This is a genomic window from Burkholderia sp. ZZQ-2 (assembly GCF_050768715.1).
Taxonomy (GTDB): Bacteria; Pseudomonadota; Gammaproteobacteria; order Burkholderiales; family Burkholderiaceae; genus Burkholderia; species Burkholderia cepacia.
Genome location: NZ_LDVA01000028.1, coordinates 1 through 44,353, shown reverse-complemented (window position 1 = coordinate 44,353; position 44,353 = coordinate 1). Strand labels below are relative to the sequence as shown.

The window sequence follows — 44,353 nt, the reverse complement described above, 5'->3', positions numbered from 1 at the left end:
GTACAACGTGGCGCAACGCGTGTCGCCGCGGCGGCATCAGAAGCGGTCGGCGAGCCCCATCGCCGGGTCGCTGACCGAGTGGCGGCCGGTTTCCACGCGGCCGGCGACCCGGCGCGAGAAACCCGGGTCGCTGTCCGCGGTGACGATGAAGTCGTACCAGTGGCCGGTCGAGTCGAGCTTCCAGTCCAGTTCGGCCTGGTCGCCGGCGCGCACCGTGACCGTCCACGTGGTACCGGTACCGCGACCCTGGCCGTTGCCGTCCTCGATGCCATGGTCATGGTCATGGCCGTGACCGCGACCGTCGTGTGCGCCGCGGCCCGGGAGCGGCCCGTAGACCTGGTTCGACTTCACGGTGAAGCGCACCGTGCCGCCGCCGTGGTTGCGCAGCCGCAGGTGGAGGTTGCCGCTCGCGCCCGCATAGCCGACGCGAACTTCCGGATGGGGCGCGCGTGCACCGGCCAGGCGGCTCAGGTCGCCGGTGAAGCGGCGGTGATAGCCGTTCGGGCCCAGCACCCACAGGTCGTATTTGCCGCCGTCGTCGGCGCGCGCCGCCCAGTCGCCGTGCAGCGTCTTGCCCGGTTCGACGACGTAGCGCCGCGGCAGGCGGTCGAGGTGCAGCTTGTCATAGACGTGGAACACGGCGGCGGCGCGGCCCGTATTCGCGAACTTCAGCGTGAGCGTGCCGTTGCCGGCATCGGCACGCGCGCTCGCATGCAGCTCGTAAGGCAGCGCGCGCGACGGGCGCACGCCGGTGGCCTGCGCCGGCAGCGACGGCGCGGCCGGCGGCACGATCTTCGGCGCGGCCTGCTGCGCGGCGCTCAGCGCGTCGACCTGGCTTTTCGTCGTACGGCCCGCGAGCGTCGGCAGCGGTTCGTTGTTCGGCGAGCGGAAGTTGAACGCGCTCGTCAGATCGCCGCACACCGCGCGGCGGTACGCGCTGATCTGCGGTTCGGCGACGCCGAAGCGCTTTTCGAGGAAGAGCAACGTCGACGTATGGTCGAACACCTGCGAGTTGACCCAGCCGCCGCGGCTCCACGGCGACACGACCCACATCGGCACGCGCGGGCCCGGGCCGTACGGGCGGCCGTCGATCGCCGGCTGGCTCGACGTGGCCGGCGTGAAGTCGTGGTATTCGACGGCGACGTCGGCGTCCCGCAGCGTATGGCCGCCGGCGAGCGTGCCGTCGGCGTTGCGCGACGGCACGGCCGGCGACGGCATGTGGTCGAAGAAGCCGTCGTTCTCGTCGTAGTTGACCAGCAGCACCGTCTTGCTCCACACCTCCGGGTTCGCCGTCAGCGCATCGAGCACCGCCTGCACGTACCAGCCGCCCTGCGCGGGGCTCGACGGCCCCGGGTGTTCGCTGTACACGGACGGCGGGATGATCCACGACACCTCGGGCAGCTTGCCGTTGCGGATATCGTCGCGGAACGATTCGAGGAAGCCGTACGGCATCGTGTTGCCGAATCCCTTCGCGAGCGGGCTCAGCGGATCGTCGATCGCCGGATCGTAGAACGCGCCGGCCGCCGTCACGGGCTGCGTGATGTCCGTCGACGCGACGTAGGCGGGCCGGCGCGCGGGTGGCATCTGCTCGATCGCCGCGCGCCAGTGGCGGAAGCTCATCATCTCGTTGCAGCCGAAGTTGTCGATCAGGCTCTGGTAGACCTTCCAGTTCACGCCGGCCTGCTGCAGCCGGTCGGCGTAGGTGGTCCAGGTCCAGCCCTGGCTCGACGGGCCGATGTCGTTGCCGCCGTTGAACTGGTTGTTCAGCGCGGCGATCTTCACGCGGCTGCCGTCGGCCGGGCTGATGCCGTTCGGGCCGTTGGTGCCGCTCCAGTAGAACAGGCGGTTCGCGATCGTGCCCGTGTGCATCCCGCAGTGATAGTGGTCGCACAGCGTGAACGCATCGGCGAGCGCGCGCTGGAACGGGACTTCCGCCGCGTCGTAGTAGCCCATCGACAGCGGCGTCTTCGCGTCGGGCCAGCGGTTCATCCGGCCATGGTCCCAGGCGGCCTGCGCATCGGCCCACGTGTGCGGCGTGCCGCCCGCGCGCTGTGCGTTGCCCTGGCTCGCGTCGAGGTGATACGGCGTGACGGTGGCGGCGGGCGTCGGCTTCGTGTACGTCTGGTAGAACACGTTGCGGCCGTTCGGCGACGGCACCGCAAAGCGGTCGCCGTAGCCGCGCACGCCCTTGAACGTGCCGAAGTAGCTGTCGAATGCGCGGTTCTCCATCATCAGCAGCACGACGTGCTTGACGTCCTGGATGGTCCCCGTTTCGTGAAACGCGGGAATCGCGAGCGCGCGGCGGATGCTCGGCGGAAACGCGGCGAGTGCGGCGGCGGCGAGGCCGGAAGTGGCGGTCTGCTGGAGGAATCTGCGGCGTGACGTCATGGCGTTCGGGTCCTGTGATGATGGGAGCGTTCGTGACTTCGTCTGGCGGTGCCCGTGCGTCGCCCGCCGGGGCGATGCGCGCGGCATGGGCGGTCGAGTGCGGCGGCCGCGCGTGGCGGAAGTGCGCGCGTCGCGCGCGATCCGTGGTGCCGCGCGGATGCCTGGGCCGTTGCCGCGATCCTGCGCGACGCGCGCTCGTGATGCGCGGGCCAGGACGTCGGCACACACCGGCCGGGTACGTGCCGGATTGGGCGGCGCCCAGTCTAGGGAGTCGACGTGACGCCGACGTGATGAAGGCATGACATCGCATGTCGCGCGCGTGACGTTGCGTGCGCAACGATCGATCGGGAAGCATCGGGAAGCGATGCGTGACGGAAGCGGGTAAGGAATTACCGGTTTCCGGCCGCCGGGCCGGTCAGATTTTCCCTGCGCGTAGAGGCGTGGCTTGAGCGCTGGTCGTTGCGGGTGCAACGGCACCGCATGACGCCGATGTTTCAAATGCGTGAAATCGGATAAGCTCGATCCGTTGCTGCGCATGTGCGCAGCCCGCGCCGCGGGCGCGACTTTTCGGAACCGGCCCACCCATGACCGACATCAAGATTCGGCACAGCGAGACGCACGACGTCGACGCGATCCGGCAGATCGCCGCGCACCCCGCGGTGTACATGAATACGCTGCAGTATCCGTTTCCATCGTTCGAAAAATGGCAGAAACGGCTCGCCAACGCGCACGAGCGCGGCGCAAGCCTCGTCGCCGAAATCGACGGCGAGGTGGTCGGCCATCTCGGCCTCGAGTTCGAACCGAATCCGCGTCGGCGCCATGCGGCAGGGCTCGGCATGATGGTCGACGCGACCCGGCACGGGCGCGGCATCGGCGGCCGGTTGCTCGCGGCCGCGATCGATCTCGCGGAAAACTGGCTGAACCTCACGCGCCTCGAGCTGACCGTGTTCACCGACAACCGCGCGGCGATCGCGCTCTACGAGAAGCACGGCTTCCGGATCGAGGGCGAATCGCCGGGTTATGCATTGCGCGACGGCGTGCACATGTCCGTGTATCACATGGCGCGGATCAAGGGCCGAGAGTGAACGCGCGGCGACGATGCCGCGCGTCATATTCATTCAAGAATTCGTTCGTTTCCCGCCGGCTGCGCGGATCGTATCGTTGAAGGATTTGCGCCGGCCGCTTCGGGCGACGTTGACGGCCTCCGCATCGATGCGTGCGGCGTGCGTCGACGCACGCCGGCTTGCGCCACGCCGCGCGCCGGTGCGCTTCATCGCTTCATGAATCTCGCTGCATGGGCGTCGCTTCAGGTCGTCGCTTCCCGTCGTCGCCTGGCGCGCCACTCCTTCCCGCAACCTTCTCTTTCAACGGACCCGCTTCGATGAAAACCGCTCTCCGGAATCTGACTGCCGCCTGCCTGCTCGCTGCCGCCGCGGGTGCGGCGTTTGCCGCCGCCGCGCCCACGGGCACCCCGGTCGCGAGCGCATCGCCCGACGGCGCGCACCTGCCGCCCGGCATCGCGTGGCAGCACGGCGACGTCGACGCCGCTTTCGCGTTGGCGAAGCGCACCGGCAAGCCGCTGCTGCTCTACTGGGGCGCGGTGTGGTGCCCGTCGTGCAACCAGGTGAAATCGACGATCTTCAGCCAGCAGGCATTCAAGACCCGCTCGTCGTTCTTCGTGCCCGTGTATCTCGACGGCGATACCGAAAGCGCGCAGAAGCTCGGCGAGCGCTTCAAGGTGCACGGCTACCCGACGATGATCCTGTTCCGTCCCGACGGCACCGAAGTGACGCGGCTGCCGGGCGAAGCCGATCTCGACCGCTACATGCAGGCGCTGTCGCTCGGGATGACGGCCGCGCATCCGGTGCGGCAGACGCTCGCGACCGCGCTGAAGAACGGTGCGTCGCTGACGCCGGACGAATGGCGCCTGCTGGCCGACTATTCATGGGATACCGACGGCGCGCTGCCGGTGCCGGCCGATCGCGTGGCCGAGACGCTGCAGTCGCTCGCGCAACGCGCGCGGGCGGCCGGCGCGAAGGCCGAATCGGCGCGCTTCGCGCTGAAGTCGGCCGTGGTCGCCGCGTCCGACGATCCGGCGCAGGCCGGCGCGCTGGACAAGACGGCGCTGGCCGATTCGCTGCGCACGGTGCTGCAGGACCCCGCCTTGTCGCGGGCCGATTCGGACGTGCTGGTCGCCGCGCCCGCGCGTGTGGTCGCGTATCTCGGTGGCGGCGACGCGCAGCGCGCGAAATTGCGCGGCGCGTACGACACGGCGCTTGCGCGCCTGTCGACCGACACCACGCTGTCGTCGATCGACCGGCTGATGGCGCTGCACGGCCGCGTGCTGCTCGCGCGCGGCGATGCACGCAAGGGCGCACCGCTCGCCGTACCGGCGCTGGCCGATACGGCGCGCAAACAGATCCTGGCGTCGGTGCAGGGCGCCGCGAACGCATACGAGCGGCAGGCGCTCGTCAGCGAAGGCGCGGACACGCTGACCGACGCGGGGCTGTACGACGAGTCGGATGCGTTGCTGAAGGCCGAGTTGCCGCGCTCGTCCACGCCGTACTACTTCATGTCCGGGCTGGCCGCGAACGCGAAGGCGCGCGGCGACAAGGCCGCGGCGCTCGACTGGTACCGCAAGGCATACGATGCGGCGAGCGGGCCGGCGACGAAGCTGCGCTGGGGTGCGACCTATTTCGCGAATGCGGTCGAACTGGCGCCGGACGATTCGGCGCGCATCGAAGGGATCGCCGCGAGCGTGCTCGCGCAGGCCGACAAGACGCGGGACGCGTTCTACGGCGCGAACCTGCGCGCGTTGACCAAGGTCGTCACGCAGTTGAACCGCTGGCGTGGCAGCGGCGCGCACGACGCATCGGTCAGGTCGATCGCGAAGCAGTTCGACGGCATCTGTGGGAAACTGCCCGCCGGCGATCCGCAGGCAAGCGCCTGCGAGCGCCTGATCCAGCCGGTCAAGGCATAGATCCGGTGGCACTGCGTGGGCTTTCGGGATGCCGGCCGGCGTGTTTCCCGATACCGACGAGGCCACCGACCCCATGCCCCACCTGACGCTCGAATATTCCGCGAACCTCGACGGGTTCGACGCCGGCGCGACACTGCGCGCGCTCAATGCCGCGCTTGCCGCGTCCGGCCATTTCGACGAGCGCGATATCAAGAGCCGCGCGCTGCGGCTCGATACATTTGCAGTCGGCACGTCGCCGGCGCCGCGCGCGTTCGTCCACGCGAAGCTCGCGGTGCTGAGCGGCCGGCCGACTGACGTCAAGCGGGAATTCTCGGAGTGGGTGCTGGCGGAACTGAAGCGGCACGTCGTCGCGCCGCCCGGCATGCACCTGCAACTGTCCGCGGAAATACTGGAACTGGAGCGCGAGTCCTACGCGAAAGCGGGCATCGAGCCGCGCTGACCGTGCAGCGCGGTGCGCGCTGCGCGCGCCGGGAAGGTGGCGCTGACGCGAGCGCAGCCCGCTGGGTTGGACCCGGACTATTGGCCCGTGGCGGACACGCCGCGATTGCCGTAGCCGGCGCCCGCGGCCCGCGACGCACCTTGCTGCCGGGCGATCTTCGCTTCGGCGGCCTGGATGCTGGCAGGGTAGAACCAGTCGCTCGGCTGGAAGCCGGCTTTTCTCAGTGCAACCACCTCGGAATGAACTTCGGCGCGCGTGAGCGGCGAGGTGGCTTGCGCCTGCGCGGCGACGGGAGCGGCGAATGCGGCCGCGAGGGCGAGTGTGCGGAGCAGCGGGTTCATGAGCGGATACCTCCAGGTTTTCGACGGCGCCGATCACGTACGGTGACCGTCGAAAGCAGTGTAGGCCTCGCCTGACGCATGAAAAATGCCGCTGCGCCCAACGTAGTGTTCTCCGGAAGACAACAATGAACGGCCGGCGCGCGCACCTGGACGGTGCCCGGCAAAAAGGGGAGGAGCGGGGGAGAAGCCGGCCGCAGCGACGTGGCCGGCGGCCGGCGGGCAGCGACCCGGAGACGGGCCGCCGCGCGGGGGGTATTACACTAGCCCCGTCATGTAGTACACGGCGATCACGAAGAACACCGCGAGCGTCTTGATGATCGTGACCGCGAAGATGTCGCGATACGACTCGCGGTGCGTGAGGCCCGTGACCGCGAGCAGCGTGATTACCGCGCCGTTGTGCGGCAGCGTGTCCATGCCGCCGCTCGCCATCGCGACGACCCGGTGCAGCACGTCCAGCGGGATATTGGCGGCCTGCGCGCCCTTGATGAACAGGTCCGACATCGCGGCGAGCGCGATGCTCATGCCGCCCGACGCCGAGCCCGTGATGCCGGCGAGCGAGCTGACCGACACGGCCGCGTTGACGAGCGGGTTCGGGATGCTCTTCAGGGCATCGCTGACGACGAGGAAGCCCGGCAGCGCCGCGATCACGCCGCCGAAGCCGTACTCCGACGCGGTGTTCATCGCGGCGAGCAGCGCACCGGCGACGGCGGCCTTCGAGCCGGCTGCGAAGCGCCCGCTGACGCGTTTGAACGCGGTCAGCACGACCAGGACGATGCCGAGCAGGAGCGCCGCCTCGACCGACCAGATCGCGACGACGGTCTTGATCGACGTCGTGACCGGCGCGTGCACGCCGGGCAGCACTTCCGGCGCGACCGTGTACGACGCGGCGCCGTACCACTGCGGAATCAGCTTCGTGAATGCGAAGTTCGACACGCCGACGAGGATCAGCGGCAGGATCGCGAGCGCGGGATTCGGCAGCGACTTCGCCTCGACGCGCTCCGGTTCGTTGACGAGCGACGTGCCGTAGCCTTCACCCTTTGCCATCGCCGAACGGCGGCGCCATTCGAGATACGTGAGGCCGACGACGATGATGAACAGCGAGCCGATCGTGCCGAGCGCGGGCGCGGCCCAGGCGGTCGTCTTGAAGAACGTGGTCGGGATGATGTTCTGGATCTGCGGCGTGCCCGGCAGCGAATCCATCGTGAACGAGAACGCGCCGAGCGCGATAGCGCCGGGCATCAGCCGTTTCGGGATGTTGCTCTGGCGATAGAGTTCGGCCGCGAACGGATAGACCGCGAACACCACGACGAACAGCGACACACCGCCATAGGTGAGCAGCGCGCACACCGCGACGATCACCGCATTCGCGCGTGAGCGGCCGATGTAGCGAATCGCCGCGTGGACGATCGACTCGGAGAACCCGGAGAGTTCGATCACCTTGCCGAATACCGCGCCGAGCATGAACACCGGGAAATACAGTTTGACGAATCCGACCATCTTCTCCATGAAGATGCCGGAGAAGACCGGTGCGACGGCGGCGGGTTCGGTCAGGAGCACCGCGCCGAGCGCGGCGATCGGCGCGAACAGGATCACGCTGTAGCCGCGATACGCGGCGAACATCAGGAACGCCAGCGCGGCGAGGACGATCACGAAAGACAAGGGAGTCTCCTAATGGCTTTGGTTGTTGTTCGATCGCGCGATGCGCCGCGGACCGGCTCAGGTTCGTGCAGGTTTCGTGCCATCGGCCGGATAGCGCCGCCGGACATGGGTCCGCCGGGGACCGGCGGGCCCGCGCCGGTCGTTGTCTGACGATTCTACATAAAACGTCTCCATCCGGAGACGAAATGGCCGTCCGGCCAACCCGTGGAATCGGGCGGGGCGTTCCCGGGCAACGTGTTGCGGCGTGTCTCCGGAGTGAGATAATCCGTCTCGTTCCGGAGACAGCCGGTCGACGATACACGGAGACGAAGACACGATGATGAACGACTGGGCCCGCCTGCCCGTCAACTACGGCGACGTGCTGCGGCGCGCCGCCGAGTCGCTGTTCCGGACCTTCGAGGATTCGAGCGCGGGCACGGTGGTCGTCGATCGCGATGCACGCGTCGTGTGGATGAACGAGCGATATGCGGCGCGCTTCGGTTTCGCCGATCCGCAACAGGCCGTCGGCCTCGACTGCGAGGCCGTGATCCCGAACAGCCTGATGCGCGAGGTCGTGTCGACCGGGCAGCCGATCCTGCTCGACATCATGGAGACGGGCCGCGAGCCGCTTGTCGTCACGCGCCTGCCGCTGAAGAACGAGGCCGGCGAGACGGTCGGCGCGATCGGCTTCGCGCTGTTCGACCAGTTGAAGACGCTCACACCGATCTTTTCCCGCTACGCCCAGCTTCAGCAGCAACTGATCGCGACGCAACGTTCGCTCGCGCAGGCGCGCCGCGCGAAATACACGTTCGCGAGTTTCGTCGGCACGAGTGCGGCGAGTCTCGAAACCAAGCGCCAGGCGCGCCGCGCCGCGCAGGTCGATTCGCCGGTGCTGCTGCTCGGCGAGACGGGCACCGGCAAGGAACTGCTCGCGCATGCGATCCACGCGGCGTCGGCGCGTGCACTCCAGCCGCTCGTGACCGTCAACGTTGCCGCGATTCCCGACACGCTGCTCGAAACCGAATTCTTCGGCGCGGCGCCCGGTGCGTACACGGGCGCCGACCGCAAGGGGCGCGTCGGCAAGTTCGAGCTGGCCGATCGCGGGACGCTGTTTCTCGACGAGATCGGCGACATGCCGCTGCCACTGCAGGGCAAGCTGCTGCGCGTGCTGCAGGACAAGGAGTTCGAGCCGGTCGGCTCGAACCGGATCGTGCGCGCGGACGTCCGGATCATCGCGGCCACGAGCGCCGACCTGCCGGCGCTGGTCGCAGCCGGGCGTTTTCGCGCGGATCTCTATTACCGTCTGAACGTGCTGACGATCCACGCGCCGCCGCTGCGCGAGCGCGCCTCCGACATCGCGGCGCTCGTCTACGCAACCCTCGAGGAACTGGCCGCGCAACACGGGCGCGCGGCCCATTGCGAACTGACCGACGATGCGCTGCGGATGCTGTGTGCGTATCCGTGGCCGGGCAACGTGCGCGAGTTGCGCAATACGCTCGAGCGCGCGCTGATGCTGTCGGACCGGTCGGTGATCGATGCGCGTGCGCTCGCGCCGTTCCTTGGGCCGGTGCGCGTATCGACGGACGGTGCAGTACCGGCGCAGCCGGCGGCCGTGTCGACGGTCGAGCGGCGCACGGGCGAAATGCGGGCTGCACCGGCAGCGTCGTATGCCGATGCATTGGCGGCGTGGGAGCGCCAGTTCCTGACCGATGCGCTCGCGGCTTGCGACGGCAAGGTGGTGGAAGCGGCCGCGCGCATCGGGATCGGCCGCGCGACGCTGTACAAGAAGCTGGCGGCGCTGGGCATCGACCGGTAGGCCGACCGGCAACGCCGATGCGGCCGGACGTGCGGCATCGAACAGGAGAGCACGATGAAACAACGGATCGGCATCGCAGGATGGCTGACGCTGTTGCTGGCGAGCGCCGCGCTCGCGCAGTCGGGCGACGCCGACGCGCCCGAGGCGCGGCGCAACTGGTACAACGATCCGTTCATCGCGCTGTCGCGGGACGTGGCCGAATGCCCGTTGCCGCTCGGCCCGTGGATGACCCGGGCCGAGATGACGGACGACGCGCATTACCGTGCCGAACGCGGCACCACGTGCTGGCTCGCACACCGCTGCACGAAGCCGAACTCCTACATGTATGACGCACCGATCGCCGACGCCGTGAAGGCACACTTCGCCGGCTCCGATCGACTGCACGGCACGAGCCTGTGGATCACGGTGCAGCGACGTTTCATTTACGTCGAAGGATGTGCCGATACGGCGTTCGACCGGCAGGCATTGCAGCGTGAGCTCGAGGCGATTCCGGACGTCGAGCAGGTGTTCGTTCGCATCACCGACGATCCGCGCAAGCGCTTGCCGTACAAGGCGCGCGGGCAACCCGACCGCACGCCGGACTGACGGAGAAAGGGTCGCGCATGGCATACTCGCGACATTCAAAAAAAGGTTGACGGGAAGAACAATGAAACACATGCTTGCGTCGGTCTGTCGGTGGCCTCGGGCGGCCGTTGTGCTGGGTCTGGTTGCCGGGCTCGGCGGGTGTGGCGGCAGCGCGCCGCTGTTCACTTCGGACGGGCGTCCGACTACCCAGGTGCAATGCACCGGCAGCGACTGGAGCAATTGCACGGACAATGCCCGGGCGATCTGCAACGGGGATTTCGAAGTGCTTCAGCAATCGAGCGATGACGCCACGCGAAATCTTCTCTTCGCGTGCAAGAAGAAGAGCGGTTATTGACCTCGAGATAACCGGCTGAGGAGACCACGATCGGGCGAAGCGCTTTTCTGTTTGCTGAGAGTCACCTATTTTTCACGAATAACACTCACGGAGTCCCATCCATATGGCGACCTACAGGCAACTGACCGCGCAGCTCGAACGGCTTCAGCAAAAGATCGACAAGGAACGCGAAAAGGCGATTGCCGATGCGATTGCCGATATCCGCGCGAAAATCGAGGAATACGACATTACGCCGGAAGAGCTCGGGTTCCGTGCGGCAGGGGCGGCCGCTGCCGCCGCGAAGCCGAAGCGTACGTCGCCGCCGAAGTACCTGAACCCGAAGACGGGTGAAACGTGGAGTGGCCGTGGACGGTCGCCGACGTGGCTCGGCAAGAATCGCGCGCGTTTCCTGATCAAGGACTGACTCCCGAAAATTCTCACCTTTCGCGTGCCGACCAACGGTGCGAACGGCCATGCGGCCGTCGCACCGTTTTGTTTTTGTGCATTCCCGGCGCGATTCCCGACGGCGTATTGAACTGCGATGCCGCGCAATTAAAGGATCCCGTTTTGCGAATTCGCTGCGATTCGGCTGCATATCGCGGCGATTTTCGGTAAACAGCGCCGCAATTTCACGGCACATCCGCATTGGCTCGCGCCATTCTCGCGGTGCACGCGAGCCGCGAATTCCGATCACCTTTCGCGTGTTTGCGCGTCGCGCCGTGCAATTCCCGAATTTACTCACCATAGCTCCTGTAAATCCTCACCTTTGACGAAGCGGACACAGCGCCGCGCCGAATGCGAACGCCGGCTGCGTCGAGCGAATGTGGACGCCCGGCGCGCGGCGACGGCTTTCGTGCTCGTGTCACAGGCCCATGGTGCGTGCGTTGACGTCTGTCGAATAGTCGGCCGTCCGGCATATAGGCAGCCGCATGCGCTTCGCCTATGCTTGGGGTTCGCGTCGATCGGTGTATGGCCTGTCCGTGCCGCATGCCGATCGGGTCGTCTTTCGTTACCGCAGGGAGCCGATGTGACCGTTCGCCATCTCGATGCGTTGTTCCAGCCCAAGTCCGTTGCGGTCGTCGGCGCGTCGTCGCGCGCGGGCAGTATCGGCGCGATGGTGTGGTCGCGCGTGCTCGACGGCGCGTTCCAGGGGCCCGTGTGGCCCGTCAATCCGAAGTATCGTGACCTGCACGGGCATGCGGTCGTTGCCGATGTCGACCGGCTGCCCGCACCGCCGTCGGTTGCCGTGATCTGCACGCCGCCCGCGACCTGGGCCGGCATCGTGCGCAAGCTCGGCGAGCTCGGCACGCGCGTGGCGGTGATCGTCGGCGAGGCGCGCACGGATGCCGATCGCGCCGCGCTCGATCGCACACTGAAGGCGGCGAAGCCGTTCGTGCTCCGTATCGTCGGGCCGGGCAGCCTCGGCGTGCTGTCGCCCGGACGGCATGCCCATTTCGGCGCGCCGGCCTATACGGCGCGATCGGGCGGTGTCGCGTGGGTGTCGCAATCGAATGCGCTGACGAACGCGGTGCTCGGCTGGGCCGACGCACGGGGCCTCGGTTTTTCGCATGTCGTCGCGCTCGGCAGCGAGTCCGACGTCGATGCGGGCGACGTGCTCGACTATCTCGCGAGCGACCCCGGCACGCGCGCGATCCTGCTCGAACTCGATACCGTGCGCGCGGCGCGCAAGTTCATGTCCGCCGCCCGCGCGGCCGCGCGCAACAAGCCGGTGCTCGCCTTGCGCACCGGGCGCGCCGATCCCGGCGACGCGCTCTATACGGCGGCGTTCCAGCGCGCGGGGATGGTGCGGGTCGATGCGCTCGACGACCTGCTCGACGAGATCGAGACGCTCGGCGTCGGCCGCGTCACGGCACGCGGCGCGGCCACGCTCGTGACGAGCGATGCCGGGGTCGCGAAACTCGCGGTCGACGCGGTGTCCGACGTGCGCGACGTACTGGCCGACTGGCCGCCCGCCGCCACGTCGGCCGTCTCGGCCGCGCTGCCGCATCTCGCATCGCCCGGCAATCCGCTGACGCTGGGCGACGATGCGCGGCCCGAGCATTTTGCCGCGGCGGTCAAGGCGCTCGCGCCGTTCCCGCAAACGGGCACGCTGTTCGTCGTCCATTCGACTTCCCACAGCGCGCCGGCCGATGCGGTCGCGCACACGCTGATCGAAGCGCGGCAGTACGCGCATCGCGGCATCCTCGCGTGTTTCTTCGGCGCGGTCGACGCGGCGACGCGCGATGCATTGCACGCGAACGGCATTCCCGTGCACACCACGCCGCAGCGGCTCGCACGCGCGTATGCACGTCTCGTCGACTACAACCTCGGGCGGCAACTGCTGATGCAAACGCCCGAGGGCACGCCGCTGCAGCCGGCCGAGTGCGTTGCATCCGCGCAGGCCGACGCGCGCCGGATGGTCGAAGCCGGCGAGCATGAGCTGACCGGCGAAGCCGCGCTGGGCTGGCTGTCCCGTTTCGGCCTGCAGGGCGAGCAGGCCGCCGAGCCGGCCGGCACGAAAGTCGTCGATGTCACGGTCGACATGTACGACGATGCGAACTTCGGCCCGGTGTTTCGCTATGCAGTGCCGCCCGCGGACGGCGTATCGGCGCCGTTCGTCGTCTATGGCCTGCCGCCGCTGAACACCGTGCTCGCCCGCGCGGTGATGGAACGCTCGCCGTATGCACGCCGCACACCCGTCGAGCCGACGCTCGACGCATTGACGGCGCTGTCGCAGGTCGTCTGCGACGTGCGTGAAGTCGTTGCGATGTCGGTCACGCTGCGCGTGCTGTCCGACCGTGCGCAAGTGATTGCGCCGCGTATCACGCTGGCCACGGGCCGCAGCCGGCTCGCGATCATGCCGTATCCGCGCCACCTCGAACAGACGCTCGAGTGGCGCGGCGAGACGGTGACGATCCGCCCGATCCGTCCGGAAGACGAGGCCGCGCACAACGAGCTGCTCGGCGCGATGACACCGGACGATCTGCGGATGCGATTCTTCGGTGCGGTGCGCAGCTTCGATCATTCACAGGTGGCGCGCATGACGCAGATCGATTACGACCGTGAGATGGCCTTCATCGTGTCGTTCACCGATGTGTCCGGGCGCGACCACACGCTCGCGGTGGCGCGCGCGGTGGCCGATCCCGACAACGAGACGGCGGAGTTCGCGATCGCGGTACGACCCGACCAGAAGGGCAAGGGGCTTGGCCGGCTGATGATGAACCGGATCATCGACTACGCGCGTTCGCGCGGAACCGCATGGATGATCGGCGAGGCGCTGCGCGAGAACTCGGCGATGATCGCGCTTGCGAAGTCGTGCGGTTTCGCCGTGTCGACGACGGAGGAGCCCGGTGTCGTCGGCTTCAGGATGAAGCTGCAGCCGTAGCGTCCGTCGGCGGCTCGGCGCGTACGGACGCCATATGCCGTCGATGTCGCCGGCTTCCCGGCGCGTTGCGGATGTTTCCGGTCACGAATGCCGGGCATTCGAACCGGTCTCGCGAGCGAAACAACGGCGAACGTGTCGCTGCCTGTTCGCGATGGAAACAACGACACGCATACGGCAGGCGTCGCGAGACGCGTTTCGTTTGCCGCGATATCCGTCGCGCGTCGTAGTTTTCCGCGCGATGTTCACACGTATTTGCCGCCGTATTTTCGCCTCGAAAATTCGAGCCTGCCCAAAAGGTGAGATTTTTCAGGAGCCGCCGGTGAGCTTCTCCAGGATGGTCGAGGTGAGCCGATACGGGAGCATTCGGTGAGCCTTCCCGGGAGTTGCCGGTGAGTACCTGCGGGAGGCGTCGGTGAGCCTTTCCGGGGCGCATCGGTGAGGGGCTGCGGGACGTGTCGGTGAGCACATCCGGGAGGCTTCGGTGAGGGTTTCCGGGAGCCTTGGTGAGCTTTTTCGGGAGGTGTGGGTGAGCGCTTGCGGGATGCCAGGGTGAGACTTTTCGGGAGTGTCCGGACGCACGGCTTGCGCAAGCGCAACGCCCGCCAAGGTCGGCGTTGAGCAGGGGGCGGGCACGCATGAACCGTGCCCGCGCTTACATTCAGGCAGCGAGTTTCGCCGCCGCGTCGTTCACCTGGTCGCGCGAAATCGCGAGTTCCTCGAGGTGCGAATCGGCATAGACGGCGCCGGTTTCGCGCTCGAGGCGGGCGATCGTCAGCGCGCAGCGCGCGATGTCCTTCGGCATCGCGATGAAGCGCTTGACCGATTCGCCGGACGTGAATGCTTCGAACAGCGCGCCGCGCACGTCGTCCGGAAGCGTCTTGGTCCACTGGTACGGCTTGCCGTTGAACGTGATCGACGGCGGCAGCGTGCGTTCCTTCTTGGTCGCCGTGATGAGCCCGTAGGTGCGGGCCGCGTCGCCGATCTGCTCGGGCGAGAAGAGTTCGTCGGGCGTGATGTCGAACTGCTCGATGTAGTTCTCGATCGCCTGCATCGCGGCGGCACGATCGTCGCGCTTCTTCTGCGCGCGCGCGACGATATCGCGCAGTTCGTCCGCCTCCTCGGGCGTGATCGTGAAGCTTGCCTGCTTCTGCTGAAGTTCGGAGAAACGCTGGAATTCTTGATCGTTCAGAAGTTTGGCCATGACATCCATCGGACACGACGGCCGCGACAACCGGCCGCCGTAGTTTTTGAGAGGGCCGCTATTTTAGCGTAGCGCCGTGGACGCACGATATGGCACCGTGCGTCGCGCCTCGCACCGGCGTGATCGCGGGCGACCGGGATCGGCGCAATCGCGCCGTACCCGGTGCGTTCCGACGAGCCTGCGTGTCGGCAGGGTCAGCTGTGTCAGCAGGTTTCGGTGCGGCACATCGACAGATGGGCGGCCGTTTCGCGCAACCCATCGACGACCGCGTCGACCGACGGCGCCATGTGCGCATCGATCCTGCGCATGTACGGGCAGGTCAGTACCGCGATCGCATGGCCGGACGGCCCGAGGATCGGCGCGGTCAGGTCGGTCACGCCGTACGCCTGGCGGCTGTCCTGGCGCAGGTAGCCGGCCTGCCGGATGGACTGGCACGCGTATGCGAGTTCCTGCTCGTTCAGCGGCGCTTCGCCCTTGACCTTGCGGTGCTCCGCGAGCATGTGCGCGCGCTGCTCGGCGCCCTGGAACGACAGCATCACCCGCCCCGATGCCGTATCGGCGAGCCCGATGCGCGAGCCGAGCCGGACCGACACACCCCACGGGCCGGGCCCGTCGACTTGCGCGATCACGAGCAGGTTGCCGCGATCGTAGACGGACAGGTGGCACGATTGTTCCGAGGAATCGGCGAAGCGCTGCATCGGCGGCAGCGCCTCGGCGATCAGCCGGCTCATCGGCGGATGCCGGTGGGCGAGCGAGAACAGCTTGAGGCTGAGCGTATAGCGGTCGCCGCCGGTCGAGCGCATCACGTAGCGGCGCGCGACGAGGCGTTCGAGCATCCGGTAGATCTCGCTCGCGTTGCGGCCGAGTTCCTTCGTGATTTCGGTGCGGGTGAGGCCTTCTTTCTGCTCCGACAGGAGTTCGAGGATGTCGAGACCCTTGTCGAGCGCGGGTGCGCGATAACGGTCGATTGCGCCCATCGATTCCCGTGCGTCGCAGCCGGGAAGCAGGTCGTTGGTTGTTTGCATTGTCGATGTGAGGTTGGGGGATTACTGTCGATCGATTGGCGACGCACGCTGACCGATTCTCCACTTCGCCTGTGTCGGGCTCGCGTGTGGCGACGCACGCCATCCGTCCGAGCTTAACAACAAACATTTAGTGTGCAATGCAGCGTCTTTTTACCGATCGTTACCTAACAAGAACGGATCAATTTGTTTTCAGGATGACAGGGAAGCTCCGAATACCCGGTATTCATGACAGGTGGCACCGGTTCAAGGTATTCGAAAGGAAATCGGGCTGCGCCGCCGCCCGCGATGCTGCGCCGCAGCGCCCGCGGGTGCACCAATAGTCGGTATCCGTCGCGCGTCATTTCATCGTGCGCGGCCGATGGTACAAAGACTGGCGGGCCAGCGACGGTGCGGCCGCGCGTGACGCCGGCCGGTACGGGCCGGGCCATGTCGCGGGTGCCGGGCCGTCGTCGCCGATGCGCAGACCGGCGGCCGCTCGTTCGATGCGCGCCATACTTCCGTGTGGCGCCACGATCGCTGCGCCCGCGCGACCCTCGCGCGTCGAACGGCATGCCGGATGCGGCGCCGACGCGCGCAATCGACGATCGACAATCAGTCCGGCACGCGGCCGCGAAGAGCGGCGTCGGCCGGTATCCTGTCCCATTCGACAACAGAGGTTGAGCACGATGAAACTGCTTCGTTATGGCCCGTCCGGCCACGAAAAGCCCGGTATTCTCGACGCGGCCGGCCGGATTCGCGACCTGTCGGCGCATGTGCCGGATCTGTCCGGCGATGTGCTGTCCGACGCGGGTCTCGCGCGTCTGCGTGCAATCGATCCGGCCACGCTGCCGCTCGTGTCGGGCGAGCCGCGCATCGGCGCGTGCGTCGGCCACGTCGGCAAGTTCATCGGCATCGGCCTGAACTACGCCGATCACGCGGCCGAAGCCGGCATGCCGGTGCCGAAGGAGCCCGTCGTGTTCGGCAAGTGGACGAGCTCGATCTGCGGCCCGAACGACGGCATCGACATCCCGAAGGGTTCGGTCAAGACGGACTGGGAAGTCGAGCTGGGCGTCGTGATCGGCGCGACCTGCAAGGACGTCGACGAAGCGCGCGCGCTCGATTACGTCGCGGGCTACTGCGTCGTCAACGACGTGTCGGAGCGCGAATGGCAGATCGAGCGCGGCGGCCAGTGGGACAAGGGCAAGGGTTTCGACACGTTCGGCCCGATCGGCCCGTGGCTCGTCACGCGTGACGAGGTGCCCGATCCGCAGCGTCTCGACCTGTGGCTCGAGGTCGACGGCCACCGCTATCAGAACGGCAACACGCGCACGATGGTGTTCACCGTCGCGCAGCTGATCGCCTATCTGTCGAGCTGCATGACGCTGCAGCCGGGCGATGTGATCACGACGGGCACGCCGCCGGGCGTCGGGATGGGCATCAAGCCGTCGCCGGTGTTCCTGAAGGCCGGCCAGACGGTGCGCCTCGGGATCGACGGGCTCGGCGAGCAGTTGCAGAGCACGCGCAACGCGCAGTAAGCGCGTGCCCGGCGCGGGCGGATCGCGGGGCAATCGGCCGCGAGCCGGTCGCGCCGCCCGGCATCGGGATGCTTGCCTGCGGCGAGCGTCGCGACCGAACCTCGATGCAGCAAAAACAAGGACAAGGGCCCGATTCCGCGCGATGCGGAATCGGGCCCTTGTCGTTCACCCGCGTCGGTACGAACCCGGATCAGACGACGTTGTCCAGCTCGCAATGGGCTTCGAGCCGATATCCGTCGGGATCGACGACGAACGCCGCGTAATAGCCGGGGCCGTAGTGCTCGCGCTTGCCGGGCCCGCCGTTGTCCTGGCCGCCGTGCTCGAGCGCGGCGCGGTAGAACGCGTCGACCTCGACGGGCGACGCGGCCTTGAACGACAGGTGCAGCCCGGAGTCGGGATCGGCGGCGATGGGGCGAGCCGCATGCTGCAGCCACAGCACCGGCTCGGTCTCGCCGTACCCGATCGAGCCGTCGTCGCTATACAGCCGCTTGTAGCCGAGCGCGCCGAGCGTGCTGTCGTAGAACGTGCGGCTGCGGCCGATGTGGGCAACGCCGAAGGAAAGGTGATCGATCATCTGTGGGCTCCTTGAACTGAAGAGGGGACGTCAGTACGGCAAACCTGCCTACAAGCACCATGCCAGCCGCTTGTAGCGGAGCGCGCCGAGTGTGCTGTCGTCGAACACCCGGCTGCGGTCGTTGTGGATAACGCTGAAGAAAAGGCGATCGATCATCTGTGTCTCCTTGAGCTGAAAGGGAGCAGTGCAGCCAACCGTTTTTAACCAGCATGCCGGTTATGTTAGAAAGCGCCCGGATGCTTGTCAACCGGCATGCTGGTTAGATACGATCGCGTCATGAGCAAAACGCAACCTTCCGTCACGACGGACTGCCTGATTCCGGCGCCGCCGGAAACGCTGAGCATCGATTTCGCGAACACGCTGTACTGGCGCGGCGCCGACACGCCGACGGAGACCTTCGGGACGCTGGACGACCTGTTGACGTGGTGCCGCGAGCAGGCGTGCGTACCGGCCGGCCTGGCCGACGCGTGTCGAGTGCGGGACAAGGATGACGCGCCGGCGATGCTCGCGCGCGCGCTCGCACTGCGCGAGGCGCTGTATCGGCTGTTTCATGCGCAGGCCGAGCAGCGCGAGCCGCACGCCGACGATCTGGCGCTGCTCGGCGGTTTCCTGGCGGAAGCGGCGCCGCGCGTCGCGCTGGCGCGCATCGACGGCGCCTATGCGTGGCGGATCGGCGGCGCGGGCGGCGCGCTCGCGGCGCTGCTGAGCCCGGTGCTGTGGTCGGCGATCGACCTGCTTGGCGGCGCGCGGCTCGCGAAGGTCAAGCGTTGCGCGAACGACGCCTGCCAGTGGCTGTTCATCGACGACAGCAAGAACGGCAGCCGCCGCTGGTGTTCGATGTCGTCGTGCGGCAATCGCGCGAAGGCGTACCGCCACTATCACAAGGTCGACTGACGTTCCTCGTTACGCAGGCGCGCGCCGGCGCGCCGCATCCGGCCTGCCTATTTCACCGACAACTTCCGCCACAGCGTCGTCTTGCTGATGCCGAGCATCGCGCATGCGCGATCGCGGTCGCCACCGCACGCGTCGAGTACCGCGCGGATCTCGTCGGCTTCCGCGCGACGGCGGCGTGCGTGCAGCGTCTGCGCATCGTCGGCGTCGGCCGCGTCGGGGGGCGCCGCGAACAGCTCGGGCGCGATCGCCTGCAGCGCGTCGGGATCGAGCGTGCCGCAGGCGGCGGCCGGATCGTTTTCGTCGGCTTCCTCGGCCAGCTCCACCGCGATCCGCTCGATCACGTTCTGCAGTTCGCGCACGTTGCCGGGCCACCGGTAGCGCGTGAGCCCGGCCTGCGTCGCGCCGAGCACGCGCGCGGCGTCGTCGGCGTCGCGCAGGCGCTCGGCGAGCCGCGGTTCGCGTCGTGCGGCCTGCACGAGCAGCGTGGCCGCGAGCGCCGGGATGTCGGCTGCGCGCTCGCGCAGCGGCGGCAGACCGATGTTCAGGATGTTGAGCCGGTAATAGAGATCCGCGCGGAACGTGCCGGCCTCGACGGCGGCGAGCAGCGGACGGTGCGTCGCGGCGATCACGCGCACGTCGATGCGGATCGGCTCGGTCGAGCCGAGGCGGATCACCTCGCGCTCCTGCAGCACGCGCAGCAGCCGGCTCTGCAGCGACGGCGGCATCTCGCCGATCTCGTCGAGAAACAACGTGCCGCGGTGTGCGGCTTCGAACAGGCCGGTCTTGCCGCCGCGCCGCGCACCGGTGAACGCGCCTTCCTCATAGCCGAACAGCTCGCTTTCGAGCAGGGCTTCCGGAAACGCGCCGCAATTGACCGCGACGAACGGGTAGCTGCGCCGCGCGGACAGCGCGTGCAGGCTCTGCGCGATCATTTCCTTCCCGGTGCCGCTTTCGCCGAGCACGAGCACGGTCGCGTCGGATTTCGCGTAGCGGCGCACGAGATCGCGCACGCGCGCCATCGGCGCCGATGCGCCGACGACGTCGTCGAGCGCGTAGCGCGCCGCGAACTGCTGCGTGGTGGGCTGCGAACGCAGTGCGCGGTCGAGCCGTTCGACCGCGCGCGATTCCTGGAAAGTTAGCACGCTGCCCGACGTGACGCCGCGATCGACGAGCGGCCCGCGATGCACGACGTAGCGCACGCCGCGCACGGTCGCGAGCGCGTCGCCGTCCTCGCCGCGCAGCGTGCGCAGCTCGGGCCGCAGGTCGACGAGCGCGCGGCCGACGGCCGCCGCGGGTTCGACCCCGAGCGCCGACGCGAGCCGCTCGTTGATCGCCTCCACGCGGCCGCGCGCGTCGAGCGCGACCACGCCGTCGCGCAGGTGCTGGAGCAGGTTGTCGAGCCGCTGGCGGCGGAACGCCTCGGCATGCGTCGCGTACGCGACTTCGAGCGCCGTCTCGACGGCCTTGCGCACCGACGCGTGCGAATACAGGAACACCGCGCCCATGCCGGCGCTGGCGGCGAGATCGGTGACGAGGCCGGGGCCGACGATCGTCTCGATGCCGCGGTCGCGCAGCTCGTGCACGCAGGCTTCCGCTTCCTGCGCGGACTGATATGACGCAAACTGCACGTCGAGGCCGTATGCGGCGACGAAGCGGCGCACTTCGGGCGGCGTTTCGCCGGCGCTGACGAGCGCGATCCGCGACGCGTCGCGCCGGGCGCGCGCGAGCGCCTGCATCACGTCGAAGCCGGTCGGCGACACGACCACCACCGGCACCTGCGCACGCGTCTTCAGGAAGCCGCCGTTCGAGCCGGCCGCGACGATCACGTCGGGCCGCGCGGTGCCGGCCTCGGCGATCGCGCTGAGCGCATCCTCATAGGCGCGCGTCACGATGCGCACGTCGGCGCGTTCGTCGAATTCGCCGGCGATCTCGCGAAAGAGTTCGCGCAGGCGGCTGATGCCCATCGCCCAGATGCGCGGGCGCGCCGCGCGATCCGCCGGGCCAACGGGCTTGGTCGAGGAGAGGTCCATGGCGGTCGATTATGCGCGCGCGATTTCATTTTTGAAACATGAAATTGCTGAATTGAAATCGCCGGGTGCGGCATCGCCCGTGCCGGTTGCTTAAGAATCAGAGGGTTAGCGACATTCCGCGAGCTGGCCCGGTCCTTGCTGTTATCGGGCATTCCATCAGGAGGCCGTTCATGAGCAACACGCATCTTCAGAGCGCCGGCGCGAAATTCCGCGCGGCAGTCGCGGCCGAGCAGCCGCTGCAGGTGGTCGGCGCGATCACCGCGTACGCGGCCAAGATGGCGCAGGCCGTCGGCTTCAAGGCCGTGTACCTGTCGGGCGGCGGCGTCGCCGCGAACTCGCTCGGAATCCCCGACCTCGGCATCAGCACGATGGAAGACGTGCTGATCGACGCGAACCGGATCACCAACGCGACCGACCTGCCGCTGCTGGTCGACATCGATACGGGCTGGGGCGGCGCGTTCAACATCGCGCGCACGGTGCGCTCGTTCATCAAGGCCGGCGTCGCGGCCGTGCACCTGGAAGACCAGGTCGGCCAGAAGCGCTGCGGCCACCGTCCGGGCAAGGAAGTCGTGCCGGCCGACGAAATGGTCGATCGCATCAAGGCCGCGGTCGACGCGCGCACCGACGATCAATTCGTGATCATGGCGCGCACCGACGCCGCCGCCGCCGAAGGGATCGATTCGGCGATCGAGCGCGCGGTGGCCTATGTCGAGGCCGGCGCGGACATGATCTTCCCGGAAGCGATGAAGACGCTCGACGACTACCGCCGCTTCAAGGCGGCCGTGAAGGTGCCGATCCTCGCGAACCTGACCGAGTTCGGCTCGACGCCGCTGTTCACGCTCGACGAGCTGCGCGAGGCGAACGTCGACATCGCGCTGTACTGCTGCGGCGCGTATCGCGCGATGAACAAGGCCGCGCTGAACTTCTACGAGACGCTGCGCCGCGACGGCACGCAGAAGGCGGCCGTGCCGACGATGCAGACGCGCGCCGAGCTGTACGACTTCCTCGGCTATCACGAATACGAGCGCAAGCTCGACGAGCTGTTCGCGCAGGGCAAGAAGTAACGCGGCCCGCGCGCCGGGCACGATTCCCGGCACGCCTTGCATGAAACCGGGCCGCGCGCACCCGTGCCGCGCCCGGCGGACATGACACCCACGATACATATTGGAGAACGGAAAGATGAGCGAGACGAAAGACGCAGCAGCACCGGCCGCCGCAGGCGCATTCAAGCCGAAGAAGTCGGTGGCGCTGTCGGGCGTGACGGCCGGCAACACGGCGCTGTGCACGGTCGGCAAGACCGGCAACGACCTGCACTATCGCGGCTACGACATTCTCGACGTCGCCGAGTCGTGCGAATTCGAGGAAATCGCGCACCTGCTCGTTCACGGCACGCTGCCGAACCTGACCGAACTGGCCGCTTACAAGACCAAGCTGCGTGCGCTGCGCGGCCTGCCGAACGCGCTGAAGGCCGCGCTCGAGCAGATCCCGGCGTCCGCGCACCCGATGGACGTGATGCGCACGGGCGTGTCGGTGCTCGGCACCGTGCTGCCGGAGAAGGACGACCACAACCTGCCGGGCGCGCGCGACATCGCCGACCGCCTGATGGCATCGCTCGGTTCGATGCTGCTGTACTGGTATCACTTCTCGCACAACGGCAAGCGCATCGAGACGGAAACCGACGACGACTCGATCGGCGGCCACTTCCTGCACCTGCTGCACGGCAAGACGCCGTCGAAATCGTGGGTCGAGGCGATGCACACGTCGCTGATCCTGTACGCGGAGCACGAATTCAACGCGTCGACGTTCACCGGCCGCGTGATTGCGGGCACGGGCTCGGACATCTACTCGGCGATCACCGGCGCGATCGGCGCGCTGCGCGGGCCGAAGCACGGCGGCGCGAACGAAGTCGCGTATGAAATCCAGAGCCGCTACAGCTCGCCGGACGACGCCGAAGCCGACATCCGCCGCCGCGTCGAGAACAAGGAAGTCGTGATCGGCTTCGGCCACCCGGTCTACACGATCTCCGATCCGCGCAACAAGGTGATCAAGGGCGTCGCGCACAAGCTGTCGAAGGAAGCGGGCGACCTGAAGCTGTACAACATCGCCGAGCGCCTCGAATCGGTGATGTGGGAAGCGAAGAAGATGTTCCCGAACCTCGACTGGTTCAGCGCGGTGTCGTATCACATGATGGGCGTGCCGACCGCGATGTTCACGCCGCTGTTCGTGATCTCGCGCACGTCGGGCTGGAGCGCGCACATCATCGAGCAGCGCATCGACAACAAGATCATCCGCCCGAGCGCGAACTACACCGGTCCGGAAGACCTGCAGTTCGTGCCGATCGAGAAGCGCTGAAACGCCCGCCGCGCGCGCCGGCGCCCGTGATGCGGGCCGCCGGCGCGCGCGGAACGTCTTACCCCGAATTCCGCCCCACATCATGAATACCGCCAACCGCAAACCCCTGCCCGGCACGTCGCTGGACTATTTCGACGCGCGCGCCGCGGTCGACGCGATCGCGCCCGGCGCCTACGACACGCTGCCGTACACGTCGCGCGTGCTCGCCGAAAACCTCGTGCGCCGCTGCGATCCGGCGATCCTCGCCGATTCGCTGAAGCAGATCATCGAGCGCAAGCGCGAACGCGACTTCCCGTGGTTCCCGGCGCGGGTCGTGTGCCACGACATCCTCGGGCAGACGGCGCTCGTCGACCTCGCGGGCCTGCGCGACGCGATCGCCGATGGCGGCGGCGACCCGGCGAAGGTGAACCCGGTCGTGCCGGTGCAACTGATCGTCGACCACTCGCTCGCCGTCGAATGCGGCGGCTTCGATCCGGACGCGTTCGCGAAGAACCGCGCGATCGAGGATCGCCGCAACGAGGATCGCTTCCACTTCATCGAGTGGACGAAGAAGGCGTTCGAGAACGTCGACGTGATCCCGCCGGGCAACGGCATCATGCACCAGATCAACCTCGAGAAGATGTCGCCGGTGATCCAGGCGCAGGACGGCGTTGCGTACCCGGACACCTGCGTCGGCACCGACAGCCACACGCCGCACGTCGACGCGCTCGGCGTGATCGCGATCGGCGTCGGCGGTCTCGAAGCGGAGAACGTGATGCTGGGTCGCGCGTCGTGGATGCGCCTGCCCGACATCGTCGGCGTCGAGCTGACCGGCAAGCGCCAGCCCGGCATCACCGCGACCGACATCGTGCTCGCGCTGACCGAATTCCTGCGCAAGGAAAAGGTGGTCGGCGCGTATCTGGAATTCCGTGGCGAAGGCGCGGCGAGCCTCACGCTCGGCGATCGCGCGACGATCTCGAACATGGCGCCCGAATACGGCGCGACGGCCGCGATGTTCTTCATCGACGGCCAGACGACCGACTACCTGCGCCTCACCGGCCGCAGCGACGAGCAGGTGAAGCTCGTCGAGACCTACGCGAAGGCGGCGGGCCTGTGGGCCGATACGCTGAACGATGCGCAGTACGAGCGCACGCTGACGTTCGACCTGTCGAGTGTGGTGCGCAACATGGCCGGCCCGTCGAACCCGCACAAGCGGCTGCCGACGTCCGACCTCGCCGCGCGCGGGATCGCCGGCCAGTGGGAAGAGAAGGCGGGCGAGATGCCCGACGGCGCGGTGATCATCGCCGCGATCACGAGCTGCACGAACACCAGCAACCCGCGCAACGTGATCGCGGCTGCCTTGCTCGCGCGCAACGCGAACGCGAAGGGCCTTACGCGCAAGCCGTGGGTGAAGAGCTCGCTCGCGCCCGGCTCGAAGGCGGTCGAGCTGTACCTGGAAGAAGCGAACCTGCTGCCCGAACTCGAGAAGCTCGGCTTCGGCATCGTCGCGTTCGCGTGCACGACCTGCAACGGGATGTCGGGCGCGCTCGACCCGAAGATCCAGCAGGAAATCGTCGATCGCGACCTGTACGCGACGGCCGTGCTGTCCGGCAACCGCAACTTCGACGGCCGCATCCACCCGTATGCGAAGCAGGCGTTCCTCGCGTCGCCGCCGCTCGTCGTCGCGTATGCGATCGCTGGCACGATCCGCTTCGACATCGAGAAGGACGCGCTCGGCCACGACCCGGACGGCAAGCCCGTCACGCTGAAGGACATCTGGCCGACCGACGAGGAGATCGATGCGATCGTCGCGTCGAGCGTGAAGCCCGAGCAGTTCCGCAAGGTCTACGAGCCGATGTTCGCGCGCAGCGCCGATGCGGGCGAGCGCGCGGCGCCGCTGTACGACTGGCGCCCGCAGAGCACGTACATCCGCCGTCCGCCGTACTGGGAAGGCGCGCTGGCCGGCGAACGCACGCTGCAGGGCATGCGCCCGCTCGCGGTGCTCGGCGACAACATCACGACCGACCACCTGTCGCCGTCGAACGCGATCCTGCTGGACAGCGCGGCCGGCGAATACCTCGCGAAGATGGGCCTGCCGGAAGAAGACTTCAACTCGTACGCGACGCACCGGGGAGACCACCTGACCGCGCAGCGCGCGACCTTCGCGAACCCGACGCTGATCAACGAGATGGCGGTGGTCGACGGCGCGGTGAAGAAGGGCTCGCTCGCGCGCGTCGAGCCGGAAGGCAAGGTGATGCGGATGTGGGAAGCGATCGAGACGTACATGAATCGCAAGCAGCCGCTGATCGTCGTGGCCGGCGCCGACTACGGCCAGGGCTCGTCGCGCGACTGGGCCGCGAAGGGCGTGCGGCTCGCGGGCGTCGAGGCGATCGCCGCCGAAGGCTTCGAGCGGATCCACCGCACGAACCTGATCGGGATGGGCGTGCTGCCGCTCGAGTTCAAGCCCGGCACGAACCGGACGACGCTCGGCATCGACGGCACCGAAACCTTCGACGTGATCGGCGAGCGCACGCCGCGTGCCGACCTGACGCTCGTGATTCACCGCAAGAACGGCGAGCGCGTCGAGGTGCCGATGACGTGCCGGCTCGATACGGCGGAGGAAGTGTCGATCTACGAGGCGGGCGGCGTGCTGCAGCGCTTCGCGCAGGACTTCCTCGAATCGTCGCAGGCGGCCTGACGGGCCTACGGAGAGAACACGGACATGGCTCACATTCCTCAAATCAGGGTTCCCGCGACCTATATCCGCGGCGGCACCAGCAAGGGTGTGTTCTTCCGGCTGCAGGACCTGCCGGACGCCGCGCAGGCGCCGGGCGCCGCGCGCGACGCGCTGCTGCTGCGTGTGATCGGCAGCCCCGATCCGTACGGCAAGCAGATCGACGGGATGGGCGGCGCGACGTCGTCCACCAGCAAGACGGTGATCGTGTCGAAGAGCACGCGGCCCGGCCACGACGTCGACTACCTGTTCGGGCAGGTCGCGATCGACAAGGCGTTCGTCGACTGGACCGGCAACTGCGGCAACCTGTCGGCGGCCGTCGGCCCGTTCGCGATCGGCGGCGGGCTCGTCGATCCGTCGCGCGTGCCGCGCGACGGCATCGCGACCGTGCGGATCTGGCAGGCGAACATCGGCAAGACGATCGTGGCGCACGTGCCGATCGTGAACGGCGCGGTGCAGGAGACGGGCGACTTCGAGCTGGACGGCGTCACGTTCCCGGCCGCGGAAGTGCAGCTCGAATTCATGGATCCGGCCGCCGAGGAGGAAGGCGCGGGCGGGTCGATGTTCCCGACCGGCAATCTCGTCGACGATCTCGCGGTGCCGGGCGTCGGCACGCTGAAGGCGACGATGATCAACGCGGGCATCCCGACGATCTTCGTCGAGGCGGAAGCGATCGGCTATACGGGCACCGAGCTGCAGGACGCGATCAACGGCGATGCGAAGGCGCTCGAGAAGTTCGAGACGATCCGTGCGCACGGCGCGCTGCGCATGGGCCTGATCGACACGCTCGACGAAATCGCGACGCGGCAGCATACGCCGAAGATCGCGTTCGTCGCGAAGCCGGCCGATTACGTCGCGTCGAGCGGCAAGCGCGTGAACGCGGGCGACGTCGATCTGCTGGTGCGCGCGATGTCGATGGGCAAGCTGCACCACGCGATGATGGGCACGGCGGCGGTCGCGATCGGCACGGCCGCGGCGATCCCCGGCACGCTCGTCAACCTGGCGGCGGGCGGCGGCGAACGCAACGCGGTGCGCTTCGGGCATCCGTCGGGCACGCTGCGCGTCGGCGCGGAAGCGCAGCAGCAGGAGAACGGCGAGTGGACCGTCACCAAGGCGATCATGAGCCGCAGTGCGCGCGTGCTGATGGAAGGCTGGGTGCGGGTGCCGGGCGACGCGTTCTGATCGTCGCCGGCGGTATCGGCGCAGATGCGGGCGGCTTCGGCCGCCCGCGTCGTTTTCGTCAGCCGTGCAGGAAGCGGCGCAGCGCGTCGTGGCTCAGGCGGCGCGCCGTTTCGGCGATGCGCGCGCCGGGCACGATGTCGAAACCGTGCACGCCGCCGGGCAGCACGTGCAGTTCGGTCGGCACGCCCGCGCGGAGCAGGCGCCGCGCATAGTCGAGGTTTTCGTCGAGGAACAGGTCGAGCGAGCCGACCGACAGGAACGCGGGCGGCAGGCCGTCGAGCCGCGTGGCGCGCGCGGCGGCCGCGTAGGGCGACACGCCGTCGATGCCCGGCGCGTGACCGAGCAGCGAGGTCCAGCCGAACCGGTTGTTGGCCGCGTGCCAGACGAACTCGCCGGCATGCGGGTGCGGCGTGCGCGTGCAGGTGCGATCGTCGAGCATCGGGTAGATCAGATGCTGGAACGCGAGCCGGTATTCGCCGCGGTCGCGGGCCAGCAGCGCCAGCGACGCGGCGAGTCCGCCGCCCGCGCTCTCGCCCGCCACGCCGATCCGCGACGCATCGATGCCGAGCGTATCGGCATGGCGGAAGACCCACGCGAGCGCCGCGTAGCAATCCTCGATCGCGCCGGGAAACACGGTTTCCGGCGCGAGCCGGTAGTCGATCGAGATCAGCGCGCAGCCGAGCTGCGTCACGAGCGACCGGTGCACCGCCTCGAGATCCTTCGCCTTGCCGCGCACGAAGCCGCCGCCATGCAGGTGAACGATCGCCGGAAGTGGCCGCACGTGATGGTCGGGCAGGTAGACGAGGACCGGGACGTCCGGCGCACCGGCGGGGCCGGGCACCGTGCGGTGTTCGAGCGTGCTGCCGGCCAGGTCGGGCGGCGGCAGCGGCAGCACGCGTTCGCGCGACTGCGCGAGGTTGTCGATGCCGAGCGTGACGGTCGGCCAGGTCTCGAGCAGCGGGCGGATTTCGGGGTCGACGAGATGCAGGGTGTCCAACGCATGGCTCCATCGTGAAGGTGGGCGGTGCACCGCGGTCAGAGCGCGCTGCGCGCGATGACCCAGCGGTGCACCTCGGTCGGGCCTTCGAAGATGCGCATCAGCCGCGCTTCGCTGGCCATCTGCTGCAACGGCATTTCCTTCGTCATGCCCATCGCGCCGAGCGTCTGCATCGCATGATCGATGACGCTCGACGCCATTTCGGTGGCGAACACCTTGACCATCGAGATCTGCGTGCGTGCATCCTGCCCGGCATCCACGCGCACGGCCGCTTCGTAGGTCATGAGGCGGCACGCGTGGATCTGCGTGAGCGCGTCGGCGACCCACCACTGGACCGCCTGGCGCTCCGCGAGCGGCACGCCGAAGGTCTTGCGCTGTTTCGCATGGTCGCACAGCATCGCGACCGCGCGCTCGGCGCGGCCGATGCACCATGCGGCCATCTCCAGCCGCCGGTTCGCGAGCCGTGCCTGCATCGGCGCGAAGCCGGCACCTTCCTGGCCCAGCAGTTGCGCGGCCGGAACGCGGCAGTCGTCCAGCACGATTTCGTAGGTCGACAGCCCGCCGATCATCGGGATCCGCCGTTCGATGATGAAGCCGGGCGTGTCGCGGTCGACGATGAACGCCGACATGCCGCCGCGCTTGCCCTTGCTTCGATCGGTGAGCGCCATCACGATCGTCCAGTCGGCTTCGGGCGCGTGGCTGATCCAGATCTTCCGTCCGTTCAGCACCCAGTTGTCACCGTCGCGCACGGCCGTCGTCGACAGCGCGCCCGGGTCCGAGCCGGCGCCCGGTTCGGAGATCGCCATCGCGGCACGCGTGACGCCGCGGGCGTACGGTTCGAGATAACGCGCGCGCTGCGCGTCGTCGGCCACGTCGCACAGCATCCGCAGGTTCGGCGAATCGGGCGGCAGGATGTACGGCGTCACGGTCGTGCCGATCGCTTCGTTGACGCCGACCATCGCGACGGCCGGCAGGTCCGAGCCGCCGGCGTCGAGCGGCGCGTCGAGGCCCCACAGGCCGAGCTGCCGGGAACGCTCGTCGAGGTGGGCGCGTTCTTCGTCGAGCAGCCCGAAGCGCTGGCCGTCGGCCTCGCGAGCCATGACCGCTGCTTCGAGCGGGATCAGCTCGTCCTGCACGAAACGTGCGACGAGGTCGCGGATCATCCGGTGTTCGAGTTCAAGGTCGAAATTCATGGGAGTCGATGAGGGTGAGTAAAGGGAGGCCGATGCCGTCAGCCGGCGTTCGCGCGCGACACCGCGCGGGTGCGCAGCGTGCCGAGCAAGGCGACGGCGCCGGCCGCGAGCAGCGCGGCGTTGAAATAGAGGCCGCCGCGCATCGACCCGGTGGCCGTGTTGAGCACGCCCATCAGGAACGGGCTCGCGAACCCGCCGATCGCGCCGGACATCGTGATCGCCGCGATCGCGACCGCCATCGAGCGCTTCGGCAGCGCGAGCCCCGGCAGCACCCAGAACGCGGGCAGGGCCGCGGCGTGCGTGGCGACCGCGACGCAGAGCGCGATCATCAGGTGTGATGTGCCGGCGGTGCTCGCCAGCCCGGCGAGCGAGGCCGCGCACGCGAGCATCGCGACCGCGCCGTGCCCGCGCCATTCGCGCCGCCGCTCGGTGCGCCAGCCCATCGCGAGCATGCCGACGATGCCGCACAGGTAGGGCAGCGCGGACAGCACCCCGATCCGCATCGCGCCATGCAGGCCGCCGCGATGCAGGATCACGGGCATCCAGAACACGAGCGCGTAGCCGGCGGCTGCGATCGCGAAATTGGCTGCGCACAGCAGCCAGAAATCGCGGTGCGCAAGCAGCGGCCGTGCCGCGTTCGCGTCCGGTGTGGCGGCTTCGGCGTGCGCGTGCGCGGCGCGCAGCGCGGCCTTGTCGGCGTCCGACAGCCAGCGCGCGTCGTCCGGCCGGTCGTCGAGAAAGCGCAGCGCGACGAGGCCGAGCACGCTGCTCGGCAGCCCTTCGACGAGGAACAGCCACTGCCAGCCGCTCAGGCCGGCGGCGCCGTCGAAGAACGAGAGGATGGCGCCCGACACGGGGCCGGCGATCAGCCCGGCGAGGTACAGCGCGGTCATGAACAGCGCGAACGCCTTCGCGCGCTGCCGCGGCGGATACCACGCGCCGAGATAGAACAGGATGCCGGGGAAGAAGCCGGCCTCGAACACGCCGAGCAGGAAGCGGCACGCGTAGAACTGCGCGGGCGTCGTGACGAACATCGTCGCGGCCGAGCCGAGCCCCCACAGCACCATGATTCGGGCAATCGTCTTGCGTGCGCCGATCCGCGCCAGCAGCGCGTTGCTCGGAATCTCGAACGCCATGTAGCCGATGAAGAAGATGCCCGCGCCGAGCCCGTAGACGGCGTCGGAGAAGTGCAGTTCGCCGGCCATCTGCGCGTGCGCGAAACCGATGTTGATCCGGTCGATGAACGACAGCGTGTAGCAGAGGATCAGGAACGGCAGCAGCCGGCGCGAGATCCGCCGGTAGAGCGCCTGCGTCGCGTGATCGCCGGCGGCGGCCGCGTGAGTGGAAAGGGTCGGGGTCATGGACACTCCGTCAGAAGCGGTGGGCGATGCCGAGCGCGAACACCTGCCCGGTGCCGCCCGGTTGCGGCTGCAGGCCGACGACGACCGTGTTGCGGGCGCCGCCGCCGTTCTTCACGTACAGATAGCGGGCGTAGAGCGACGTGCGCTTCGACAGCGGATGGTCGTAGCCGACGCCGAGCGCGGTCGCGTCGTTCGCCGAGCCTTTCACGTCGCGACGCACGACCGAGACGAGCACGCGATCGAGCGCGCCGACGTTGATCGACGCGCCGGCGCTCGCGGTCGAGAACGCCGGCAGGTGCGCCGCCGTGCCGACGCCGTACAGGAACGCGGCGTACAGCTTGACGCGCGCGAATGCGTAGTTGGCCGCGAACACGTAGTGGCGCGTCGTCGACGGCGAGACGACGGGCGCCAGGTTGCCGGCCGACGTGTCGCCCTGGAAGCCGGCGCCGAGATAGAGCCCGCCGATCCGGTACTGGAGCCCGGCGCCGTAGTTGCGCCCGGCCTGCGTGGACAGCGCGTTGGGCGTCGGAAAGCCGTACGTGGCCATCACGCGCAGGCCGTTCCAGTCGGGGCTCAGGTACGACGCTGCCTGGTTGAAGCGTGGAATCGGCGGCGTCGTGTTGCTCGTGATCGTGTCCGTCGACGTCGCGAGCAGCGCGAGCGGCGACAGCCGTTCGTTGAGCCCGAACGGATCGCCGTCGTACACGACGTAGAACGCGGGCGTGTATTGGCGGCCGAGCCGAAGGTCGCCGTAGCGCGTGTTCTGCAGCGACACGTAGGCCTGCCGGTAGAACAGCGTGCCGCCCTGGAACGATCCGTCGGCCGGCGAGAAGCCGCTTTCCAGCACGAACTTCGTCGACGTGCCGCCACCGAGATCCTCGACGCCCGTCAGTCCGATGCGGCTCGTCGACGATCCGCCGCCGCTTTGCCGCAGGCTCGACAGGCTGCCGACGCGGTCGAATTCGACGTAGCTGTCGACGATCCCGTACAGCGTGACCGACGATGCGTGCGCCGACGTGGCGCTCAGCACGCACGCGCCGATCAGGAATGCTTTCCGTTGCATGAAGGTGTCTCCGTTCCATGTCTTGTTGTGGCGCGCCCGCGTTCTGGGAGCGGTTGCGCGCGGGGTGCCGCCGTGCCGCGTCGGTTCAGCGCCCCTTGAATACCGGCTTGCGTTTCTCGAGAAACGCGCGGGCGCCCTCGATCCGGTCCTCGCTCGCGTAGACGTCGGGGCCGACGTCCAGCCGCAGCGCGGCGGCCGCCGGCAGCCCCTGGCTGCGTGTCGCGGTTTCCTTGATGCGGCGGATCGTGAGCGGCGCGTTTTCGGAGATCGTCCGCGCCAGTTCGCGCACGGTGTCGTCGAGCGCGGGGGCGGGGACGACGCGGTTCAGCAAGCCGACGCGCTGCGCCTCGTCTGCGTCGAGGCGGCGGCCCGTGAACAGCAGCTCCATCGCGATCGCGCGCGGCAGCAGGCGCGGCAGCAGCACGCTCGCGAAGTTCGCGCCCATCCCGACGCGCGCCTCGGGCAGCGCGAAGGTCGCGTGATCGGCGGCGATCCGCAGGTCGCACGCGAGCGCGATTTCAAAGCCGCCGCCGACGGCGAAGCCGTTGATGGCCGCGATGGTCGGCTTGCGCAGTTCCAGGATCAGCTCGTGCACGTTGCGGGCGAGCCCGCGCATCGGCCGCATCCCGCGAATCTCGGGATCGCCGAGATCGACGCCCGCGCTGAATGCGCGCTCGCCCGCGCCGCGGATCACGATGACGCGGATCGCCGGGTTGTCGTCGAGCGTGACCAGTTCGTCGCACAGGAGCCGGATCGCGTCGGCGGACAGCGCGTTGGCGACGTGCGGGCGATGGATCGTCAGCCACGCGATGCCGTCGTCGTCGTTGCGCAGGATCGACGGGGCGTCGTCGCCCGTCAGCGAGGAAAATGCGCCCGGCGTGGTCATGACGCGCTCCCGGCAGCATTCGCGCGCGTGTCGTGGAGCACGCCCGCCTGCCGCAACGCATCCCGGCGCGCCGCGTCGATACCGAACGCGTCGAGCACGGCGTCGGTGTCGGCGGCGAACGGCTGCGGCGGCCGGCGTATCGATCCGGGCGTACGGGAAAGCTTGGCGGGGATGCCTGCGCCGATGTACGTGTCGGTGTCGACGAACATCGCGTTGCGAGCGGTTTGCGGATGGCCGAACGCGTCGGCGACGGTGTTCACCGGCCCCGTCGCGACGCCCGCGTGCATCAGCCGCTCGACGACCTCGTCGGCGCGGAGTTCGGCGGTCAACTGGCCGAGCAGCGTGTCGAGCGCATCGCGATGCGCGACGCGCTGCGCGTTGGTCGCGAAGCGTGGATCGCGCGCCAGCTCCGGCACGCCGAGCGCTTCGACGAGCCGCGCAAACGTGCGGTTGTTGCCGGCGCCGGTCGCGACCGGCTTGTCCTTGCACGGATAGACGCCGTACGGCGCGATCGCGCCGTACACGTTGCCGGTCGCGACGGGAACCTCGCCGGTCGCCATCCAGCTCGTGCTGACCGGATGCAGCATCGACAGCGCCGTGCTGAACAGGTCGATGTCGACGTGCTGGCCGAGGCCGGAGCGCGTCCGTTCGACCAGCGCAAGCAGGACGCTCGATACGGCGCTCATGCCGGCCGCGAAGTCGACGACCGGAAACGGCACCTTGAGCGGCATGCCGCCCGGCTCGCCGTTGATCGACATGAAGCCGGCGAGGCCCTGCGCGACGGCGTCGTAGCCCGGAAACCGCGCGAGCGGGCCGTCGGTGCCGTATCCGGAGATCGAGCAGTGGACGAGGCGCGGAAAGCGCTCGCGCAGGCAGTCTTCGTAGCCGATGCCCCAGCGTTCGAGCGTGCCCTGCTTGAAGTTGTCGACCAGCACGTCGGCTTTCTCGAGCAGGCGGAACAGCACGTCGCGTCCGTCGGGATGCGACAGGTCGAGCGCGAGATTGAGCTTGTTGCGGTTGAGCCCCCAGTAGTAGCTGGAGAGGCCGTTCGGCATCGCGGGGCCCCAGTCGCGCGTTTCGTCGCCCTGCGGCGGTTCGATCTTGATGACGTCCGCGCCGTGGTCGGCGAGTGTCTGCGCGCAGAACGGCCCCGCATAGACGCGGCTCAGGTCCACCACACGCACGCCCGCGAGCGCGCCTTCGTTACTGCTGGTCATGACGATGTCTCCTTCGATGGGGATGCGATGCGCCGGCAGACCGGCACGCGCCGGCTGCACGGCCGTGATGCGTCGGGGTTCAGCCGCGTGCGGCGAAGAGTGCGTCGACCGCCGCGCGATGTTCCGGGGTCGCGTGCGCGAACGCCTGATACGACGCCGACAGGTCGAGCACCGTGTCGAGGCTTGCATGGCGGCTTTCGCGCAGCAGGCGCTTGGTCAGGCGCAACGCGGTGCCCGAGTGGCGGGCGATGCGGCCGGCCAGTTCGTGGGCGTGCGCGAGGAGGTCACCGTCGGGCACGACGCGCGACACGAGCCCGCAGCGCAGCGCGGCCTGCGCATCCAGTGCATCGCCCGTGAACGACATTTCCGCGGCGACGGCGGCGCCGACGATCTGCGGCAGGAACCACGCGCCGCCGTCGCCCGGCACGAGGCCGAGGGCGATGAAGCTCTCGGCGAAGCGCGCGCGGTCGGCGGCGATGCGGATGTCGCACATGCACGCGAGGTCGGTGCCGGCGCCGATCGCCGGGCCGTTGACCGCCGCGATGGCCGGCACCTCGAGTTGCTGGAACGCCCGTGCAAGGCGCTGAATGCCGCGGCGGTAGCCGGACCGGATCGCGGCAAGGTCGTGCGACTCCGATTCCATGAATGCGCGCATCGCCTTCACGTTGCCGCCCGACGAGAACGTCGTGCCGGCGCCGGTCAGGACCAGCACGCGGATCGACTCGTCGCGGTTCGCGTCGTCGCAGCATTCGGTCAGTGCGTCGATCGCATCGGTGTCCGAAATGGCATTGCGGGTTTCGGGACGGTTCATCGTGACGGTCAGGATCGGGCCCTGCCGTTCACGGATCAGAAAGGCTGCCATGATGTCTCCGTGTGTTCTGTGCCGCGGGGCTTCACGCCGCGGGCCGAAGCCTAGTATCGTCACGACGGTTGGCGGCGGGAAATTCCGTTCCACATATGTGGAAGGCCCGTCCCGGTTGCAGCGGAGAGGGCGGGATGAGCGGAAACGTGGTCAAGAGCGCGGCGCGCGTGTTCGAGGTGCTGGAACTCTTCAGCGCATTGCAGCGGCCGCTGAGCGTGCGCGAGATCGCCACGCGTTGCGGGTATCCGGGGTCGAGCGCGGCGGCGCTGCTGACCAGCATGAAGGCGCTCGGCTATCTTTCGTACGACGACGCAACCCACGCGTATGCGCCGACCGCACGGCTCGTCAACCTCGGCGAAGCGCTCGTCGATTCGGCGGCCGGCAGCCGGCGGCACTGGCATGCCGTCGCGAAACGGCTGGCGCTGCGCACGCACGAGGCGGTCGTGATCGCGGTGCAGAGCGACCTGTACGTGCAGTACATCGACGCGGTCGAGGGCTCGCATACGATTCCGATCCAGTTCTACGCGCCGATCGGCACGCGTCGCGAGATCTGCATGTCGGGGCTCGGCTGGGCGCTGCTGAGCCTTCAGCCGGACAGCACGATCCGCCGGCTCGTATCGCGCAGCATTCGCCGGATCGGGAAATCGGGCAGGACGATCGACGAGGACGTCGTGCTCGACAAGGTCGAACAGACGCGCCGGCTCGGTTATTCCTATTCGGCGCATACGGTCACGCAGGGCGCCGCGATGATCTCGATGGTGATCGCGGACGGCTGGAACGGCCTGCCGCTGGCCATGGGCGTGGCCGGGCCCGTCGAGCGGATCGACGCGCGTCGCGACGCGATCGTGCGGGCGATGCGCGAGGCGCTGGACGCGCAGCGTCCGGATGCGGCGGCCGGCTAGCCGGGCGAGGCCGGCGCACGCAGGCATTCGCATAGAATCGGGCGGTTTCGCCGCTCTTGTCCCGACTGCATTTCAGCGAGGCTGTCATGTCATTGAACGCGCCGCTTTCCGGCATCCACATCATCGAATTCGAAGGTCTCGGCCCCGGCCCGCTCGCGGGCTGGATGCTCGCGGGGATGGGGGCGCGGATCACGCTGATCGCGCGCCCGGCCGGCCGCACGAGCGCGCCGGACGCATTGAAGGCCCGCGACGGCGACCTGCTGCGCGAAGGCAAGACGATCGTCGAACTCGACCTGAAGTCGCCGGCCGGCCGCGAGGCCGCGCTCGACCTGATCGCGCGGGCCGATGCGCTGATCGAGGGCCTGCGGCCCGGCGTGATGGAGCGGCTCGGCCTCGGGCCTGAAGATTGCGCGCGCCGCAATCCGAAGCTCGTGTACGGCCGGATGACCGGCTGGGGCCAGCACGGCCCGCTTGCCGCCGCGGCCGGGCACGACCTGAACTACGTCGCGCTGACGGGGCTGCTGTCGCTGTCCGCGCCGCGCGACGGCCGGCCGGGGTTGCCGCCGACCGTCGTCGGCGATGCGGGCGGCGCGCTCGGGCTCGTGTTCGGGATCGTCTGCGCGCTGTTCGACGTGCGCGGCGGCGGGCCGGGGCGGGTGGTCGACGGCGCGATCGTCGACATCGTGTCGATGCTCGGTTCGCTCGCGCTGTGGGCGCGCGCGAACGGGCAGCTCGACGGCGCACAGCCGAGCCTGTTCCACGATGCGCCGTTCTACGACGTGTATCGCTGCGCGGACGGCGAGTGCGTGACGATCGGCGCGCTCGAGCCCCCGTTCTACGCGCTGCTGGTCGAACGGCTCGGGCTGACCGACGTCGATCCGGCATCGCAGTACGACCGCGCACGCTGGCCCGCGCTGAAGGCGCGTTTCGCCGACGTGTTCGCGCAGCAGCCGTCCGCGTACTGGCGCGCGCTGCTCGAAGGCACCGACGTGTGCTTCGCGCCGCTGCTGAGCGTGGCGGATGCGGTCGCGCATCCGCATAACGTCGCACGCGGGATCTATCGAACGGACGAGAACGGCAACGTGCGGGCGCGGGTGGCGCCGCGGTTTTTGCCGCTGGCGGGGGATGAGGCCGAGTAGCGCGTCGAAGCTCGCGGTGAGGGAGCAAACCCGGCGTTATCGTGAGGGCATTCTGGATAGAGCTAAAGTTGGTACCGAACAAGGTACGGTGAAATCTCGATCGAATCAGGAGCGGACATGCCCCACACCATTCTGGCCGGCGTGACGGCGAGCGTTTCGGAGCTGAAGCGGAACCCGACGGGAACCGTGGCGGCGGCGAGGGCTTCCCGGATCGCGATCCTGAACCACAACGAACCGGCGTTTTACTGCATCCCGGCGAAGACATGGGAGGCGATGGTCGAACGTCTCGAGGATATCGAAGACAACGCGCTCGTCGATTCGCGCGCCAACGGGAAAGTCGTCAAGGTCAAACTGGTTGACCTTTGAGTTCGCGTTGCTCGAACCCGCGTTGAAGGCGTGGAAGAAGCTCGACCGCACCGTTCGCGATCGGTTCGAGGCGAGACTTGCCGAACGGCTCGAAAATCCTCGCATTCCTTCGGCCAGGCCGTGCGACACGCGCCGTGGCTTCGGCGTTTCGCGGCTTGTCTCGTCGAACCGGCTGGTGCCGCCCGTCAGGCCGTCTCTTCCGGCGCATCCGGCATCTTCCCGTCGCCGACGCGGTTGATCGTGCCTTGCGCGATCGCGACGAGCCGTTCGTGATCGCCGTCGATGACGAACACGTGACACTGACAGGTCGCCTGGTGCCGGCCCGCGTACACGAGCTTCGCGCGCGCGACGAGCGTGCCGTTCACGGCCGGCCGCAGATAGTTGATCTTGTATTCGGCCGTAATCACGCGCGGGCCCAGCACGAGCGCGCCGGCGAACGTCAGCGCGTTGTCCGCCAGGTAGCTGATGACGCCGCCGTGCACGAACCCGTGTTGCTGCCGCAGTTCCTCGCGCACGGGCAGGCACAGCGACACTTCGTTGTCGCCGATATGCATCAGCTCCGTGCCCAGCAGCATGCTGAACGGTTGCGCGCGCAATGCGCCGCGCGCGTGATCCGTGATGTCGGTCATCGAACTTCCTTCGAAATGAGCGCCCGCTTGCGCTGAACTCTAGGAAGGGGGCTGCGGATAAGCAAGGAAATTCGTCCGCATTTCGTGCAAATTCCGGCGCGATGCGACGCGATTATTGCGTCGAATACCGAAGATCCCCCGGTTTGTCGGCGATTCCGCGGGAATGCAGGAGCAACGTGAACTTTGCCGTCTCCCGGTCCTAAAGTCCGACGAAGAAATGCCGCTAATGCCGGGGCATTGCCTCATCGTCCGCTTTCCAGGAATCTCCCCCATGTTCGGAAAAATCAAGCTCGCGTCGGGTCTGCTCGGCGTGTTGACCGTGTTCTGCCTTTTCCTGTTCGCGATCGAGGCGCTCGGCTTCTGGGCGCTCACGTCGACGCGCAGCGGCGTCGACGACCTGTCGAACGTCGCGATCACGCAGGTCGGCGCGGCGAGCCAGGCCACCCAGCAACTGCTCGACGCGCGCATCAACCTGTCGCGCGCCGGCACGCGGATGGTGCGCGGCGGCCCGAAGCCGGACGACATCATCCGCCATGCCGGCGCGTCGCTCGCGGAAGCCGACAAGGCGTTCGCCGCGCTGACGGCCGTGCAGCCGGTCGACGAGACCAACCGCGCGCGCGTCGCGGCGCTCACCGAGCGCTATCGCGCGCTGCGCGGCGCGCTGGGCGAACTCGTGCAGTTCCTCGACGCCGACAACATCCAGGCATTCCTCGACCAGCCGACGCAGGGCATCCAGGACGCCTATATCGCCGAGCTGCGCCGCTTCACCGACTACGGCGGCACATCGAGCCGCTCGGCGCTCGATACGATCGACGGCGGCATGCTGTGGTTCAAGTCGGTCGGCATCGTGCTGCTGGTGGCGATGCTCGTGGCGAGCGCGGCGATCTACGCGGCCGCGCGGCGCGCGGTCGTCGCGCCGCTGGAAGAAGCCGGCCGCCATTTCGAGCGGATCGCGCAGGGCCGGCTCGATGAAGTCGTGCGGGCAGGCGGCGTGTTCGAGATCGACCGGATGCTGCGCGGCCTCGCGACGATGCAGACGAGCATCGCGGGCACCGTGCGCACGGTGCGCCAGGCGTCCGATGCGATCCACCTCGGCGCGGGCGAGATCGCGGGCGGCAACGCCGACCTGTCGGCGCGCACCGGCACCCAGGCCGCGTCGCTCGAGGAAACGGCCGCGAGCATGGAGGAGCTGACGGCAACCGTCCGTCAGAACACCGACAGCGCACGTGCGGCGAGCGCGCTGGCCGACGCGGCGCTCGAGGCGACGAGCCACGGCGGCGGCGTGGTCGACAGCGTGATCGACCGGATGCGCGGCATCGCGCAGAGCTCGGGGCGGATCGCGGAGATCATCTCGGTGATCGACGGCATCGCGTTCCAGACCAACATCCTGGCGCTGAACGCGGCCGTCGAGGCCGCGCGGGCCGGCGAACAGGGCCGCGGCTTCGCGGTCGTCGCGGGCGAAGTGCGCTCGCTCGCGCAGCGCAGCGCGCAATCGGCGAAGGAGATCAAGGCGCTGATCGAGGATTCGGTCGCGCAGATCAACGGCGGCGCGGAGCTCGTCGAGCGCGCCGGCGAAGCGATGCGGACGGTGTCGACGTCGATCACGCGCGTCGTGCAGACGATGTCCGAGATCACCTCGGCGTCGGTCGAGCAGAGCGTCGGGATCGAGCAGGTGAACCAGGCCGTCACGCAGATGGATCAGCTCACGCAGCAGAACGCGGCACTGGTCGAGGAGGTCGCGGCGGCGGCCGCGTCGCTGAACGACCAGACCGCGCACCTGATGCAGGCCGTGTCGGTATTCGAACTGGGCGACGGCCGTGCCGCACGCGACGAACGCGCGGCGCCGTCGTTCGCCGGGACGGGTTACGAACCGGCCGGCAGCGCCGCGTAGGCGGTCGCGAGGTGGTAGGGCGTCGTCGACGGCATGTCGGCGCGCGACACCTGCCCGTCAGCCGTCTTGCACTCGAACCAGCCGCGCGGATGCAGGAAGCGCGCGGCGAAGCGTTCGATCTGCCGCGCGAGCGGCGCGGAGGCCGGCGTGCCGCCGTGCGTCGCGAGCGCGCGCAGGTACTCCGTCTGCGCCCAGATCCGCTGCGTGCCGTCGACGCACGCGCCTTGCGCATCGAGCGCCGCGCAGACGCCGCCCGTCTGCGGATCGACACCGTATTGCTCCGCAAAGCCGAACGCGCGCGACAGCGCAGCGGGGAGCCCCGTTTGCGCGAGCCGCGCGCCGGCCGCATCGACCAGATAGAACCACTCGAACTGATGACCGGGCTCGAAACGGTTGTCTGCCGCGCCGAGCGGCAGCTCGGCCACGCAGCCGGTCGCCGCGTCGACGAACGTGCGCTCGACGGCCTGCGCGGTGTGCGCGAGCGCGTCGTCGAACGCCGCGTCGCCGAATGCATCGGCAGCCGCGAGCCAGGCTTCGGTCAGGTGCATCAGCGGATTCTGCAGCGCCCCGCTGCCGGATGACGAGAAATCGGCGTGGCGCGCCGCATCGAGCAGCGCGTCGCCGGGATGCGGCGCGAAACGGTCGCGGATCAGCGCGGCGGTCTCCTCGGCCGTCGTGCGCGCGGCGGCGTCGCCCGACGCCGCGTACCAGGCGGCACACGCGAACACGATGAATGCGTGCGTATAGAGATCCTTGGTCGTGTCGAGCGGCGCGCCCTGCGCGTCGACGCTGTAGATCCAGCCGCCGTGGCGTGTGTCGCGAAAGCGCCGGCCCAGCGCGTCGAACAGCGTGGCTGCGTGCGCGGTGTCGCCGGCCTGCGCGAACACGAACAGTTGCCGTGCGCACGCCATTGCGCGATAACGGGTCACGGGCAGCGGCGCGTGGGTGGCCGGATCGACGGCTTCGAACGGCAGCTGCAATGTCTGGTCGAACCCTGAACCCCGCCAGATCGGCAAGACGACGTGCGCGAAATGGTGGCGCAGCTGGGCGGCCTGGGCGGAAGCGGAGTCGGAAACGGACATGACGGGGTTGAGCGCTGGGTTCGAAACGTGTCGGCGCGGCCCGGAGGATCGGCGCGGCCGGGGCCAAGGATAAAACATTCCGCGCGGCCGGCACCAAAAAAGGAGATAAATCGCATGCTGAGCAACCTGGAACTCGTGATGCGGCTCGTTCTCGCGGCGGCGCTCGGCAGCGTCATCGGCTTCGAGCGCGAGCGCCTGTCGTGGGCCGCCGGCCTGCGCACGCACATGCTCGTCTGTGTCGGTTCGACGCTGATCATGATCGTGTCGGCGTTCGGTTTCGCCGACGTGCTCGGCAGCAGCGACCACATCATGCTCGATCCGTCGCGGATCGCCGCGCAGGTCGTGTCGGGCATCGGCTTCCTCGGCGCGGGTTCGATCCTGCTGCGCGGCGAGATCGTGCGCGGGCTGACGACTGCCGCGAGCCTGTGGTCGGTCGCCGCGATCGGCCTTGCGGTGGGCGGCGGGCTGTACGTCGCGTCGATTTCGGCGACGATCATCATCCTGATCATCCTGGCCGGCATCAAGCCGCTGGAGCGGCGCTATTTCACGGTGCGGCAGCGCCGCCAGGTCGCGCTGACGGTCGTGAGCGGCACGCTGAACTTCGATTCGCTGCATGCGGCACTCGGCCCGGACAGTGCGCGCGTGAAGCAGTTCATCGTGCAGCGTGCCGACGACACGGGCGAGCACGACGAGGTGCGCATCGCGCTCGCGCGGGTGTCGGCGCTCGAATACCAGGCGATCTGCGACAAGCTGCGCGCGCTGAAGGGCGTGACGCGTTTTGAAGAGGGCAACGGGCTGTCGGGCGACGAATAGGCTGAATCGGCAACGGGGCATGCGACAATGGCCGACCACCGATTCCGTTCGACATCCGGTTCCGTGTTCGCGGGCCCCGCTATCCGATTTCCATGACCGAATCCGTTTCCTCGCCTCGCTCCCGTTCCCGTTCCAATCGTTCGTCGGCCCGTTCCCGCCAGCGCTCGGCTGCTGCCGCGGGGAGTACGTCCGCGAGGGCGACGGCGCGGTCCGGCAGTGTGCCGGCCGCCGACACGTCGCGGGACGAGCGAACGCTCGACCTGTTCGGCGATCCGGTGTTGGAGCCGGGCGAACGCGTGCCGGTTGCGGTTCGCGACGAAGCGGGGGCGCAGGCCGATGCAGCGGTCGATATCGCGGACGATGTGGCCTCCGGGCGGCAGCCGGCGCTGGACGGGTTCGGTGCGCGGGAAGGGGCGGGCGCGGCGGCACATGCGGAAGCGGTAGAGGGCGCGGTGACGCCGGAAGTCGCGACGGTGGCCCATGGCGTTTCGGTGCCGCAAGGTGAGGAGGTTGCAGATGCCGACATCGTGCCGGCCTCCGGGGCTGTTGCGATGAAGGCGGTCGATATTCCGCTGGCTGGTGATATTGCAACGAAATCCGCCGATGTGCCCGCGGCCGACGCCGTCACGATGGCGGCGACCAGGCTGCAGGCGGCCGATGATACGGCGCCGAAGGTGGCCGAAGCGCAAGCAGCTGGCGGTGAAGTCGAGCAGGCTGTTGTCGCCGCTGCTGCCGCCGTCAAATCCCGCGAAGGGCGATCTTCCGGCGACGCCGTGAAGGAGCGTCGTGCGTCGTCGGGCGGCAAACGTCGGGCGACTGCCGGGGCAAGCGACGCGACAGCAGAGCGATCTGCGCCAGTCGTGACGAGCGTCGACACGGCGCGAGCGGCGGTCGGGGCGAGCCCGGCACCGGACGCGGTGTCGATCGTTGAGCCGCAGGCGTCGGCGGAGCCGACCAAGCCGGCAATCGCCGCGAACCCGGCGAACCCGGCGAACCCGGCGAACACGGCGAACACGGCGAACACGGCGAACACGGCGAATATTGCGAAGGCCGTGGACGCCGCGCCGCACCCCGACACCACCGTATCCCCTGCCACCCAGCCGATGGCTTCCGCTGCGTCCTTTGTCACGAAGCCGTCGGTGGAGCGCGCGCAACCGGCCGCGCCGGTCTTCGATCCGGATACGCACCTGCGCCCGCTGACAGACCGCCTCGCCGCGCTGCAGGCCGACGTCGACGGTTTGACGCGCACCGCCGATCGCGAGATGCGCCGCGTCAACCGCCTGCTGCTGGCCTTGGCCGTCGTCGTGCTGGCCGGGCTCGTTGCGCTGGTGCTTCAGACGCGGCAGATCGCGCACCTGAAGCAGGACGTCGCCACGAAGCAGCAGCGGATCGATCGCCTCGCGGCCGATCTGTCGACGCAGCAGGCAACGCTGATGACGCTCGAGGAGCATCACGAGGCGCTTCTGTCGCAAGTCGACCGGCTCCAGCGCAACGCGAATCGCGAGGCGGCCGTCGCGAAACGTGCGCACCGCACGCGCTAATCGTTTCGACCCTATCCTGGGAGCCCGACGGAGCAAGGATCGCGGTTCCGCGTCGGCGATCAGGCGCCGCGCGCATGCGGCAAATGGATGCGGTGCGCTGGCAGAGTTCAGGGAAAACCCTTAGAATAGCGTCCATCTAAGGGAAAACCCTAGCCACGTCTGTCAGGAGTCTCACATGAGCTTCATCCTCGCCCTGCTGCAAAAGATCGACGACCTCTTCGTGTCGCCCCACCTGCCGCTCGACGCCGAATACTCGTACGCTGCGCGTCGTGCCGAAGCCGAGCGCGTGCGCCGTGCGCACCTCGTGCCGATCGTCCTGTATCGTCGCTGATTCGCTGATTCGCTGATTCGCGGCCAGCGCGGCCCCCGCCGCACTTGCCTGCCCGCTTTCCGCCGCCGCATCGCGCGCCGGCGCGACCGTCCCGCTACACTGGAAGTCCGAATCCGTTCACGGTGACCGGGCCATGCTGCAGATGCGGCCGATGACGGCCAGAGAATTCCACGCGTACCGTACGCGAGCCATTGACGGCTACGCGCGCGATCTCGTCTCATCCGGACAAAATGCTGTCGAAGACGCGACCAGTCGGGCGCGCGCCTGTTTCGACACGCTGCTGCCGGATGGCTTGCGGACCTCCGGCCAGACCCTCGTCGTGCTCGTCGACACCGCCAGCGGCGACGCGGTGGGCGACCTCTGGTACGCGATCGTGCCCGAAGGGCCGAACCGCACGCTGTTCATCTACGACCTCGACATCGTCCCGTCCCGGCGTCGCCAGGGCTGGGCCACACGCACGCTCGATGCGCTCGACGCCGAGGCGCGCCGCTACGGCATCACCGAGATCGGGCTATCGGTGTTCAATCACAACACGGCGGCCCGCGCGCTGTATCGTGCGTGCGGCTTCGCGCCGATCACGACGACATTGATCAAGCCGGTCATTCCGGGCTGAATCGGCTGGCAGGCGCTCAGCTGGTACTTGCGGTCAACCGGGTACGTTGCGGGCGGCCTGCACCGTCCACACTCCCGATCCTTCCTGCTCGCCGAGC

At 68.5% G+C, this 44,353-nt stretch carries 38 protein-coding genes; 22 read left to right on the top strand and 16 right to left on the bottom strand.

Features of this window, described 5'->3' with window-relative positions; genetic code table 11:
- Positions 1 to 36: 36 nt before the first annotated feature.
- On the bottom strand, positions 37 to 2,388 hold the full coding sequence (locus ABY44_RS00820) for a phosphocholine-specific phospholipase C (protein ID WP_060174030.1): 2,352 nt from the start codon (positions 2,386 to 2,388) through the stop codon (positions 37 to 39).
- 584 nt (positions 2,389 to 2,972) lie between these two features.
- On the opposite strand from ABY44_RS00820, the gene ABY44_RS00815 reads away from it, so the two are divergent.
- From ABY44_RS00815 to ABY44_RS00805, 3 genes are all read left to right on the top strand, one after another.
- Positions 2,973 to 3,473 carry a GNAT family N-acetyltransferase gene (locus ABY44_RS00815; RefSeq protein WP_027790322.1) on the top strand — a complete coding sequence of 167 codons (501 nt, stop codon included), beginning with the start codon at positions 2,973 to 2,975 and terminating at the stop codon, positions 3,471 to 3,473.
- A gap of 296 nt (positions 3,474 to 3,769) precedes the next feature.
- Entirely contained in the window at positions 3,770 to 5,368 is a 1,599-nt protein-coding gene (locus ABY44_RS00810; protein WP_060083836.1) for a thioredoxin family protein, read from the top strand.
- A 73-nt stretch (positions 5,369 to 5,441) separates the two neighbouring features.
- The gene (locus ABY44_RS00805; RefSeq protein WP_060174114.1) at positions 5,442 to 5,807 is read left to right on the top strand and encodes a 5-carboxymethyl-2-hydroxymuconate Delta-isomerase; all 366 of its coding nucleotides are present in this window, start codon (positions 5,442 to 5,444) and stop codon (positions 5,805 to 5,807) included.
- A 77-nt stretch (positions 5,808 to 5,884) separates the two neighbouring features.
- Here ABY44_RS00805 and ABY44_RS00800 read toward each other — a convergent pair whose 3' ends face one another.
- Together ABY44_RS00800 and ABY44_RS00795 are read right to left on the bottom strand one after the other, a co-directional pair.
- Complete coding sequence (locus ABY44_RS00800; RefSeq protein ID WP_027790325.1) at positions 5,885 to 6,148, bottom strand: DUF4148 domain-containing protein; 264 nt, start codon at positions 6,146 to 6,148, stop codon at positions 5,885 to 5,887.
- A 255-nt stretch (positions 6,149 to 6,403) separates the two neighbouring features.
- The gene (locus tag ABY44_RS00795; protein WP_060174028.1) at positions 6,404 to 7,807 is read right to left on the bottom strand and encodes a GntP family permease; all 1,404 of its coding nucleotides are present in this window, start codon (positions 7,805 to 7,807) and stop codon (positions 6,404 to 6,406) included.
- Positions 7,808 to 8,123: 316 nt separating this feature from the next.
- Between ABY44_RS00795 and ABY44_RS00790 the strand changes: the two genes are divergently transcribed.
- The 5 genes from ABY44_RS00790 (at position 8,124) to ABY44_RS00770 (ending at position 13,885) form a co-directional block, all read left to right on the top strand.
- On the top strand, positions 8,124 to 9,602 hold the full coding sequence (locus ABY44_RS00790) for a sigma-54 interaction domain-containing protein (RefSeq protein ID WP_027790327.1): 1,479 nt from the start codon (positions 8,124 to 8,126) through the stop codon (positions 9,600 to 9,602).
- 54 nt (positions 9,603 to 9,656) lie between these two features.
- The gene (locus ABY44_RS00785; RefSeq protein ID WP_060174027.1) at positions 9,657 to 10,187 is read left to right on the top strand and encodes a BON domain-containing protein; all 531 of its coding nucleotides are present in this window, start codon (positions 9,657 to 9,659) and stop codon (positions 10,185 to 10,187) included.
- Positions 10,188 to 10,248: 61 nt separating this feature from the next.
- The gene (locus ABY44_RS00780) at positions 10,249 to 10,521 is read left to right on the top strand and encodes a hypothetical protein (protein ID WP_048023821.1); all 273 of its coding nucleotides are present in this window, start codon (positions 10,249 to 10,251) and stop codon (positions 10,519 to 10,521) included.
- Positions 10,522 to 10,624: 103 nt separating this feature from the next.
- Positions 10,625 to 10,924, top strand: a complete 300-nt coding sequence (locus tag ABY44_RS00775; RefSeq protein WP_027790329.1) for an H-NS family nucleoid-associated regulatory protein — start codon at positions 10,625 to 10,627, stop codon at positions 10,922 to 10,924.
- Between the two features lie 603 nt (positions 10,925 to 11,527).
- The gene (locus ABY44_RS00770) at positions 11,528 to 13,885 is read left to right on the top strand and encodes a GNAT family N-acetyltransferase (protein ID WP_060174026.1); all 2,358 of its coding nucleotides are present in this window, start codon (positions 11,528 to 11,530) and stop codon (positions 13,883 to 13,885) included.
- 658 nt (positions 13,886 to 14,543) lie between these two features.
- Here ABY44_RS00770 and ABY44_RS00765 read toward each other — a convergent pair.
- Positions 14,544 to 15,095 carry a hypothetical protein gene (locus ABY44_RS00765; protein WP_027790331.1) on the bottom strand — a complete coding sequence of 184 codons (552 nt, stop codon included), beginning with the start codon at positions 15,093 to 15,095 and terminating at the stop codon, positions 14,544 to 14,546.
- Positions 15,096 to 15,289: 194 nt separating this feature from the next.
- Positions 15,290 to 16,111, bottom strand: a complete 822-nt coding sequence (locus tag ABY44_RS00760) for an IclR family transcriptional regulator (RefSeq protein ID WP_059693078.1) — start codon at positions 16,109 to 16,111, stop codon at positions 15,290 to 15,292.
- 665 nt (positions 16,112 to 16,776) lie between these two features.
- On the opposite strand from ABY44_RS00760, the gene ABY44_RS00755 reads away from it, so the two are divergent.
- On the top strand, positions 16,777 to 17,625 hold the full coding sequence (locus tag ABY44_RS00755; protein WP_060174025.1) for an ureidoglycolate lyase: 849 nt from the start codon (positions 16,777 to 16,779) through the stop codon (positions 17,623 to 17,625).
- Positions 17,626 to 17,815: 190 nt separating this feature from the next.
- Here ABY44_RS00755 and ABY44_RS00750 read toward each other — a convergent pair whose 3' ends face one another.
- Positions 17,816 to 18,199: a VOC family protein gene (locus ABY44_RS00750; protein ID WP_021159659.1), complete on the bottom strand. Its 384-nt coding sequence runs from the start codon at positions 18,197 to 18,199 to the stop codon at positions 17,816 to 17,818.
- A gap of 252 nt (positions 18,200 to 18,451) precedes the next feature.
- Between ABY44_RS00750 and ABY44_RS00745 the strand changes: the two genes are divergently transcribed.
- Positions 18,452 to 19,093, top strand: coding sequence for a CGNR zinc finger domain-containing protein (locus tag ABY44_RS00745; protein WP_060174024.1), 642 nt, complete (start codon positions 18,452 to 18,454; stop codon positions 19,091 to 19,093).
- A 47-nt stretch (positions 19,094 to 19,140) separates the two neighbouring features.
- On the opposite strand, the gene prpR is transcribed toward ABY44_RS00745, so the two are convergent.
- Positions 19,141 to 21,123 (bottom strand): propionate catabolism operon regulatory protein PrpR, encoded by a 1,983-nt coding sequence (gene prpR, locus ABY44_RS00740; protein ID WP_060174023.1) that lies wholly within the window; start codon positions 21,121 to 21,123, stop codon positions 19,141 to 19,143.
- A 170-nt stretch (positions 21,124 to 21,293) separates the two neighbouring features.
- Here prpR and prpB point away from each other — a divergent pair, with 170 nt between their 5' ends.
- The 4 genes from prpB (at position 21,294) to prpF (ending at position 27,370) form a co-directional block, all read left to right on the top strand.
- On the top strand, positions 21,294 to 22,187 hold the full coding sequence (prpB, locus tag ABY44_RS00735) for a methylisocitrate lyase (RefSeq protein WP_027790337.1): 894 nt from the start codon (positions 21,294 to 21,296) through the stop codon (positions 22,185 to 22,187).
- A gap of 115 nt (positions 22,188 to 22,302) precedes the next feature.
- Complete coding sequence (prpC, locus tag ABY44_RS00730) at positions 22,303 to 23,475, top strand: bifunctional 2-methylcitrate synthase/citrate synthase (RefSeq protein ID WP_031400290.1); 1,173 nt, start codon at positions 22,303 to 22,305, stop codon at positions 23,473 to 23,475.
- 82 nt (positions 23,476 to 23,557) lie between these two features.
- Positions 23,558 to 26,152, top strand: coding sequence for a Fe/S-dependent 2-methylisocitrate dehydratase AcnD (gene acnD / locus ABY44_RS00725; RefSeq protein ID WP_059693071.1), 2,595 nt, complete (start codon positions 23,558 to 23,560; stop codon positions 26,150 to 26,152).
- A 24-nt stretch (positions 26,153 to 26,176) separates the two neighbouring features.
- A complete protein-coding gene (gene prpF / locus ABY44_RS00720; RefSeq protein ID WP_059693069.1) occupies positions 26,177 to 27,370 on the top strand; it encodes a 2-methylaconitate cis-trans isomerase PrpF in 1,194 nt (397 codons plus the stop codon).
- A 58-nt stretch (positions 27,371 to 27,428) separates the two neighbouring features.
- Here the strand turns inward: prpF and ABY44_RS00715 are convergent, their stop codons facing one another.
- The 7 genes from ABY44_RS00715 to ABY44_RS00685 all read right to left on the bottom strand — a co-directional run bounded on the left by ABY44_RS00715 (position 27,429) and on the right by ABY44_RS00685 (position 34,949).
- The gene (locus tag ABY44_RS00715; RefSeq protein ID WP_059693067.1) at positions 27,429 to 28,367 is read right to left on the bottom strand and encodes an alpha/beta hydrolase; all 939 of its coding nucleotides are present in this window, start codon (positions 28,365 to 28,367) and stop codon (positions 27,429 to 27,431) included.
- A gap of 38 nt (positions 28,368 to 28,405) precedes the next feature.
- A complete protein-coding gene (locus tag ABY44_RS00710) occupies positions 28,406 to 29,560 on the bottom strand; it encodes an acyl-CoA dehydrogenase family protein (protein WP_060174021.1) in 1,155 nt (384 codons plus the stop codon).
- A gap of 38 nt (positions 29,561 to 29,598) precedes the next feature.
- Positions 29,599 to 30,921, bottom strand: a complete 1,323-nt coding sequence (locus ABY44_RS00705; RefSeq protein WP_060174020.1) for an MFS transporter — start codon at positions 30,919 to 30,921, stop codon at positions 29,599 to 29,601.
- A gap of 10 nt (positions 30,922 to 30,931) precedes the next feature.
- Entirely contained in the window at positions 30,932 to 31,984 is a 1,053-nt protein-coding gene (locus ABY44_RS00700) for a porin (protein WP_060174019.1), read from the bottom strand.
- 85 nt (positions 31,985 to 32,069) lie between these two features.
- Complete coding sequence (locus ABY44_RS00695) at positions 32,070 to 32,870, bottom strand: enoyl-CoA hydratase/isomerase family protein (RefSeq protein WP_081072784.1); 801 nt, start codon at positions 32,868 to 32,870, stop codon at positions 32,070 to 32,072.
- Positions 32,867 to 34,087, bottom strand: coding sequence for a CaiB/BaiF CoA transferase family protein (locus ABY44_RS00690; protein ID WP_060174018.1), 1,221 nt, complete (start codon positions 34,085 to 34,087; stop codon positions 32,867 to 32,869). Before ABY44_RS00690 ends, ABY44_RS00695 begins: the two co-directional genes overlap by 4 nt.
- Positions 34,088 to 34,166: 79 nt before the next feature.
- Positions 34,167 to 34,949 (bottom strand): crotonase/enoyl-CoA hydratase family protein, encoded by a 783-nt coding sequence (locus tag ABY44_RS00685; RefSeq protein WP_060174017.1) that lies wholly within the window; start codon positions 34,947 to 34,949, stop codon positions 34,167 to 34,169.
- Positions 34,950 to 35,083: 134 nt separating this feature from the next.
- Between ABY44_RS00685 and ABY44_RS00680 the strand changes: the two genes are divergently transcribed.
- The 3 genes from ABY44_RS00680 (at position 35,084) to ABY44_RS00670 (ending at position 37,356) form a co-directional block, all read left to right on the top strand.
- Entirely contained in the window at positions 35,084 to 35,851 is a 768-nt protein-coding gene (locus tag ABY44_RS00680) for an IclR family transcriptional regulator (protein ID WP_060174016.1), read from the top strand.
- An 86-nt stretch (positions 35,852 to 35,937) separates the two neighbouring features.
- Positions 35,938 to 36,990, top strand: coding sequence for a CaiB/BaiF CoA transferase family protein (locus tag ABY44_RS00675; protein WP_060174015.1), 1,053 nt, complete (start codon positions 35,938 to 35,940; stop codon positions 36,988 to 36,990).
- Positions 36,991 to 37,107: 117 nt separating this feature from the next.
- Positions 37,108 to 37,356, top strand: a complete 249-nt coding sequence (locus tag ABY44_RS00670; RefSeq protein ID WP_060174014.1) for a type II toxin-antitoxin system Phd/YefM family antitoxin — start codon at positions 37,108 to 37,110, stop codon at positions 37,354 to 37,356.
- Between the two features lie 185 nt (positions 37,357 to 37,541).
- On the opposite strand, the gene ABY44_RS00665 is transcribed toward ABY44_RS00670, so the two are convergent.
- Entirely contained in the window at positions 37,542 to 37,985 is a 444-nt protein-coding gene (locus tag ABY44_RS00665; RefSeq protein ID WP_011353771.1) for a PaaI family thioesterase, read from the bottom strand.
- 271 nt (positions 37,986 to 38,256) lie between these two features.
- Between ABY44_RS00665 and ABY44_RS00660 the strand changes: the two genes are divergently transcribed.
- Positions 38,257 to 39,876, top strand: coding sequence for a methyl-accepting chemotaxis protein (locus ABY44_RS00660; protein ID WP_060174013.1), 1,620 nt, complete (start codon positions 38,257 to 38,259; stop codon positions 39,874 to 39,876).
- Here ABY44_RS00660 and ABY44_RS00655 read toward each other — a convergent pair.
- A complete protein-coding gene (locus ABY44_RS00655; RefSeq protein WP_027790352.1) occupies positions 39,849 to 40,958 on the bottom strand; it encodes an AGE family epimerase/isomerase in 1,110 nt (369 codons plus the stop codon). The two genes, ABY44_RS00660 and ABY44_RS00655, sit on opposite strands and share 28 nt — an antisense overlap.
- A 114-nt stretch (positions 40,959 to 41,072) precedes the next feature.
- Here ABY44_RS00655 and ABY44_RS00650 point away from each other — a divergent pair, with 114 nt between their 5' ends.
- The 4 genes from ABY44_RS00650 to ABY44_RS00635 all read left to right on the top strand — a co-directional run bounded on the left by ABY44_RS00650 (position 41,073) and on the right by ABY44_RS00635 (position 44,256).
- Positions 41,073 to 41,771 carry an MgtC/SapB family protein gene (locus ABY44_RS00650; protein ID WP_059693051.1) on the top strand — a complete coding sequence of 233 codons (699 nt, stop codon included), beginning with the start codon at positions 41,073 to 41,075 and terminating at the stop codon, positions 41,769 to 41,771.
- Between the two features lie 92 nt (positions 41,772 to 41,863).
- Positions 41,864 to 43,312, top strand: a complete 1,449-nt coding sequence (locus tag ABY44_RS00645; RefSeq protein ID WP_431640735.1) for a flagellar hook-length control protein FliK — start codon at positions 41,864 to 41,866, stop codon at positions 43,310 to 43,312.
- 175 nt (positions 43,313 to 43,487) lie between these two features.
- A complete protein-coding gene (locus ABY44_RS00640; protein ID WP_006481665.1) occupies positions 43,488 to 43,643 on the top strand; it encodes a hypothetical protein in 156 nt (51 codons plus the stop codon).
- Positions 43,644 to 43,776: 133 nt separating this feature from the next.
- A complete protein-coding gene (locus ABY44_RS00635; RefSeq protein WP_060083820.1) occupies positions 43,777 to 44,256 on the top strand; it encodes a GNAT family N-acetyltransferase in 480 nt (159 codons plus the stop codon).
- Positions 44,257 to 44,353 lie beyond the last annotated feature (97 nt).

What these genes read in the sequence shown, in the direction of transcription:
- prpF (WP_059693069.1), top strand. Translation starts at nt 26,177, where the DNA reads ATGGCTCACATTCCTCAAATCAGGGTTCCCGCGACCTATATCCGCGGC.
- ABY44_RS00685 (WP_060174017.1), bottom strand. Translation starts at nt 34,949, where the DNA reads ATGGCAGCCTTTCTGATCCGTGAACGGCAGGGCCCGATCCTGACCGTC.
- ABY44_RS00695 (WP_081072784.1), bottom strand. Translation starts at nt 32,870, where the DNA reads ATGACCACGCCGGGCGCATTTTCCTCGCTGACGGGCGACGACGCCCCG.
- ABY44_RS00820 (WP_060174030.1), bottom strand. Translation starts at nt 2,388, where the DNA reads ATGACGTCACGCCGCAGATTCCTCCAGCAGACCGCCACTTCCGGCCTC.
- ABY44_RS00670 (WP_060174014.1), top strand. Translation starts at nt 37,108, where the DNA reads ATGCCCCACACCATTCTGGCCGGCGTGACGGCGAGCGTTTCGGAGCTG.
- ABY44_RS00810 (WP_060083836.1), top strand. Translation starts at nt 3,770, where the DNA reads ATGAAAACCGCTCTCCGGAATCTGACTGCCGCCTGCCTGCTCGCTGCC.
- prpB (WP_027790337.1), top strand. Translation starts at nt 21,294, where the DNA reads ATGAGCAACACGCATCTTCAGAGCGCCGGCGCGAAATTCCGCGCGGCA.
- ABY44_RS00785 (WP_060174027.1), top strand. Translation starts at nt 9,657, where the DNA reads ATGAAACAACGGATCGGCATCGCAGGATGGCTGACGCTGTTGCTGGCG.
- ABY44_RS00645 (WP_431640735.1), top strand. Translation starts at nt 41,864, where the DNA reads ATGACCGAATCCGTTTCCTCGCCTCGCTCCCGTTCCCGTTCCAATCGT.
- ABY44_RS00750 (WP_021159659.1), bottom strand. Translation starts at nt 18,199, where the DNA reads ATGATCGATCACCTTTCCTTCGGCGTTGCCCACATCGGCCGCAGCCGC.
- ABY44_RS00815 (WP_027790322.1), top strand. Translation starts at nt 2,973, where the DNA reads ATGACCGACATCAAGATTCGGCACAGCGAGACGCACGACGTCGACGCG.
- prpR (WP_060174023.1), bottom strand. Translation starts at nt 21,123, where the DNA reads ATGGACCTCTCCTCGACCAAGCCCGTTGGCCCGGCGGATCGCGCGGCG.
- ABY44_RS00705 (WP_060174020.1), bottom strand. Translation starts at nt 30,921, where the DNA reads ATGACCCCGACCCTTTCCACTCACGCGGCCGCCGCCGGCGATCACGCG.
- ABY44_RS00800 (WP_027790325.1), bottom strand. Translation starts at nt 6,148, where the DNA reads ATGAACCCGCTGCTCCGCACACTCGCCCTCGCGGCCGCATTCGCCGCT.
- ABY44_RS00635 (WP_060083820.1), top strand. Translation starts at nt 43,777, where the DNA reads ATGCTGCAGATGCGGCCGATGACGGCCAGAGAATTCCACGCGTACCGT.
- ABY44_RS00665 (WP_011353771.1), bottom strand. Translation starts at nt 37,985, where the DNA reads ATGACCGACATCACGGATCACGCGCGCGGCGCATTGCGCGCGCAACCG.
- ABY44_RS00660 (WP_060174013.1), top strand. Translation starts at nt 38,257, where the DNA reads ATGTTCGGAAAAATCAAGCTCGCGTCGGGTCTGCTCGGCGTGTTGACC.
- ABY44_RS00710 (WP_060174021.1), bottom strand. Translation starts at nt 29,560, where the DNA reads ATGAATTTCGACCTTGAACTCGAACACCGGATGATCCGCGACCTCGTC.
- ABY44_RS00690 (WP_060174018.1), bottom strand. Translation starts at nt 34,087, where the DNA reads ATGACCAGCAGTAACGAAGGCGCGCTCGCGGGCGTGCGTGTGGTGGAC.
- ABY44_RS00805 (WP_060174114.1), top strand. Translation starts at nt 5,442, where the DNA reads ATGCCCCACCTGACGCTCGAATATTCCGCGAACCTCGACGGGTTCGAC.
- prpC (WP_031400290.1), top strand. Translation starts at nt 22,303, where the DNA reads ATGAGCGAGACGAAAGACGCAGCAGCACCGGCCGCCGCAGGCGCATTC.
- ABY44_RS00655 (WP_027790352.1), bottom strand. Translation starts at nt 40,958, where the DNA reads ATGTCCGTTTCCGACTCCGCTTCCGCCCAGGCCGCCCAGCTGCGCCAC.
- ABY44_RS00765 (WP_027790331.1), bottom strand. Translation starts at nt 15,095, where the DNA reads ATGGATGTCATGGCCAAACTTCTGAACGATCAAGAATTCCAGCGTTTC.
- ABY44_RS00755 (WP_060174025.1), top strand. Translation starts at nt 16,777, where the DNA reads ATGAAACTGCTTCGTTATGGCCCGTCCGGCCACGAAAAGCCCGGTATT.
- ABY44_RS00780 (WP_048023821.1), top strand. Translation starts at nt 10,249, where the DNA reads ATGAAACACATGCTTGCGTCGGTCTGTCGGTGGCCTCGGGCGGCCGTT.
- ABY44_RS00640 (WP_006481665.1), top strand. Translation starts at nt 43,488, where the DNA reads ATGAGCTTCATCCTCGCCCTGCTGCAAAAGATCGACGACCTCTTCGTG.
- ABY44_RS00745 (WP_060174024.1), top strand. Translation starts at nt 18,452, where the DNA reads ATGCTGGTTAGATACGATCGCGTCATGAGCAAAACGCAACCTTCCGTC.
- ABY44_RS00790 (WP_027790327.1), top strand. Translation starts at nt 8,124, where the DNA reads ATGATGAACGACTGGGCCCGCCTGCCCGTCAACTACGGCGACGTGCTG.
- ABY44_RS00760 (WP_059693078.1), bottom strand. Translation starts at nt 16,111, where the DNA reads ATGCAAACAACCAACGACCTGCTTCCCGGCTGCGACGCACGGGAATCG.
- ABY44_RS00775 (WP_027790329.1), top strand. Translation starts at nt 10,625, where the DNA reads ATGGCGACCTACAGGCAACTGACCGCGCAGCTCGAACGGCTTCAGCAA.
- acnD (WP_059693071.1), top strand. Translation starts at nt 23,558, where the DNA reads ATGAATACCGCCAACCGCAAACCCCTGCCCGGCACGTCGCTGGACTAT.
- ABY44_RS00650 (WP_059693051.1), top strand. Translation starts at nt 41,073, where the DNA reads ATGCTGAGCAACCTGGAACTCGTGATGCGGCTCGTTCTCGCGGCGGCG.
- ABY44_RS00700 (WP_060174019.1), bottom strand. Translation starts at nt 31,984, where the DNA reads ATGCAACGGAAAGCATTCCTGATCGGCGCGTGCGTGCTGAGCGCCACG.
- ABY44_RS00675 (WP_060174015.1), top strand. Translation starts at nt 35,938, where the DNA reads ATGTCATTGAACGCGCCGCTTTCCGGCATCCACATCATCGAATTCGAA.
- ABY44_RS00680 (WP_060174016.1), top strand. Translation starts at nt 35,084, where the DNA reads ATGAGCGGAAACGTGGTCAAGAGCGCGGCGCGCGTGTTCGAGGTGCTG.